Here is a 43,517-nt window from a genome sequence, read left to right as displayed (position 1 = left end):
TGAAGTCCACCTCCAAGGCCCAGCCGCGCCCGTCGCGCACTGGCTCCGCCCCGAACTGCAGCGAGCGTTCGATCGCATCCGTCCGCACCGCCCGTTCCTCCGGCGACAGCGGCGCGACCGCGCGCAGGTCGAAGATCAAGGGCCGGCGGCGTTCCGGCGGTGAAGGCACAGCAGGTCCTGTGCCGCCGACGCCCGCGCCGGCATCCTCCGGAGAGGCCTCGTCTGTCATGGAAAACTCCGTTCGGAAGGGCGGCGGCAAGAAAGCGCCTTCAAAGGCGAAGGCTCAGAAGACTGTTAGCTCAGTCTTGAGCACTGCCTAGACGCCACCCCTGCGGTCCCGCTGATATCGCCAGTGCGCGTAAGCAACCGTGGTCAGCGAAACGAGGCTGACCGAAACGTAATACGGCGCATAGGCATAGTCCAAAAACCAGTCATCAGCAAAGCCGTGAGGGGGATCTCTCAATATGAAATCGCAGGGGCTCAGACCGGCGATGTTCGTAACCTTGAATAACTGCACCCCCCAGTATGCCTGCCAAACCATGAACCCAAGGAGCGGTAGAGCAAGAGCAAGTCCCTCTGTGTCCAGGCGGGCTCTAACCAGTATCACGAAGGCGAGTAGATAGCAGGGAGCTGACAAGATGGTGTGCACCCCAAGTGCCTGCGCATCTCCCATCGGGCAGTGCTGAGGAAGGGTTCCTCCCCAGCTAAGAAATGCCGCCAGGTATAAGGGTACGATAGACCACCTTGTCACAGTTCTCTCCCTGGCCCACGCGGCGGCACCGCATCCGGTCCCGCTACGAGATTCTTGTGCGTGCACCGATAGCGCCAATGCGAACAGGCAATGGCAAACACCGAAGCGAGGCTCATGGAGATGTAGTAGGGTGCGTAGAGCAGCTCAAACCAATCGCTGTCGGCCTCTCCGAACTCCTCACCCATCATAAGATTGCAGGCATTGCGTCCATTGATGTTCAGCCAAACGAAGAGCTCAAAACCCCAAGCTGCTTACCAGAGCATAAAAGGCACCAGCGGCATAGCAATGACGAGGCCAATGGGCTTTAGGTGACAAGCCAGCAGGACCGCAATTGCTGCAGCATAAGGAATGCAAGAAAACATGAGAGCGCCAGCCAGTGACTTTGGATCTCCCATGGTGCAGGTCGTCATAAAGGTCCCACCCCAGCTCAGAGCCCAAGCGAGATACAGAACCGGGATCACCCAAGCTGCCAAGCTGACATCCCCCCAACGAGTACCAAGAAATCCAACCGCCAGCTTCTTTCGCTGCAGTGTCAGAAGTTCGATCAAATCAGGGCGAAATCGAGACGAGTTGCACGGTATCCACGACGAGCTGCTGGCGCCGCGATATGTATGGCTTACGTGGTGCTCTGGCGTTCTTGCCAATGACACCAATGCGCGTAACCAAGCGCGGCAATCGCTCCCAGACTAACAAACAAGTAGTACGGCGCATAAACTTGCTCGAGCCAGCCGCCCTGCGAAGGCCCAAACTCCTCACCGAACATGTGGCTGCATGCGCTCCGCCCGTTTATGGTCACCACGATGAAGAGCTGCGCTCCCCAATAGGCTTGGCGAACCAGAAGGAGCATTAATGGCAGCGCTACGATGAGTCCAAAGGGGTTGATGCTAGCAAAGCGAAGACAAGCGAAAGATACCAGGTATGGACCAACAGAGAGAACCAGGCCGCCTGCAAGTGATTTCGGATCGCTGCCGGTACATGTTGTCGCAAAGGTGCCAAACCAGGACAGGAACCAAGCAAGGTACAAAAAAGCAATACCAACTGCTGCCAACGTGTCTACCCCATTAGGCTGCTGTTCTGTCGGCCAAGCCTTACGGCACGCACTCCTCGCTTGCTATCCAACTGTGACGACAATCAGGCGATTCTAGGGAGATTCTTTGTTTCTGATCACTCAGATACTTCGGAGCCCAGATGCCTTTTCAGCTCTTTCCGGCGGCGATGAAACTCCTCCAGGTATGTCTTTCGATCTGGCGTCTTGTTGAGTTCCGAATCAGAGAATCCTAGAGGCGTTCTTTCCCATGCGCGCGTTTCGTATACCCGCGCAACCCTGGCACCATAATCAGTTACGTGTTCTTGACCGGTGAACTTGTACGGTGAAGCAACTTTGGCAACGGTTGGATCTTTGACTCGTTCTTGGATTCTTTGAATCAGCATTATGCCAGCTTTAACATTGACGAGTGCGTCATTGAAATCCGGCTCATCACCGATCAGGGTGCCCCAGGTCTTCGGATTGATGTTCATAGGCAAAGTCGTTTTTTCTGCTCCTAGCGACTCTGGGATCCAGCCGTAAGATGCGCCATGGGCGTTCTCCACATACATGACTGCCTTGACCAAGTCGGGATCGACATCCATCTGCTCGGCCACGTGCACAATCAAGTCCTGATGGATCCAGACCGCCCAATAGCCCTGTGTATGAAACGCATACCACGGCTCTTCGCCACTTGCTGTTGGAGAATCCGCGATCTCGAAGACGGCGGGCTCATCGGCCAGGATGTTGGCGATGCGGTCCTTTGAGAGGTTGATCACCGGGGCCGGTGAGCCGTCTAGAAGACGGGTCTTCGAGGCGGCGGCATTCTCGGCAAGCGGAAGATCGGGATAGCTGAAACGCACCGGCTGCTTGGTGCCGAAGTCCGTTCCCAGATGTTCCGCCGGGACGCGATCGGCGCCTTCCGGAAAGTAGGGTTCGAAGGCCTCCTCGATGTCCGCTTGGCCGACGACCATTTCGACGCCCTCCCCGCCCAGGATCTCCTCGCTAGGTAGCGCATCCGGGTCTGCGTTTGGGCTAACCAGCACGAGGCCGGTGTTGCGTCGATTGCGGACCCAGAAGGCATCGGCCGGGGCCAGGCCCTCTGCCTGCCACCGGCGGCGGGCTTCTTCCGCCACCGCCGCCACCCGGCCGGTCTTCATGATGTGGGTGCCGTAGCGCCGCGGCACGGTGTAGCTGTCGTAGACATGGTCGAAGCGCCAGATGGCGTCGAAGAGGCCGCGGCGCACGGCACCCTCGACGTCGGAGCCTTCGCGGCGGTGCAGCCGGGCAAAGCGCGTGGCCAGCTCGATGCGGTCGCCGGGCTGGCCGATCAACTGTCCCGCCGCCTTGGCCACCTGCTGGCTGCGCCGGTAGAACCGCTTGTCGCGGCGGTCGTGTTTCCAGGGCTCGACCGCTTCGCGGTTGGCCTCGATGAAGTCCACCTCCTGGGCCCAGCCGCGCCCGTCGCGCACGGGCTCCGCCCCGAACTGCAGCGAGCGTTCGATCGCGTCCGTCCGCACTGCCCGTTCCTGCGGCGACAGCGGCGGCACGCTGCGCCGGTCGAAGATCGACCGGCGCGGCTGGGCAGGCTCACGCGGCGTTTCCACTGGTGACTCAGGCGCAAGGGAAACCGGGCCGCCGGCAGCATCGCCGGCCGCCACGGCCGAGGGTTCATCGGTCATGAAAGGACTCCGGTCAGAGGGCGGAGGCAGAGGCTCGCAGTGGGATCACCGGCGGGGTGGCCCGGCGCCGTTCGGCAGGGAGGAGAGGCAGGACCGAACGTTGGCTGCGCCGGGCCGTTGCCGCCGCGGCAATCCAGAAGCAGAGAGGCGTTACCAGTCGTGAATGGCGTAGGCCGTTTCGCTGCGCATCGGCGGCGCGCGGCGTTCGCGGCGCACCGGCTCGGCGAAGGTGAGCGCGAGGGCGTCGCCGGCATCGGGGGAGAGGCCGAGGCGCGCCTTGATGCGCTCCTTGGCCTCCAGCAGGAGCTGCTGGTTGCTGTTGATCTGAAAGCCCGGCGCGCAGAGGTGGCTGTGCAGCAGCGGGTCGTCGGGCAGTTCGGCGCCGCCGGGGTCGGCCAACCAGTCGCGCAATGCGCCCCAGATCTCCGCGCGCTTGTTGGCGTACTGGCGCGCGTCCTGGGCCCGGGCGCCGAAGTTCACGCCGGTCACGCGGCGGCGGTAGCCCAGTTCCGCCAGGCGGTCGTAGACCGCAGCGCCGAAGGAGCCCATGTCGATGAAGGTGCGTTCCGGCTGCAGGCGTTCGATCTCCCGCGCCACCAGGCCCGCCAGTTCCATGGTGTCGGCGCAGTCGACGGCGCGGTTGATGCGCTGCCCTGCCGCCCGGCCCTGGCGGTCGATGAGATGGGAGCGGTCGCCGCCGCCGCGGGCCACGTCGACGCCCAGCAGCAACGGCGCGTGGTCCTGGCCGCCAGCCTTGTGGCCCTGCGCGCGGACCACCAGTTCCGGGCGGATGAGAGAGCTCTGGCCGCTCACCTGAAAAGCCTCCTGTGCGGTTGCCGGGTATTCCTGCTTGAAGCGCCACGTAACGGTATCACCCGCTTCGCCGGCGGCGGCCGCCAGTTCGGCGTTCTTGGCCCAGGCCCAGTGGACCTGGGCACGACTCAGTCGATGAAGCGCGCCGTAGTCGCGAAAGGCCGGCGGCGGCTTCCAGCCGCGCGGCGCCGTGCTGCGATAGCCCTCGTGGAGGAACCAGGGAATGAAGATCGCCTGATAGTCCCCCTCCCCGCGCACCGCGGACTGCCAGAGATTGTAGAACAGCCCGCCGACGCCGTTGGCCGTCGACTCCAGGATGATCTCGGTGCCGTCGCTCTTGGGCACGGCCTGCAGGGCCCCGGCCGCATGCTCCTCGGCATTGGGCCAGTGGGCCACCTCGGAGCCATGGAAGAACTGGATGGTGTCGGAGCGGCCGACACCCGAGGCCTTGGCGGTGCCCACCTGATAGCCGGAGTCCAGCAAGCCGAAGGTTAGTTCCTTCGCGTTGCTCGCCTTGGTGAGCGGCTTCACCGGCGGCGGGCATAGATCGTGAAACCTCTTGGCCATCGCAAAGAGGTTCGCGGTGGCCTGGTCGCGGTGCGTGAGAATGAACGCGCGCAGGCCGCGCCCGTGAGTCACCTGCCAATAAAAGCGCGCGCCCACATAGGTCGAGACGCCGGGTTGCCGCGCCTTCAGGATCAGTGCCCGCACCCGGCCGAGGTCCGCCTTCTGCGCTTCCAGGCGGTCGTGGATGAAATGCTGCACCTTGTTGAGCTGCAGCGCCTCGAGCCGGCCGGATTTGCTGCGGATCTTCAGACAGCGCGCCGCGTAGTGAACCAGATCGTCCTTCAGGCGTTGGCGAACGGCGCGCTCGCGCGCGCCGGCGGCGCTCATGCCAGATCCTTCAGGGCGTCCTCGTGGCGCAGGACCACCTCGCCGCCGTGCTCCACCGTCTGCAGGCGCGGGTGCAGATAGGGCGCGGCCTTCTCCGCCGCCCACTTGCGGTCGGCCAGGCTGGCCTCGGGGTCACGCAGCACCGCGAGCATGAAGTCCAGCGGCGCCAGCGACCGGTCCTTGTCTTCGCCCGCAGGTCTCGCCGCTTTCGGTTTGGCCACAGTGTTTCTTGCGGATTGCGCAATACTCGGAGCATCGTCGCTGCGCTTCGGCATCGCGGTTCATCCTCCGGGGAGCGTTTCCGGGAGACTACGACCTTTCGCTGTAGGGGCGCTCAATACGCTGTGCGACCGGTCGGATAGTGCCGACCGCAGTGCGTGGCCGGTACCCTCACAAGATGCCAAAACCGTGCAAGCTGTGCAACAAAAAAAATTGCGAATTACGGAATTTTCTTGAACCTCAGGTTTCTGTCCGTCATGCCTCCGGCTGCGCTCAGCGGAGCTGCCATCGGCCTTGCCGGTTCCCCGTCAAGGGGACGCCGATCAAGGCGCTGGGCCTTCCACAATGGAACTGCGCCGCGGCCGGAGAATGCTGATCTCCTCGAGACTGGTCTCGCTGATCACGAAGTCGAAGAACACGGGGCTGTAGCTGTAGGTGACCCGCACGATCACCACACCCTCGCCCGGTGCGCCCATGTTCTGTGCCAGCGTCAGGGCGTTGGGAACGCTGCCGCCGTTCTTGCTTTCCTGCCAGTCGAGGATCGGCGCCCCGGTATCGTCATCGAAGCGAACCGCCGCGATCCCCACGGCATGGCTGGTGGTCGGAAAGGGCTCGAGCACCAGCTCGGCGGCACGCAGGATGTCGGTGATGTCGCCGCTGGTCACCGATCGCTGCTGGGTGATCAGGTCGGCCGTGGTCTGCGCCGAGGCCACGACCTTGCGGTCCAGGCGCAGGAGATTGGTCACCTCGACCACGCCGATAAACAGCATCAGCATGATGGGCAGCAGAAAGGCAAAGTCCACTGTCGCATTGCCGCCCTTGTCTCCGGCGAATTTTCGTGCCAGGCCCGCCATCAGTTCACATCGTAGGGTTCGTTTTGGAAGGCGACCGTCGAGACGATCAGGTTGCCGGCGATCCCCGTGGAGATAACCTCGTTCATCAGGGGCGTGGTAAAGTCCCAACGGTAGATCGCCCGCACCACGGTTACGGCGCCGCTGCCGCCCGGGGCGAAGCCGGTGTTGATGATCTCGCCGTCCTCGTCGGTCTCGATCGGCATGGAGACCGCTGCGAAACTGCCGAAGGTCTGAACGTTGAAGATCACCTTGGAGCAGTCGATGACGTTGTGGAGCGAATCGCAAAGCTCGGTCTGAAAGGCTGCGACCGGATCGGCCTGGCTTTGGATCTGACCGGTGCGGATCGCCCGGGCCGCCTCCTTGGTGGCGCCTTCGATCACGCTGCTGGTGAAGAACATGATGGACATCTCGATCAGGCCCACCATCAACAGCAGGAAGGGCGGTGCGACCAGGGCGAACTCGATCAGGACGCCGCCGTCGTCGTCGCGCAGCAAGGAGACAGCACGCCGCCCACGCCTGGCGGGGCCCAGGCGCAGCCTTCCGGTCAGTGCCGCCCGAATAGGCCGGCCTGCCTGCTGTACCCCCTGCTGTAGCCATCGAACCGCAAGCATCGAAACCTCTCAAGGGAGGCCCGCAACCCCTCTCAGGCCGCGAGTCCTGATCCTCCCATCAGACGATTCGACTGTGTTCCGCCTAACAAAGCCTTAAGAGAATCGGCCGCGGCGGCGGCGCGGAAACCGCATCTGCACCACCAAGACGCTGACAGAAATCCCAAGCAATTGAGATAAACATTTTATTACGCAATTTCATGTTATTACCTCGCATAACCACAGTCGTTTCTTAGCTAAAATCGGCGGCCAATTGAGGCAAAATCGAAGCGATTCTTTTGCCGCCTCCGTCATTGCCCAAGGGGTCCTGGAACCGGCCCCCTTGTCTCATGGGATCAAGGCAGCATATGACTAGGAAGGGCAGGAATGCCCAAAGAACGCAGCAACATGGTCAGCGTTTGATGCGAACGGCAAAGTTCCAGATCGGGCAGATTGTACGGCACCGCTTCTTCCCGTTTCGCGGCGTGATCTTTGACGTGGACCCGGAGTTTTCCAATACCGACGAGTGGTGGGAGGCCATTCCCGAGGAGATCCGCCCGACCAAGGACCAGCCGTTCTATCATCTCCTTGCCGAAAACGAGCAAACCTCATACATCGCCTATGTGTCCGAACAAAACCTGGTTGTCGACGAAACGGGCGATGCCGTCGGTCATCCGCAGGTGGACCTGCTCTTTGATGGCCTTGAGGACGGCCACTACGTCCTGCGCCAGTCCCAAACGAACTAGCAGGCGATGGGGCGCGGGCACCGGCTCATTGGATCGGGCCGACCTCCTTGTCGAGCCATGAACAGAGCCGTGCCAGAGCACGGTCGCGGATGTCATAGACCGTTCGCCGGCCACAGCCGAAGCGCTGCCTGAGGCGGGCCACCTTCACACCGCATGCCAAGGCGAAGAGGACCGCAACATCGCGTCGCGGCTTCGATCCACCGGCATGGGGCAACCAAAGCAAAACCGTATCCATCCGATCGATGGCATCGGCAGGTGCCGGAATGCGGGCGATACGATCTGACTGAGCGCGCGCCGATTTCCGTGACGCAGCCAGGTTCAGTTCCTGATCCTCCTGCACGATGTCGGGCCAATGGGCGCGGCTGGCGGCGGTCAACCATCCTCGTTCGCGGTTCGGCAGGCGTTTCAAGGTGTCCGCCGCTTCCATGAGCAGCTCCCAGACTGCATCCCTTAAAGTCGGCTCTCCGCAACCGCCGCCGCGCGCGAGAGCATAGCCATGTTGTAGGGCCAGTCGACTTTGAAAGAGCAGACGGGCCGATTGTTCTCTAGCAGTCCGGGCAGGCACCTGCGGGCTCAAGCCTTGTCCTCCCAAGATGAGTTCAGTTTCAGTTGCTGCCTCGATTGACGCGGCGGGCGGCGGGTTGGCGTGCCCTCCCCGCCCGGCGCAAGCGCGGAACCATCCGGCGAGAGCCGGCACCCCCAGCTAGCGAGAGCCCGCTGCGCGTCCTTTGTTGTCCAGACCGCCCGGGCCGCGTGTCCGGCCTTTCTCAATCGCCGGATCAAGGCATCCTCTTCACGCGTCAGGGGTTCGGCCGGAACCCGTCTGATATCGCCGTCCCACCACTGGTCGGGCGGGGCCTTGGCAAACAGGAAGTGGCAGCGGCCCGTCGGTGCAATGACAAGGATGTGGGGGCTTGCCTCCTTTCGGGAAGTGTCGGGCTCGGCAAGCGGCAGGGGGCAGTGGACCCAGTCCGCCGGCAGGCGGTCCTTCAGACTCCGACAGACGTCGATCTGAACCCGCTTGGCGGTCGTTCTCCGCCCGCTCGCAAAAGCCTGCGCTGACCCCCGTGTACCCTTCTCCGGGCCCTGCTTCCCACCGCTTTGCCTTGAATGGACCAACGGCCACCTCCTCTCCTGAGACCCAACCTCGCTATGACCAACCATTAAAATTGCGATTTCTGCAATATACATTGAATGACGAATATCGCAATATCAAAAGATGGAGAAGCAATGGATTCAGCAGCGCCTTCGCCAGCTCGGGAAGACCCAGCGCGGGCTGGCCAAACACATGGGGCTCGATCCCTCGCGCATCACCGAGATCCTCAACAAGAACCGCAGCATCAAGATTGAAGAGGCCGTGGAGATTGCCGAATACCTCGAGACCCCCTTGGACGATCTGATGCCGAAGCTCGGCACCGCCATCGCCCAGGGAATGCGGGCATCGAGCTTGGTGGTGGGCTACGTTGGCGCGGGTGAGACCGTTCTATCGATAGACGACCATGCCAAGGGCGGCGGCCTCTATAAAATCGAGGCGCCTCAAGGAGAAGGCGGAGGTGTCTGTGTGGTCGTACGGGGCAGTTCGATGGCCCCGCGGTTCAAGGACGGGGAGCATCTCGGCTACTCGCGCGACGAAGGCCTGGACCTTGCCAACTGCTTTGGCAGAGAGTGTGTCGTACAGACCGAAGACGGGCGTCAGCTCGTCAAAATCGTGGAACCGGGCGGATCGCCCGGAAAGGTGACGCTGGTTTCCGTGAATTCCTCCACGCCGATCGAGCAGAACGTCGCCGTCGAGTGGATCGCGCCGGTGACTTGGGTCAAGCTGAGGCCCCGTTCCTGACGGACCCCCGGTTGCGGAATCCGCTTATTTCTTGAGTTTCCAGGAAACCCTCAGAGATCCCTTCTGAAATTGGTGGCGAATATATTGCGCTAACTCCATCATAAGGTTGCGCAGTATTGCGATTTATGCAATAGTCACTGATTGCTGTCGAGCAGCACTCCTTCCGGCAGAGACTCGAAGTCAGGAGAGCTTTTGCGCATCGGCAAGAGAGCTCATCCGGCGCCATTTGCGCGACCCCGCTGGTCGACGGTCGTGGAGATGAGAGCACGAGTTCAGCACCTGCGGCATCAGGCTCATGCGTTCGGCGGTCCGATTGACCGCATGCCTACAATCCGGCCGCATCCCCCTTCGCTGAGCCACAGTCCTGCAGCCGGTTCGATATGGGCAACCTCCGGGACAAGCGCTATGTTGGTCTGGCTGACCGATCCGCTGACCTGAAGATGGACCCTGAGCCCTGTCCCTCACGCTCTGCCTAGAGACGCTTCCGCTCCCCCACCCTGCGATAGACTCACCGTATGGACTTTGAAAACAGCAGACACCGCGGCCTGCCGCTGCGGGTTGAGAGTTCGGCAATCAGGGCTAAAGGAAGACCGGCAGATGCCGGACCTTGGCCGGAGAACCTCCTTGCTCAACACACACGGGCGGCTGCGCCATGACGACGCTTAACCTCTCGGTCATTGGTAACTGTACCTTCGGCGCTTTGATGGACGAGAGAGCGCGCATTCTCTGGTCCTGCATGCCCCGCTTCGACAGCGATCCTGTCTTTTCGAGTCTCGTCGCCGGTAGCGAGGGCGATTCAAAGGGCCTCTACGAGGTCGAACTACTGAACTTTGTGCGGGCCGAACAGCACTACAGAAATAACTCCGCCGTGGTCATTACCCGGCTCTACGACCATGCTGACGGCGTCGTCGAGATCACCGACTTCGCGCCCCGCTTCAAACAGTTCGATCGGGTTTACAGGCCTGCATCCATCATACGCCACATCCGCCCGGTCTCGGGCAGTCCACGCATTCTCTTGCGCCTCAAGCCGACTTACGACTACGGCCGGGGAACGCCTGAGATCACCCGCGGCAGCAACCACATCCGCTACGTCATGCCGCACCTGACCCTGCGCCTGACGACGGATGCTCCGATCACCTACATCGTTGAGGAGACCGCCTTCACGCTCGAGCGGCCCACGACCCTGATCTTGGGGCCCGACGAGAGCCTCACGGCGCCGGTCGACGAAACCAGCCGTGAGTTCTTCAAGAAAACCGACGAGTATTGGCGCGAGTGGTGCCGCTATCTCGCATTGCCGTTCGAATGGCAGGATGCCGTGATCCGTGCCTCCATCACGCTCAAGCTGTGCAGCTTCGAGGAGACCGGCGCGATCATCGCCGCGATGACCACCTCGATCCCGGAGGCGCCGCACTCCGGCCGCAACTGGGACTATCGCTACTGCTGGCTGCGCGATGCTTACTTCGTCGTCCATGCCCTGAACCGCCTGGGCGCGACAAAGACGATGGAAGACTATCTCAGCTACATTTCCAACATCGTTGCATCGAACGTCGGGGCCAATGCGGCTGACGGACACTTGCAACCGGTCTTCGGCATTTCCCAGGAGGCCAGACTTGAGGAAACGATCTGCGAGTCTCTCGCGGGCTATCGCGATATGGGGCCGGTGCGCATCGGCAACCGTGCTTATACTCAGATCCAGAACGATGGCTACGGAAGCGTCATTCTGGCATCGACACAGAGCTTCTTTGATCGGCGGCTTGAACACCCCGGCGATATGAGCCTCTACGAAAAGCTGGAGAAGCTCGGCGAGCAGGCGACAAGGCTCTGGGATCAGCCGGACGCCGGCCTCTGGGAGTTGCGCACACGCCAGCAGGTCCATACCTACTCCAGCGTCATGTGCTGGGCGGCCTGCGATCGCTTGTCGAAGATCGCCGGCCGGCTCAACTTGATCGGACGCCAAAAGCACTGGTCGGCGGCGGCGAAGCGCATCCGCGAAGGCATCTTGGAGCACGCCTGGAATGACGACCTTGGCTGCCTCGTCTCGACATTCGGTGGCAGGGACCTGGATGCCAGTCTGCTTTGCCTCCAGGAGATCGGCTTCCTGCCGGCAGACGACCCCCGCTTCATCGGGACGCTGGACCAAATCGAAAAGCTGCTGAAGCACGATCGCTTCATACATCGCTACGCCGCCCCGGACGACTTCGGCACGCCCGAGGTCGCCTTCAACGTCTGTACCTTCTGGTACATAGACGCTTTGGCGGCGGTCGGGCGCACCGCAGAAGCACGCGAGCTCTTTGAGACGATGCTGGCAGCCCGAAACCCGATGGGCCTGCTCTCCGAGGATCTCTCCCCAGACAACTGCGAGCTTTGGGGCAATTTTCCCCAGACCTACTCCATGGTTGGGCTCATCAACTCAGCCATGCGTCTCTCGAAATCCTGGGAGGAGGCCTATTGAGCCGCCTGGTGGTCGTCTCAAACCGTGTCGCCGGAGCGCGGCCGGCCAAGTCGGGTTCAGAAGGGGGCTTGGCCGTTGCGGTGAGAGCAGCGCTGCGTGAGCGCGGCGGCATATGGTTCGGATGGAGCGGCAAGGTCCTGGCGCGCGACTATGACGTTCCGAACGTGGCGGAGGTAGGCCGGATCACCTATGCGACCGTCGACCTGACCCAGCGGGACTATGACGAGTACTACAAAGGCTTCGCCAATTCGACCCTTTGGCCGCTTTTTCACTATCGTCTGGACTTGACCGAGTTCGCGCATCGCACATGGGCCGGGTACCAGCGTGTCAATTCCCTCTTCGCGCATCGCCTTCACCCGCTGCTCAGAGACACCGACGTCATCTGGGTCCACGACTACCACTTCGCCCTTTTCGCCGAGCGCCTGCGCAGTGCCGGATGCAAGCAGAAAATGGGCTTCTTCCTGCACATTCCCTGGCCTGCCCTGCAGGTCTTCACCGCCCTGCCGATGCACCGTGACATCGTGAAGGCTCTCTGCGCCTTCGATCTCATCGGCTTTCAGACAAAGGAAGATCTCTCCTGCTTCCAGGACTATATCCGGCGCGAAGCGGGCGGCGAGGTCGGCAGGAACGGCACCATCAAGGCCTTCGGCCGTGTCCTACGCGCGGGGACCTTTCCAATCGGCATCGACACCGAAGACTTTGCCAAGATGGCGGCGGAAAGCGGGGAGTCCAAACAGGTCCATCGTCTCAAGCAGAGCCTGCAGGCCAGAGACCTCATCATTGGCGTCGACCGTCTTGACTACTCCAAGGGACTGATCAACCGGGTAGAGGCCTTTGAGCAACTCTTGACCAGCTACCCCGAGAACCGCGGCAAGGTGGTCTTCTTGCAAATCAATCCGCCCTCGCGGTCCGATGTGGCGGACTACATCGAGATCCGGCGGGATCTGGAGGCCACCGCAGGGCGGGTGAATGGCACCTTTGCCGAGTATGACTGGGTGCCGATTCGTTATCTCAACAAGAGTTTCAGCCGCCGCGTTCTGGCCGGCTTCTTCCGCTCCAGCAGGGTGGGCCTTGTCACCCCACTGCGCGATGGCATGAATCTCGTTGCCAAGGAGTTCGTCGCGGCGCAGTCGTCAAAGGACCCGGGCGTTCTGGTTCTGTCGCGCTTTGCCGGTGCGGCGCGCGAACTGGATGGCGCACTCGTTGTGAACCCCTATGATGTCGAGGGCGTTGCGGAGCGGCTTCAGGAAGCCTTGACCATGCCATTGAAGGCGCGACGCGAGCGTTGGCGCTCCATGTATAGGGCTATCGTCGAGAATGACGTGACGGCTTGGCGCGAGAATTTTCTGCTGGCCCTTCAACGGGGGAGCCGGGTGCATTGACGGGCACCGAACACCAGAGTGCGGCGGTCCTCGCCGACATCGGGGGAACCAACGCGCGCTTTGCATTGCTGCGGGCGGAAGGCACCAGCGAAGTCCTCAACCTGAACGTCTGCGACCACAAAACCGCCTACGATGCCCTTGCGGCGGCCTTGGACCGCTTTGGAGTGCAAGCGACACCTCAACACGCTGTCCTCGCCTTTGCCGGACCCGTCAGTCCGGAGCGGGCGCTGATGACAAACACGGCCTGGGAGACCAGCGCCAGCGACCTGCGCCAGCGCTTCGGCTTTCATCACGTCAAGCTGATGAACGACTATGCCGCCCTCGCCCTGGGTCTGATCCAGCTCACAGCAAAGGACCGTCGGTCCATCGGGCCTGAACTGGGAGGGACGGAGGGTCCGCTGGCCGTCGTCGGGCCCGGATCGGGGCTCGGCGTGGCGGCGCTGCTGCCGGCAGATCCGCACCCCATTCCTCTGGTCGGCGAAGGCGGACATGCAACCATGGCCGCGGCCGACGATCACGAGTCCGAACTGATTGCCGTGATCCGTGGCCGCTTGGGGCATATCTCGGCCGAGCGCCTGCTTTCCGGTCCCGGTCTCTCCAACATCCATCAGGCGCTCGCGGCCCTGGAAGACTCGAGGGCGGAGACCATTACGCCGGCGGAGATCTCGAGCCGGGGAGTCGATGGCTCGGACCCGCTTTGCCATAGAACCTTGGAGATGTTCTGCAACCTGCTCGGTTCCTTTGCCGGCAGCATCGCGCTTTGCTATGGCGCGCGCGGCGGCGTTTATCTGGGCGGTGGCATTCTGCCGAGATTTCCGGAGATCCTGGCCGCTTCGCAGTTCCGGGATCGCTTTGAGAGCAAGGGACGCCTGCAGAGCTACCTCTCAACCATCCCGACCTGGTTGATCACCCGGCCCAATGCAGCCTTTGCCGGGCTTGCCGCCGCGGCCCGGCAACTTGGGTGATTGTGCATCCGTCGCAAGAAGCGGATAGAGGCCAACGACTAGCCGCCTATTCTTGCCCCGTCCTGATCCGACGGAGGTAACTGACGGTGTCTGCCAAGATGCGGGCCGGCGACTGGCTGCTGATCATTCTCCTGGCGCTGCTGTGGGGGATTTCGTTCTTTTTGACGGAGATCTGCCTGCGGGATCTCGGACCGACTACGCTGGCTTGCGGACGCGTTGGTTTCGCCGCGCTGGCTCTGCTTGGGATCGCCGCCATCCGTGGCCAGCGCTTTCCCACCGCCCTTGCGGATTGGGGGGCCCTCGCCGTGATGGGTCTGATCAACAACGCACTGCCGTTCTCGCTCATCATGTGGGGCCAGACCCGGATCGACAGCGGCCTGGCCTCGATCTTGAACGCGACGACACCGCTTTTCACGTTCGTCCTGGCGCACATGCTGACCCGCGACGAACGGATGACCCGGCAGGGCACCCTGGGGGTGACGGTGGGTTTCCTGGGGGCTGTCGTCCTGATCGGTCCCTCCGCGCTCACGGGGTTGGGCGCAGACTCCTGGGCGCAGATTGCCGTGCTGGCTGCGGCCCTGTTCTATGCCCTGTCCGGCATCTTCGGGCGCCGGCTGCGCCACCTGGATCCAGTGGTCGCCGCCGCTGGGATGACAGGCGCGGCCACGGTCATCTTGCTGCCCGCCGCATTGATGGTCGATCAGCCCTGGGCATTCCGCCCCACGGCCGATACCTGGCTCGCCCTGCTGGTGCTCTCTACCGTGAGTACGGGGGGCGCCTACATTATCTACTTCAAGGTTCTGGCAAGTGCCGGGGCGACCAATCTGCTCCTGGTCACCTTCTTGATTCCCATCGCCGCGCTGATCCTGGGATCCACCGCCCTGGGTGAAGAGATAACGCTGACGGCCTTGGCTGGTATGGCCTTGATCTTCCTGGGTCTCGCCGTGATCGATGGGCGTCTGCCGGCTGTCCTGACCCGGCTGAAGCATCGCACCCGTGGACGGCGCACCCGGTCGACGAACCTGCCTTAGTCCTAGAGTCCTACTCTCTGCGGAAATTAATCCGTGTCTGGCGGGTATCCTTTACGTGCCCTTAACTGATTTGACTAAAAATTGGCTCTAGGTCTAATCAAATCAATCAGGGGAGCCCTTATGGGACTATCGAAGTCTTCCTTGGAAACGCTGATCGATCTCGTTGAGATCAAGCTCAGCTGTGTCGAGGTCTATGACCGGGACGACTCGCGGGAACTGCTGAACCTGCAGCGCTGCAAGGATGAGCTTTCAGGGCTTCTCGGCCGTCCGGGCTCGCCCCCTTCAGAGGTGATTGCCTTGCGTCCGCGAGGACGCCGCCGGGGCCGCCGGCCTTCGGCCTGAACCAGCACCGACGCAGATGGCCGCCGCTCCCGGCTAAGCGGGCACGGTCATCCCTTTCGCAACAGCCGGGCGCGCCGCGATGGCGTCATACCAGCGCCTGACGTTGCCGAAGTCTTCAAGAGCGATCCCCTGCCATTCATGCCGGGCGGCCCAAGGGTAAGTGGCGACATCGGCCACCGAATACTCGCCGGCTAGAAACTCAGCCTCGGCCAATCGATTGTCCAGCACCCCATAAAGCCGTCTGGCTTCGTTCGAATAGCGATCGACCGCGTAGGGGATCTGTTCCGGCGCGAAGCGACGGAAATGATGTGCTTGTCCGAGCATGGGGCCGAAGCCGCCCATCTGCCACATCAGCCACTGCATGGCGAGCGCATGGCCGCGCGGATCTCCTGGCATCAGGCGTCCGGTCTTCTCCGCCAGGTAGAGCAGGATCGCACCGGTCTCAAAGACGGAGATCGGCTCGCCATCGGGCCCATCGGGATCCACGATTGCCGGGATCTTGTTGTTGGGACTGATCTTGAGAAACTCCGGGTCGAACTGCTCGTCTTTGCCGATGTCGACGCTATGCACCGCATAGTCGAGTCCCAGTTCTTCCAAAGCAATGGACGCCTTCCGTCCGTTTGGCGTCTTCCAGGTATAGAGATCGATGGTCACGGCGCGGCTCTCCCAAACTCAATCGATGTGACATTCGCTGGCGGCAAGCTGCAGGTGCGCCGGCTCGGATGCAAGAGGGGGGCACTCTGCCTTCCCAGGTTTCAGCCCCAGGATATCGGAGGCATGTCGGGCTATCGTCTGGCGTATTGGGTCGCACCGAAGAGGACTTCGCGCGCCTTGTCGTCGAAGCCATCGCTACGCAAATCGGTAAGCACCTCGACACCGCGCTGCACCGCCGAGCGTTCGGCGATCTCGTCGAACCAGCGCTTGAAGTTCGGGTAGTCGTCGCGCTCCACGCCCTGGCGATCCGGATAGCGGGTCCAGGGCCAGGCTGCAATGTCGGCGATGGAGTAGTCGTCGCCCGCAAGATAGCGGGCCTCGGCCAGCCGCTTGTCGAGCACGCCGTAGAGCCGTTTGGCTTCGTTGGTATAGCGGTTGTAGGCGTATTCGATACGCTCCGGCGCGTAGGAGCGGAAGTGGTGCGCCTGCCCCAGAAAGGGCCCGAGCCCTCCCATCTGCCACATCAGCCATTGCAGGGCGGCATAGCGGCTTCTCGGGTTCTCGGGAAAGAACCGGCCGTGCTTGTTGGCGAGGTAGATGAGAATGGCCCCGGTCTCGAAGACCGAAATCGGCTCCCCGTCCGGCCCCTCGGGGTCCACGATGGCAGGCATCTTGTTATTGGGACTGATCTTGAGGAACTCAGGATCGAATTGGTCGCCGGTGCCGATGTTGATGGGATGAACGTTGTAGGCGAGCCCCAGTTCTTCCAGCATGATATGCACCTTGTGCCCGTTGGGCGTTGCCCAGGAATAGAGCTCGATTGCCATGACCTTCTCCCTTGCCCCATGAAACCGCAGTGCCCGCCGAAGGCCCCACGCCACGGCACCTCTGCCGCGCATCCGGAAGAAATGCGGTCGGAGGGCCGCGATTGCAAGCAGGAAGCTCGTCCTTGCCTCGGTCCGATAGCGCCCCTACCTGGAGGTAGGATGATGACGAGGTCGCCATGCAAACCAGCCTGAACGCCGATTTCAGCCGCCCTGCGGCCATGGACATCGCTTCCATGGAGTGGCAGGCAAGCCCGAGCCCGACGGTCTGGCGCAAGCGGCTGGACCTGGTGGATGGCGAATTCAGCCGCGTCACCTCTGTCGTCCGCTACGATGCGGCCTCCGCCTTTCACCCGCACGATCATCCGCAAGGAGAGGAGATCCTTGTGCTGGAGGGCGTCTTCTCCGATGAGCACGGGGATTACCCTGCAGGGACCTATCTTTTGAACCCGCCTGGGTTCCGTCACGCCCCCTTCTCCGCGGAGGGCTGCGTGCTCTTCGTCAAACTTTGCCAGTTTGCCGGCACCGGCCGGGAACATGTGGTCGTCGACACGCGGTCCGCCGAATGGCAGGCCGCCGCGCCCGGCGTTGAGCGACTGCCGCTCTACGAAGACGAGCGGTTTCCCGAAGATATCGCGCTCCTGCGCATTGCTGCCGGTGCGGACCTGCCGGCAGCCTTGACGACTCCCGAAGCCGCACCGCGGGGCCTCGAGGTCTTCGTTGTCTCCGGCTGCCTCAAATCGCATGCGGACCGTCTGAACGCCGGTGCGTGGTTGCGTGAACCCAAGGGCCTGGACCGGAGTTTCACAGCGACGACCGAGACAACCCTTTACCTGAAGCGCAACCATCTGGGCGACAAATCCCACTGATCAGCGGCGCCTGCAAGCCAAGGCAAGACCTGCGCGCCCTCTTCAATCCACAGATAGCGCTCCGGGAACCTGCGGCCCAGTCCTGCACATCCCTGAACCTCACGTTTGCGGGGAAATCTCTACCTATTGTCTTGCGGTCAGTTACTTTGAAAACTTCAAATTCGATAAAATACGAGATAAATTTCTTTTAAATAGAGCTTAAATAATATTTGAATTTTTATACGTTAATATTTGATTATTACTATCTTTTCGTGTACGCTGATCACAATTGATTGACCACCAGATGGAGCAGTCGATGACGCAGCCTCCGACTTTAACGCGGGATAACCCCACGAGTTCGGATGCCAAAGATCGCACCAGGTCGGACTCGGGCCGGTCCGCCGAGCAGGACAAAAGAACGGCGGCCCGCCTCGGCGATGCCTTCGCCCACGGGCGCCTGTCGGAGGACGAGCGGCTCGCCGCGATCCAGACCTTCCGGCGGCTGGCCTGCGATGCCGAGGTCGAAGTGCGTCTGTCATTGGTGGAGCACATCAAGGGCTGCCCCTTCCTACCCCACAGTATTGCCCGCATGCTGGCCGACGACATTGAAGCGGTGGCCGTGCCCATCCTCAAGTACTCGATCGTGCTGACCGACGAGGATCTGGTCTCCATCATCGGAGACGGCAATACGGTGAAGCAGCAAGCCATCGCTCAGCGCTCGACGGTCAGCGAGCTGGTGTCCGGCGCGCTGGTGAGTACCGGCAAGAAGGCCGTGGTCGACACGCTACTCGCCAACGATGGCGCCCGGATCTCCGACGATTCCTTTCAGACCGTCGTCGATGTCTTCGGTGGGGAACCGGAGGTGCAGGCGCTGCTTGTCGACCGACCGACTTTGCCCATTGCGGTCAAGGAGCAGCTTGTAAACCTGGTTTCTGAAGATCTTCAGAAGCGCCTGATCGAAAAGCACGCCCTGCCGGAGGTCCTGGTCGGCAAGATGATCTCTCACGGGCGGGAACGGGCCCTGGTCCAGTCGTTGGAGACGGCGACGTCCAACTACGAGATCGAGGCTGCCGCCATGAGGCTCTGTCTCAAAGGTGCCCTGACACCGACATTGCTTCTGCGCACGCTCTGCGTCGGCAGGCTGGATCTCTTTGCGATCTGTATCGCCACCCTGGCCCGCTTCCCCTCGGCCAAGACCCGCGCCGCCCTGGCCGATACCCAGTCAACCGACTTTCACAGCCTGATCGAGCGCTCCCGCATCCCGGCTCATCTGACGGATGCTTTCAGGATCGCCCTCGACGTTGTCTTCGATGTCCGCTGCCAAAGGGCGATCGGCTGGGAAAAGGCGGATGAGAAGCGCATTATCCAGCGGCTGGTCCATGTCTACGACCGGCTCAGCCCGGACACCCTCGAAAGCGTCCTCTACCAACTCGGAAGCCTGGAAGCGGAAGCCTAGCCCAGCTTCTGGCGCAGCACCTGGTTCACCAGTCCGGGGTTGGCCTTGCCCTGGGTCGCCTTCATCACCTGGCCGACGAACCAGCCGAGCACCTTCTCGTTGCCGCCCTTGAACTGCTCGACCTGCTTGGGGTTGTTGGCGATGATGTCGTCCACCAGCCCCTCGATCTCCGAGCTGTCGGAGATCTGCTTCAGGCCTTTGGCCTCGACGATGGCCGACGCATCCTCGCCGCTTTCCCACATAGCCTCGAAGACCTCCTTGGCGATACGCCCGGAAATCGTGCCGTCGGCAATGAGGTCGAGCAGACCGCCCAGTTTCTTGGCATCGACCGGCGTGTCGGCCAGTTCGATGCCGCTCTTGTTCAGCGCCCCGAAGAACTCACCGGTCACCCAGTTGGCGGCCAGCTTGGGATCGCGACCTTCGGCCACGGTCTCGAAAAACGCGGCGATCTCACGGTCGGCCACCAATACCCCGGCGTCATAGGCCGGCAGGCCGAAGCCGCTCATGAAGCGCGATTTCTTGGCGTCCGGCAGTTCCGGCAGGCTTGCCTTGATTTCCTCGATCCACGCCGGATCGAGTTCCAGCGGCAGCAGATCGGGATCGGGGAAATAGCGGTAGTCGTGGGCCTCTTCCTTGGAGCGCATGGACCGCGACTTGCCGGTCATCCCGTCGAAGAGGCGGGTTTCCTGGACGATCTCGCCGCCTTCCTCCAAGACCTCGACCTGGCGCCGGGCCTCGGCTTCGATGGCCTGTTGGACAAAGCGTATGGAGTTCACGTTCTTGGTCTCGGTACGCGTGCCGAAAGGCTCGCCGGGCCGCCGCATCGAGAGGTTCACGTCGGCCCGCATGGAGCCCTCGTCCATGTTGCCGTCACAGGTTCCCAGATAACGCAGGATGGTGCGCAGCTTGCGCAGATAAGCCCCCGCCTCCTCCGCCGAGCGCATGTCCGGCTTGGAGACGATCTCCATCAGGGTCACGCCGGAGCGGTTGAGATCGATGTAGGACTGGCTCGGATGCTGGTCGTGGATCGACTTGCCGGCGTCCTGTTCCAGATGCAGGCGCTCGATCCCCACCTCCCGCGTCTCGCCGTCCTCCAGGTCGAGGATGATCGTGCCCTCCCCCACGATGGGGTGGAGGTACTGGGAGATCTGATAGCCCTGGGGCAGGTCGGCGTAGAAGTAGTTCTTGCGCTCGAAGACCGAGGTCAGGTTGATCTTGGCATTGAGCCCCAGGCCGGTGCGCACCGCCTGCTCCACCGAGTGCCTGTTCAGGACCGGCAGCATGCCGGGCATAGCCGCGTCGACCAGGGAGACCTGGCTGTTGGGCTCCGCCCCGAAGGCGGTCGAAGCGCCGGAGAACAGCTTGGCCTTGGAGATCACCTGGGCATGCACCTCCAGCCCGATGACCATCTCCCACGCGCCTGTCTTGCCTTCAATCAATGCCATCTCCGCTCTCCGCCTCGCGAGTTCAAGAGCCCGCTCGATCCGTCACGCCGCCAAAAAGGTCGGCTTGGCCTCGAAGGCCGCCGCCTCTTCCAGCACGCCGGCCACCCTGTAGACCGTCTCCTCATCGAAAGCCCTGCCCAGGATCTGCAGGCCCAGCGGCAGGCCGTCCTGGGACAGGCCTGCCGGCACCGAGATGCCCGGCAGCCCCGCCAGCGAGGCGGGCACCGTGAAGACGTCGTTCAGATACATGGCGATGGGGTCGTCCATCTTGTCACCCATGCCAAAGGCCGGCGACGGGGCCGTCGGCGCGAGAATGGCATCGACGGTCTCGTAGGCCTTGGCGAAATCCCGCGCGATCAGACTGCGCACCTTGCGGGCCTTGTTGTAGTAGGCATCGTAGTAGCCCGCAGAAAGCACATAGGTGCCGATCAGCACCCGGCGCTTCACCTCGGCGCCGAAGCCCTTGCCGCGGGTCGCCTCGTACATCTCGTCCAGGCTCTCCCCCGGTTCGCGCAGGCCGTAACGCACCCCGTCGTAGCGCGCGAGATTCGAGGAAGCTTCCGCCGGCGCGACGATGTAATAGGTCGGCAGGGCGTAATGAGTGTGCGGCAGGGAGATCTCCACCGTCTCGGCCCCCGCCGCCTCCAGCCATTGGATGCCCTGCTGCCAGAGCGCGTCGATCTCCTCGGGCATGGCGTCGATGCGGTACTCCTTGGGGATGCCGATCTTCATGCCCCGGATGTCGCCGGTGATTGCCGCTTCGTAGTCCGGCACCGGCCGGTCGACCGAGGTCGAGTCCTTGGGGTCGTAGCTCGCCATGGCGCGCAGCATGATCGCCGAGTCCCGGACCGTCCGGGTCATCGGCCCGGCCTGATCGAGGGACGACGCGAAAGCGACGATCCCCCAACGCGAGCAGCGCCCGTAGGTCGGCTTCATGCCGACGATGCCACAGAAGGCCGCCGGCTGGCGGATCGATCCGCCGGTGTCGGTTCCCGTCGCTCCCAGGGCACAGCGCGCCGCCACGGCGGAGGCGGAACCGCCGGAGGAACCGCCGGGCACCAGCGGCCGGTTGTCGCCGGACTTGCGCCAGGGGTTCTCCACGCCGCCGTAGTGGCTGGTCATGTTGGAGGAGCCCATGGCGAACTCGTCCAGGTTGGTCTTGCCCAGCAGCACGGCCCCCGCATCCCAGAGATTCCGGCTGACGGTCGACTCGTAGGTCGGATGGAAGCCGTCGAGGATATGGGAGCCTGCGGTGGTCAGCACCCCCTCGGTGCAGAAGAGATCCTTCATGCCGATGGGCAGGCCCTCCAGCAGGCCGGCCTCGCCGGCGGCGCGGCGCTTGTCCGAGGCCTCGGCCATCTCCAGCGCCTTCTCCGGCGTCTCCGTGATGAAGGCGTTCAGGGGCCGGGCCGCCTCGACGGCCGTGATGTGGGCTTCCGTGAGTTCCTTGGCGGAAACCTCGCCCTTGCCCAGGAGGCCCCGGGCGCCAGCGATGGTCAGATCGGCCAGCGCCGCCATCACTCGACCACCTTCGGGACGGCGTAGAACCCGTGGGCGGCCTCGGGGGCGTTTGCCGTCACCTCTTCCGGATATCCGCCATCGGTGACGGCGTCGTCGCGCAGCGGCAGCTTCATGGAAACCACCGAGGTCATGGGTTCGACCCCCTCGGTGTCCAGTTCCGAGAGCTGCTCGATCCAGCCCAGAATATTGGACAGTTCCCCGGCCAATGCCTCGCTCTGGGAGTCTTCGACGCGAATGCGCGCCAATCTCGCGATTTTCGCGACGGTGTCTTTGTCGACCGACATCGGCCAGCAATCCTCGTTTCGGAAGGCCCCGTCTCGAGCCGCCACACCGAAGCACCGCGGCGCAGCGAAACTGGGGATCTGGGGCATTGAAAACCGCCGGAAACTAGCACCCGGCCCATTGGCCTGCAAGAACGAGCCGGCGCCCGCTGCCGCACCTTGCCGGCCTCTCCGGCTCTCCCTATAACGGCGCGATGGCTGAGGTCGCACTCTCGAACATGCGGAGCCATTTGGCGCGCGGTCAGCGCCTTTTGGGAATCGACCCGGGCAGCAAGACCCTGGGTCTGGCGGTCTCCGACTCCGCCCTTGCCGTCGCCTCCCCGCTGGAGACGATCCGGCGCGGCAAGTTCACCGAGGACGCCGCCCACCTCGCAGAGATCTGCCGGCAGAGGAACGTGGGCGGGCTGGTCATCGGCCTGCCGGTGAACATGGACGGCAGCGAGGGGCCGCGCTGCCAGTCCGTCCGCCAGTTCGCGCGGAACCTCGCCGAGAAGGCCGGCTTCACCCAGCCGGTGGTGTTCTGGGACGAGCGCCTGTCCACGGCAGCGGTCGAGCGGCTGCTGATCGACGAAGCCGACATGACCCGCAAGCGCCGGGCCGAGGTCGTGGACAAGATGGCCGCGGCCTACATCCTGCAGGGCGCCCTCGATGCTCTCGCCGCCGGCGCCCGGGCCAGCGATGAATCGGAAGAGAACGACGCCAGTTCTTGACCCCGGCCGAAGCGGGCGGCACAACACAGACCTTCGCTTCTGCCCGCCAAGGACCATTGCCTGATGACCGCACCCCTTACCGGACTGCGGGTCTTCGACCTGACCCGCATCCTGGCCGGCCCGACCTGTACCCAGCTCCTCGGCGACCTGGGCGCCGATGTCATCAAGATTGAGCGGCCCGGCCAGGGCGACGATACCCGCAAATGGGGGCCGCCCTTCGTCCAAGACCCGAACGGTGAGGACACCACGGAAAGCGCCTATTTCCTCTCCTCCAACCGCAACAAGCGCTCCCTCGCCCTGGACATTTCCAAGCCCGAGGGGCAGGCCCTGGCAAAGCGCTTGATCGGCTTCTGCGACATTCTGGTGGAGAACTTCAAGGTCGGCAGTCTCGCGAAGTACGGTCTCGGCTACGACGACCTGAAGGCCCAGTTCCCGGGTCTCATCTACTGCTCGATCACCGGCTTCGGGCAGACCGGCCCCTATGCGCCGCGGGCCGGCTACGACTACCTCGCCCAGGGCATGGGCGGAATCATGAGCCTCACCGGCGAACCGGAAGGCGAGCCCATCAAGGTGGGAGTCGGCATCGCCGACATCATGTGCGGCATGTATGCCTCGACGGCAATCCTGGCGGCCCTCCACTACCGCGGCATGACCGGTCTGGGCCAGCACATCGACCTCGGGCTTCTCGACAGCCAGGTCGCCTGGCTGACCTATGAGGGCCTCAATCACCTGACCTCGGGCGAGATCCCCAAACGCCAGGGCAACGAGCACCCGAACATCGTCCCCTACAAGGTCCTGCCCTGCGCGGACGGCTACTTCATCCTGGCAGTCGGCAACGACGCGCAGTTCCAGCGCTTCTGCAACTTTGCCGGCTGCCCCGAACTGGCGGAGGATCCGCGCTTCACCACCAACGCCAACCGCGTCCGCAACCGTGCGGAGCTCTATGCCCTGCTGCCGGAGGTGACGGCGCGCAAGACCCAGACGGAGTGGGTCGACGGGCTCGCCGACCTCGCTGTGCCGGCAGGGGCGGTCAACAATCTGGCGCAGGTCTTTGAGGACCCGCAGATCAAGGCCCGCGAGATGAAGATCTCCATGCCCTACCCCGGCAGCCGGGACGGCCAGGTCGATCTGATCGGTAATCCGATCAAGTTCTCGGAGACACCGGTGGAATACCGAGTCGCGCCGCCGCGCAGTGGCCAGGACAGCGATTCCGTGCTCCGGGAACTGCTCGATATCGGCCCTGAGGAATGTGCCCGATTGCGCGGAAAAGGCGTCATTTGACCGGGGCGAGGCGTGGCCGTCGGCAATATCTTTGGACAGCCGCTTGCCCAAGGGCCGGGGCGGTGCAATAACACGGCTTTAATGACTTCGGCGCAGAGAGCGACCGCCACTGGCGGCTATCATCACCGCCATCTCCTTGGAATAGAGGGGCTGACGGCACCGGAAATTCTCTTTCTGCTCGACCTCTCCGACAGCTACGTCGATGTCAACCGCGCGACCGATAAGAAGAGAGACCTTCTGTTCGGGCGCACGGTGATCAATCTTTTCTTTGAAAATTCAACACGTACGCGGACGTCTTTCGAGTTAGCTGCGAAGCGACTCGGCGCCGACGTCATCAACATGTCCATCGCCTGGTCGTCGATCAAAAAGGGCGAAACGCTGATCGACACCGCGATGACCCTCAATGCCATGCACCCGGACGTCCTGGTGGTCCGCCATCCCGATTCCGGTGCTGTGCAACTGCTCTCGGAGAAGGTCAACTGCGCGGTGATCAACGGCGGCGACGGCAGCCACGAACACCCCACCCAGGCCCTGCTCGACGCCATGACCATCCGCCGGCGCCTGGGCCGGCTGGAGGGGCTTCAGGTGGCGATCTGCGGCGACATCACCCACAGCCGCGTGGCGCGCTCCAACATTCATCTCCTGACGACCCTCGGCGCCCGGGTCCGCCTGATCGCGCCGCCCACGCTGATGCCCAGCAAGGTGGAGCGCATGGGCGTTGAGACCTTTCACGACATGCGCAAGGGCCTGGAGGGTTGCGACATCGTGATGATGCTGCGCCTGCAGACCGAACGCATGCAAGGCAGCTACGTGCCCTCGACGCGGGAGTACTACCGTTTCTTCGGGCTCGACCAGGACAAGCTGCAGGCGGCGAAGCCCAACGCCCTGATCATGCACCCGGGCCCCATGAACCGCGGCGTCGAGATCGACAGCGATCTGGCAGACGACATCAACCGCTCGGTCATTCGTGAACAGGTGGAGATGGGCGTGGCGGTCCGCATGGCCTGTCTCGATACCCTCAACCGCAATCTCATGGCCGAGCGTCTGGCAGAGGGGCAGGCCGCACAGTGAACGCCCTGCCGCCCAAGCACCGCACCGCCTACATTAACGCCCGCCTGCTGGACCCGGCGAGCGGCCTGGATGCCCCGGGGGCTCTCCTGGCCGAAGACGGCCGGATCAGTGACGTCGGGCCGCGCCTCTTTGCCGAGGGGGTCCCTGAAGGTATTCGAACCATCGACTGCGCCGGTGCTTGCCTGGCCCCCGGTTTCGTGGACATGCGCGTCCACATTGGCGAGCCGGGAGAAGAGCAGAAGGAGACCATGGACAGCGCCGGCCGTGCCGCGGCCGCCGGCGGCGTCACCTCGATGGTCGCGCTGCCCAACACCGATCCGGTCATCGACGACGTCGCCGGCGTCGAGTACATCGCCCGCCGGGCAAGAGAGGAAAAGCGCGTCAAGGTCTACACCTATGCCGCGGTCACCCGCGGCATCGAAGGCAGGGAACTGACGGAATTCGGCCTGCTTGGGGAGTATGGCGCGGTCGCCTTCACCGATGGCCGTACGGCCATCGCCTCGGCCCGGGTCATGAGCCGCGCCCTCTCCTACGCCAAGACCTTCGGCCACCTGATCGTCCAGCACCCCGAGGAGCCCACCTTGGCCGGGGGTGCCATGAACGGGGGTGAACTGGCCACACGGCTCGGCCTTCCCGGCATTCCCGCGGTGGCCGAGGTGATGATGGTCGAGCGCGACCTCCGCCTTGTCGAACTGACCGGCGGGCGCTACCACGTCGCCCATGTCTCCACGGCGGCGGCGGTCGAGGCGATCAAGCGGGCCAAGGCCCGCGGCCTCGACGTCACCTGCGATACGGCGCCGCACTACCTGACCCTCAACGAGATCGCCGTCGGCGACTACCGCACCTTTGCCAAGGTCTCGCCGCCGCTGCGCAGCGAGGACGACCGGCGCGCCATCGTCGAGGGCCTGAAGGATGGCACCATCGATGCCATCGCCAGCGACCACAGCCCCCACGACCAGGAGTCCAAGCGTCTGCCCTTCGCCATTGCCGAACCCGGCATCGTCGGCCTTGAGACCCTGCTGCCCCTCGCCCTGCAACTCCACCATTCCGACAGCATGCCGCTCCTCGACCTCCTGGCCTGTCTGACGGTCAAACCGGCCAAGATCCTCGGTCTGGAGGGGGGTCGCCTGGCCAAGGGTGCCGCCGCCGATCTGGTGATCTTCGACCTCAACCGAGCTTGGCGCATCGACCCGGATCGCTTTGAAAGTAAATCGAAAAACTCCCCCTTCGAGGGCCTGCCCGTCCAGGGCCGCGTGCGCCGGACCGTGGTCGATGGTCGCACCCTTTTCGAAGCCGCCTGAGCGGGCTGCCGGGCGATGCCGGATCCGATCTCCTGGGGCTTTGCCTGGCCCTATCTGTTGGCGGCGCTGATCGGCGGCTACATCTTGGGCTCCCTGCCCTTCGGCCTCCTCCTGACGCGGGCCGCCGGTCTCGGCGATGTGCGCGAAATCGGCTCCGGCAACATCGGCGCGACCAACGTCCTGCGGACCGGGCGCAAGGGGCTGGCGGCTGCCACCCTGCTGCTGGACGGCGGCAAGGGCGCGGCTGCGGTCCTGATCGCTGCGAACTGGGGGCCGGATATGGCCCTGGTGGCTGCCTTCGGCGCCGTTGTCGGACACCTCTTTCCGGTCTGGCTGGCCTTCAAGGGCGGCAAGGGCGTCGCCACTACCCTTGGGGTGCTGATCGCGCTCTCGCCTCTGCTGGGGGCGCTATGCTGCGCGCTCTGGCTGCTGGTCGCTTTCGTCTTCCGCATCTCCTCCCTGGCAGCCCTGGTCTGCATCGCGGCGGCACCATTCCTCTCCTGGGTATTGCTGGGGGACCTCCAGATGGTGGAGTTGACCGGTGCCCTCGCCCTGCTGGTTTGGTGGCGCCACCACGCCAACATCGCCCGCCTGCTGAAGGGCGAGGAACCGCGAATCGGACGCAAAGCCGGCTGAGCGAACCTTCTGGCCGATGCGCGTCTGCACCGCCAGGCCTTGACCGCGGCCACCGGCGGAGACGATCTTAAGGCGATGTCTGAACACACTATTAAACCGCCAAGCGACAGCGAGCGGCTGGATTGGCTGCGCCTCATCCGCTCGGAGAACGTCGGACCGGTTGTCTTCCGGCAGTTGCTGGATCGCTTTGGCACGCCTGCTGCCGCGCTGGAGGCCTTGCCGAGCCTCGCCGGCCGTGGTGGCGCAAAACGGCAGATCCGGATCTGCTCGCGCGACCAGGCGGAGACCGAGTCGGCGGCGGCCAGAAAAGCCGGAGTGCAGCTTCTGATCCTCCAGGACCCCATCTACCCACCCTTGCTAAGGGACCTCGAGGATGCTCCTCCGGTCCTTGCGGTGCTGGGTGACCCTCAGGTTCTCTCGCTTCCCACAGTCGCCATTGTCGGTGCGCGCAACGCCTCGGCGAACGGCCGGCGTCTTGCGGAGGCGCTAGCGGAGGAGATCGCCGCCGCCGGCTTCGTCATCGCCTCCGGCATGGCCCGCGGAATCGACACGGCAGCGCACCTCGGCTGTTTGCCCCGGCCAAGCACCGCCGTGCTGGCCGGCGGTGTCGATGTGGTCTATCCGCCGGAAAACCAAGCGCTGCACCGAGACCTCCAGCAATCCGGCGCGGTCATCTCGGAGATGCCTTTGGGAACGGTGCCCCAGGCGCGCCATTTCCCGCGGCGCAACCGGTTGATCTCGGGTCTCTCCCGCGGCGTCGTCGTGGTCGAGGCGGCCCAGCGCTCCGGCTCGCTCATCACCGCCCGCCTGGCCGGCGAGCAGGGTCGCGACGTCTTCGCCGTTCCAGGATCGCCCCTCGATCCCCGCGCGGCCGGCTGCAACCACCTGATCCGCGAGGGCGCAACCCTAATCGCCTCCGCAGAACAGGTGCTTGAGGATCTCCGCCACTACGCGGCCGGCCCAACCCATATAGCGCCGCAGAGCTCAGAACCAGCCGCTCCGGAGCGTCCGCAGACCGATGAACAAGCCGTTGAGATCATGGGCGAAGAGGCCTGCGAGGCGCTTGAGGAACTGCTGGGCGCCGAACCGCTGATGGTCGACGAATTGGTGCGCCGCTCGTCGCTGCCAATCGCCGTCGTTCACAGTGCCCTTCTGGACCTGGAACTGGCCGGACGGATCGAACGCCATCCGGGAAACCGTGTCGCGCGGCTTTACAAAGGCCCTGCAGACCCATTATGACGACTGGCCTTGTTCCGGGGCCGCAGTGCCGCATTTCCACCGAATGGTATGTGCGCGGTCCCTAGGCGTTAGGAAGATCGTAAGGAACAGCCCGAATCATCCGCCAGCATGAACGTCGTCATCGTCGAGTCACCGGCTAAGGCCAAGACCATCAACAAGTATCTGGGCAAGGACTACCACGTCCTTGCCAGCTATGGTCACGTGCGCGATCTGCCGGCCAAGGACGGTTCGGTACGTCCGGACGAGGACTTTTCCATGAGCTGGCAGGTCGACGAGCGGGGCGAAAAGCGCCTTCGCGAAATCGCCGCGGCGGTGAAAGACAGCAAGCACCTCTTCCTGGCCACCGACCCGGACCGCGAAGGGGAAGCCATTTCCTGGCACATCGTCGACGAACTGCGGCGGCGCAAGGTGCTCGACGGCGTCGACGTCGAGCGCGTGGTCTTCAATGAGATCACCCAGCGGGCCATCGCCGAAGCCTTCGACCACCCACGCAGCCTCAATCAGGAACTGATCGACGCCTACATGGCGCGCCGTGCCCTGGACTACCTGGTGGGCTTTACGCTCTCCCCGGTGCTCTGGCGGAAGCTGCCGGGCAGCCGCTCGGCCGGCCGGGTCCAATCGGTGGCGCTGCGTCTGGTGTCCGAGCGGGAAGCCGAGATCGAGGCCTTCAAGCCCCAGGAATACTGGTCCATCGATGTCACGCTTGCGAACAGCGAGGGCGCCAGCTTCGTCGCCCGGCTGACCCATCTCGAGGGCACCAAACTGGACCGTTTCGACCTCGGCAACGAAAGCGCCGCCATGGCTGCGGTGGCGAAGCTGGAAGCGGCCTCCGAGCTGAGCGTCGACCGGGTTGAGCGCAAGCAGACCAAGCGGAACCCCTATCCTCCCTTCACCACGTCGACCCTGCAGCAGGAAGCCTCGCGCAAGCTAGGCTTCGGGGCGACCCGGACCATGCGGGTGGCGCAAAAGCTCTACGAGGGCATCGACCTTGGCGGCGAGGCTGTCGGCCTGATCACCTACATGCGTACCGACGGTGTCCAGATGGCCGAGGAGGCCCTGGAGCAAACCCGGGCCCTGATCGCCTCCGACTACGGCGATCCCTACCTGCCGCATGGTCCGCGCCAGTACAAATCCAAGGCCAAGAACGCTCAGGAAGCCCACGAGGCGATCCGGCCCACGGATCTGTTCCGCCGGCCAAAGGACGTGGCGGCCTTCCTCGACCAGGATGGGCTGAAGCTCTACGACCTGATCTGGCGGCGCACGGTCGCCTGTCAGATGTCCAGCGCTGAGCTCGATCAGGTGGCGGTGGATGTGCGGGTCGATGCCGGCGTTGCCCAACTGCGCGCAACGGGATCGGTGATCACCTTCGACGGCTTTCTCAAGATCTATCAGGAAAGCAAAGACGAGGGCAGGAACGGCGATCAGGACTCTGGGAATCAGGACTCTGGGAACGGTGCCGGTGAGCGCCGCCTGCCGAAGCTGACCGAAGGCGAAGCCCTGCGGCGCCAGGAGGTCCTGCCCGAGCAGCACTTCACCCAGCCGCCGCCCCGCTACTCCGAGGCCAGCCTGGTGAAGAAGATGGAGGAACTGGGCATCGGGCGCCCCTCCACCTACGCCTCCATCCTGCAGGTCCTTCAGGACCGCAATTACGTGCGCCTGGAGCGCCGCCGCTTCGTCCCGGAAGACCGCGGCCGCCTGGTCGTCGCCTTCCTGTCCAGCTTCTTCGAGCGCTATGTGCAGTACAACTTCACCGCCGAGATGGAGGAGAGGCTCGACGACATCTCCGGCGGGCGGGCGGACTGGCGCCGCGTCCTGCACGACTTCTGGAGCGCTTTCTACGCCGCGGTCGAGGGGGCCAGCGGCCTTTCCATCACCCAGGTCATCGACGCCCTGGACGAGGATCTGGGCCCGCACTTCTTTCCCATCGATCCCAAGAACCCCGGCAAGAACCCGCGCGAATGCCCTGCCTGCTCGGAAGGACGACTGGGCCTGCGCTTCAGCCGCAACGGCGGATTTATCGGCTGCTCCAACTACCCGGAATGCCGGTTCACCCGGCCCTTGGCGGTGCCGAGTGACGACGCCGATGCCGACGGTATCGATCTGACGAACCCCAAACTGCTGGGCGAGGACCCGGAGACCGGGAAGGCGATCACCCTGCGCAAGGGGCCCTTCGGGATCTACCTGCAGATCGGCGAGGTGGAGGGCGATACCAAGCCCAAGCGGTCCTCCCTGCCCAAGGGGCTGCCGCCCGCCGATGTCGATCTGGCAAAGGCCATTGCCTTGCTCGCTCTGCCGCGAGAGGTCGGTGCCCACCCGGAAGACGGCAAGGCCGTCACCGCGGGGATCGGCCGTTACGGCCCTTATGTGAAACATGGGTCGACCTACCGCTCTCTGACGGAAGGCGACGACGTGCTGACCCTGGGCCTCAACCGTGCGGTTGCCTTGCTCGCCGAGGCGCCCAAGCGCGGCGCGGCTGCGGGCCGCCCCCTCGGCGACCATCCCGATGACGGCAAGCCGGTGACCCAGGGCAAAGGGCGCTTCGGGCCCTACGTCAAACACCTGCGGCTCTATGCCTCGATCCCCTCGGACATCGATCCAGAGAGCATCACCCTGGAACAGGCGCTGCCGCTGCTCGCCGCCCAGGCGGAGAAGAAAGCTCAGAAAGCCGCCAAGAAGCCGGCCGCCAAGAAAAAGGCGGCCAGCAAGAAGAAGGCCGCCACCAAGAAGGCGGGCAAGAAAAAGGCCGCTTCCACAAAGAAAGCGGCGAAGAAAGCGCCCGCCCGGAAAAAGGCCGTCACCACGACGGCCGCCGACTAGCGGTGCCGCGCAAGAAGGACCCGGCCGGCAAGGCCCGTTCCTCCCCCTTCCCGACCAAGGAACAGGTTCTCACCTTCATCAAGGAAAGCAGCGAGCCTGTCGGCAAGCGCGAGATCGCCCGCGCCTTTCGCATCAAAGGCAGCGACCGCATTCAGCTCAAGGCCTTGCTGAAGGACCTGCAGGCGGAAGGCAAGCTGGACCGCCAGCCGGCACGTCGTTTGACCGACCCTGGCCGCCTGCCCGGCGTCATGGTGATCGAGGTGGCGGGTCTGGACGAGGACGGAGAGATGCTGGCCCGGCCCGCCGTGTGGGACTCAGACCAGCCGGGCCCAACCATCTATCTCGCCCCGGAGCGCGGCAGCCGCTCGGCGCTGGCCGTCGGCGAACGGGTCCTGGCCCGCCTCAAGAAATCGGGCGAGGCGACCTACGAAGCCCAGGTCATCCGCAAGCTGGACCGTCCTCAGCGGCGCGTACTGGGACTCTACGAAATCGGTGAGGAAGGTGGACGCCTTCGCCCGACCGACCGGCGCGCCAAGAGAGACTTCCTCCTCTCCAAGGAAAACGCGGGCGGTGCGACGGCGGGCGAACTGGTGCTGGCGGAGGTGTTGCCCGAGCGCCGCGGAGGCCCGCGGCTCGGGCTGCGCTCGGTCAGGGTCCTGGAACGCCTCGGCCGCGGCGACGATCCCAAGGCGCTCAGCCTCATCACCCTGCACGAGCACGGATTGATCAACGAGTTCCCGCCGGAGGCTGTGGCCGAAGCCGAGGCCGCCGGTCCCGCCCGGCTCGGCCGGCGCGAAGATCTGCGCCAGGTACCCCTGGTCACCATCGACGGGGCCGACGCACGAGACTTCGACGATGCGGTCTTCGCAGAGCCTGATGAGGACGTCAAGAACCCGGGCGGCTGGCACCTGCTGGTGGCCATCGCCGATGTCGCCCACTACGTCCGTCCCGGTTCGGCCTTGGACAAAAGCGCCTACACCCGCGGAAACTCGGTCTACTTCCCTGACCGGGTGCTGCCGATGCTGCCGGCGGCCCTGTCCAACGGCTGGTGCTCGCTCAATCCGAAGGAAGAGCGGCCCTGCATGGCGGTCCACCTCTGGATCGACGGGAGCGGCCGGCTGTTGCGCCAGCGCTTCGTTCGCGGACTGATGCGCTCAGCCGCACGCTTGACCTACGAGGAGGTGCAGAACGCCCACGACGGCCGCCCCTCGAAAGGCACCAGTGACGACAATGCAGAGGTCATGGCGGCGGTGCTGCCCGCCCTCTACGGCGCTTATCGGGCCCTTCTCACGGCGCGCGAAGAGCGCGGCACCCTCGAACTGGACCTGCCGGAGCGCAGGGTGCGCCTGGCGCAGGACGGCCGGGTGCTCGCCATCGAAGCGCGCGAACGCCTGGACAGCCATCGTCTCATCGAAGAGTTCATGATCGCCGCCAATGTGGCCGCGGCAAGGGAACTGGAGCGCCTGGCCCGCCCCTGCATGTATCGGGTGCACGACAAGCCGGACCCCGTGCGGTTGAAGGCCCTGGCCGATGTCCTCAGGGACATGGGGTTTCGCCTCAACGCCTCCAAGGTTGTGCGGCCGCGCCACCTCACCCAGGTCCTGTCCAAGGTCGCCGGAAAGCCGGAAGCCGCGCTGGTCAGCGATCTGGTCCTGCGTTCTCAGAGCCAGGCTGTCTACAGCCCCGAGAACATCGGCCACTTCGGCCTCGCCCTCTCCCACTATGCACACTTCACCTCGCCCATCCGGCGCTATGCCGACCTGCTGGTCCACCGCGCCCTGATCGGCGGCCTGGGGCTGGGCAAGGACGGCCTGCCCGCGGACGCCGAACAGGGATTCACCGAAGCCGCATCGCATATCAGCGCTACGGAACGAAAGGCAGCCGCGGCCGAGCGCGATGCGGTCGACCGCTTTACCGCCGCCTTCATGCGGGACCGGGTCGGCGCGAGTTTCTCCGGGCGCATCAATGGGGTCACGCGTTTCGGCCTCTTCATCACTCTGGACGAGAACGGCGCCGATGGGCTGATCCCCATCAGCACGCTGCCCGACGACTACTACGACCATGTCGAGGCGCGCCACAGCCTGGAAGGCCAGCGCTGGGGACGGGTCTACCGGCTCGCCGATCCCGTGACCGTTCGCCTGCTGGAGGCCGAGCCGATCACCGGCGGTCTGCTCTTCGCTTTGGTTGAGCCAAGTAACGAAAAAGACGCCGGCAAGCAAAAGAGGGAAAATACACGCAAAAGTAGGCGTTCCGCTGACGATCCAGAGCGCGCCCGGCGCCCGGCCCCAAAAAAGCCACAAAGAACCCGCAAAACCAGGGTTACTGCCCGCAGCAAGGCCAAGCGCAGGTCTTGAGCGGTGCTATCGGACTTCGGCGTTCCGGCGGCGTGGTCAAAAAGAAGCGCCCAGCGCGAACGCCTCTACAGGCAATTATTACTTGGACGTTAACGAATCTTTGACCCTGACTGGTGCTTACTAGCAGACAAATCAGGCTAGGTTTCTCTACGGTTCAACGAATTTGTGCTTTGCGTGAGGTTAATGACTTCGCTTATTGTTCGAACCAAGGGGCGTATGGGGGGATTCCTCAGGGTGGCGATGAGGTTCGGGTCGTACAGTACGGAAGCGGCTAGGATTCTTGATTTCCGCGGTCTTTTGCGGCGGGCTGGCCCTCTGTGCTTGGCCTTCCTCATGGTCGCCTGCGCCTCGCAGGACAGTACGCCACCGCTCGGCTACGACGAGGCCCGCGCCGAACGCCTCTTCAGCCGCGGCTACCAGGACGTTTCTGACATCTTCATCGAAGACGTGGCGATCTCCCAGTTGGCCATCGCCGGCATGGGCAGCCTTGCCAGTATCGATCCGGCCATCGGCGTGGAACAGGATGGCGATCGCCTCAAGGTGAGCGTCGACGGTACCTCCATGGCCAGCTATCCGATGCCGGCGCCGAACGATGCCAAAGCTTGGGGCGCCCTTACGGCCGCAGCCATCAGTGCCAGCCGCTATCACTCGAGCGATCTGGACACCGCGGAACCGGAGGTTCTGTACGAGGCGGTGTTCGACGGCGTGCTGAGCCAACTGGACAGCTTCTCCCGCTATGCCGGGCGTGAAGCCGCCCGCGAGAACCGTGCCAGCCGCGACGGTTTCGGCGGCATCGGGGTCCGCATCCGTCTGATCGAGGAAGGTGTCCTGATCGTCTCGGTAATGGAGAACACACCGGCGGAGTCGGCAGGTCTGATCGATGACGACCTGATCATTGCAATCAACGGCACCCCCGTGGAGGGCCTTTCCCAGCGCGAGGTCGTTCGCCAGCTTCGCGGCCCGGTCCGCTCCAAGGTGCGGCTCACCATCGACCGGGATGCAAACGAGAGCCCGCTCGCCATCGCCGTGGTCCGTCAGCACATCGTCCCCCAGACCGTCAGCTATCGGCGCGAGGGAGATCTTGCCTATATTCGGATCTCGGGCTTCAACCAGCGCACCACCGACAGCCTGAAGCAGAAGATCAAGCAGGCCCAGGATGACATCGGCGAGCAGTTGGAGGGCTTCGTGCTGGACCTGCGCGGCAATCCGGGCGGTCTTCTCGACCAGGCAGTCGAGGTCTCGAACCTCTTTGTGACAGGCGGCCGGATCGTCTCGACCCACGGCCGGCATCCGGACAGCCATCAGTATTTCAGCGCCAGCCGCAGCGATCTCGCGGCCAGCGCGCCCATCGTCGTTCTGGTGGATGGCGGCTCCGCCTCGGCCTCGGAGATTGTCGCCGCGGCCTTGCAGGACTCCGGCCGGGCGGTGGTCGTCGGCAGCAGCTCATTCGGCAAGGGCACCGTACAGACCGTCCTGCGGCTGCCCAACCAGGGCGAGCTCACCCTCACCTGGGCGCGGTTCCATGCCCCTTCCGGCTATGCCCTGCACCGCCGCGGGGTCCTGCCCGACATCTGCACCACCGGCGAGATCGAGCAGGCCGACCAGGTCTTGGCACTGATCAGGGCCGGTGCCATGCCCCTCTCGCGTGATCTGCGCCGGCGCGACATCGACACCAACGACGATCAGGCGGTCGAGACCTTGAGGGCGAACTGTCCGATGCGCGATGAGGAGTCGGAGATCGACCTGGAGGTTGCCACCAGTCTGCTCGAGGATCCCAGCCTCTATGCCTTGGCCCTGCAGGGCCCGCCGGACACTGCGGAGGCGGCGCCCGAGGCGGTCCCGGCATCCGGCGGATAGGCTATAGGATTTCTGTCATAATCACCAGGCAGAGCTGACCGCTCCCGGGCCGGGCTTGACAGCCGCCGAAAGCTCAGTATTTTCCCGGCACCCTCGACGAGTTCAGGTAAAGGACAGGCGACATGGCCAAGCCAGCGACGCAACTGATCAAGATGGTGAGCACGGCGGACACCGGCTACTTCTACGTGGCCAAGAAGAACCCCCGCACCATGACCGAGAAGCTTGAGTTCCGGAAGTACGATCCCGTCGCGCGCAAGCACGTGATCTTCAAGGAATCCAAGATGAAGTGACCTTGGATCCTTTCCAAGTCGCTGTGAACGGCCGCCCCTCAGAGGCGGTCGTTTTGCTTTGGAGCCTGGATTTTGTGGTGGGGCCCGGGATCCGGTAGCCGACCGCCCGGGTGGCGTCCGGTCTTAAACGATCCCTCCGCCCGCCGCCGAGGCGGAGCGTTGGGAGAGCCGCTCCAGCTCCGCCGAGCGCACGCCGTTGCGCCCTGCCGCCTTGGCGCCGTAAAGCGCCTCGTCGGCGCGGGAGATAAGGGTCTCGGGAGTCTCGGTGGGTTCTCGGGTCGTCGCCACGCCGATGGAAATCGTCACCCCCAGCGGTTGATCGCGGCCGGAAATCTCGAAGGCCTCCCCGGCCACCAGACTGCGAATGCGCTCGGCCACGTTCACCGCGACATCGACGTCCGCATCCGGCATGACGATCACGAATTCCTCACCGCCATAGCGGCAGACCAGGTCCAGGTCCCGGACGCCCTTGGAGACCCTCAGCGCCAGCTCCCGCAAGACTTCGTCGCCGGAGGTGTGGCCGTAGGTGTCGTTCACGCTCTTGAAGTGGTCCAGATCGAACATCAGGACCGAAACCGGCTTCAGGGTCTCGGCGATCTCCATGATCTTGCGATCGAGATGGGCGTTCATGTAGCGGCGGTTGTAGACCCCGGTCAGGGCATCGGTATAGGCCATCGAAACCGAGCTGCGCAGGATGTCGCGCAGTTTATCGTGATAGCGCCGGCGGCGGATCTGGGTGCGGGTGCGCGCCTTCAACTCGTTGCGGTCGATGGGCTTGATCAGGTAGTCCGTCACCCCGATCTCCAGGCCCTTGGGCAGCCGCGGCAGGTCTTCCTCGTCCAGCAGCAAGAGGATTGGAACGTGGCGTGTGTCGTCCTGGGAGCGAACCAGGGAGCAGAGCCGCAAGCCATCCTCTTGAGCCAGGTGGAGGCTGACGATGAGCAGGTCGTAGCTGGCGTCCTGGACCGCCTCCATGGCCTCTGCGACCGTCTTCACATGGTCGGTACGGTGGCCGTCTTCCGCCAGATAGTCGGAGACCTTGCCCGCCAGGGTGTCGCTGGCATCGGCGAGAAGCACGTGGGCGTCGGAGATCTTGCCCTCGATCTCGATGTCGCTCTCGGCCAGGACCTCGCCCTTGCCGCTGGCAGCCTGGCGTACCCTCAGCTCGTCCATCATCAGCTTGAGCCGCGCCAGGGAACGGACCCGCGCGAAGAGGGCGATGTCGTTGACCGGCTTGGTCAGGAAATCGTCGGCGCCGGCCTCCAGGCCGCGCACCCGGTCGGCGACATCGCTCAGCGCCGTCACCATGACCAGGGGAATATGGCTGGTTGCCGGATCGGCCTTCAACTGCTCGCAGAGCTCAAAGCCATCCATCCCCGGCATCATGACGTCGCTGAGAATCAGGTCCGGGGCTTCGCTGCGGGCGATTTCCAGCGCAGAGGGGCCGTCCGAAGCCGTCAGGACGTCAAAATACTCCGCCGAAAGCTTGACTTCGAGCAGCTTGACGTTTGCCGGGATATCGTCGACGACCAGAATTCGCGCGGTCATAAGGGACGCCGCCTCACCGCGACTAGTTCAGGAAGCGCTCGACCGTTTCCAGGAAGTTGGTCACTGAGATCGGCTTGGCGATGTAGGCTTCACAGCCCCCCTCGCGGATCTTCTCCTCGTCGCCCTTCATTGCAAAGGCGGTTACGGCAACGACTGGAATGGCCTTCAGGTTATCGTCTTCCTTGATCCACTTGGTCACCTCCAGGCCCGAGACCTCGGGCAACTGGATATCCATGAGGATCAGGTCAGGGCGGTGCTCGCGCGCCAGGCGCAGAGCTTCCATACCGTCCTTGGTCTGCAGAATGTTGTAGCCATGCGCCTCCAGCAGATCGTGGAAGAGCTTCATGTTCAGTTCGTTGTCTTCCACAATCAGCACGGTCTTCGCCATGCTCTCACTCGAGACCGTATTTGTTCCATTCATCATATTGTTTGCCCTGCCCGATGGCATTCATTGCAAGGAGGCACTGTCCTTCAGATAGACGGCACCGACAAGAGTTCCAATGCAGCGGCGAAGCCCCCATTGCAGCGAGCCTGCAACGTCACCCTGCTGACCTCACTGCATTGATAGAACGATAAAGTTAATTTTTGGTAAGCTTTGGCTAGATTATGTCCATGGGACATTGCGACCAAGAGACAAAAAAGGCAAAGATTTCATGCAGATCGGCGTTGATCTTGGCGGTACGAAGATAGAGGCCGTCGCCTTGGGCGGCGACGGCGGCGCAGTGTTTCGGCGCCGGGTGCCGACGCCCCGCCACGACTATGACGCCACCCTCGGCGCCATCTCCGGCTTGGTGCAGGAGATCGAATCCGAACTCGGCGAGCGCGGCAGTGTCGGGGTCGGAATCCCCGGCGCTTTTTCGGCAGCCAGCGGTTTAATCAAGAATGCCAACTCAACTTGGCTGTTGGGAAAGCCGCTGGACCGCGATCTGGCGTCGCGGCTCGGCCGGCCCGTGCGCATCACCAACGACGCCAACTGCCTGACCGTTTCCGAGGCGACCAACGGCGCGGCGGCCGGCGCGGCGGTGGTCTTCGGAATCATCATTGGCACCGGGGTCGGCGGCGGCATCGCCCTTTCCGGCCGCCCCCATGTCGGCGCAAACGCCATCGCCGGGGAGTGGGGGCACACCTCCCTGGCCTGGCCGCGCCCGGACGAACTGCCGGGCCCGCCCTGCTACTGCGGGAAGACGGGCTGCGTGGAGACCTTCCTGTCGGGGCCCGGCCTGGCACTGGACTACCAAACCGCCACTGGAGCCACGGCAACAGCCGCAGAGATCGCCGCCAGCGCAGAGTCGGGTGACCCGGAGGCCAACAGAGCGCTGGAGCGCTATGAGGACCGCTTTGCCCGCGCCCTCGCACCGGTGATCAACATTCTCGATCCGGACGTGATCGTTCTTGGCGGCGGCGTCTCCAACATTGCCCGCCTCTACGAGAACGTCCCGAGGCTGCTGCCGCAATTCGTCTTCTCCGACCACCTCGCTACGCGGATGCTGAAGGCCCAGCACGGCGACTCCAGCGGCGTCTTCGGCGCAGCCCAGCTATGGCAGCCGGACGAGCTGCCGAACGCTCTGGGCCTGTAGAGGTGCGCTGTGCCGGCGCTCTGTCGCGACTGCTTTGAAGCCTACACAGACGAGACGGCAGACCGTTGCCCCAGCTGTGAGAGCCCGCGGCTGATCCGCCATCCGGAGCTGGACCGCCTGGCAATCGCCCACATCGACTGTGACGCCTTCTACGCGAGCGTCGAGAAGCGTGACCGTCCCGAGTTGCGCGACAAACCGGTGATCGTCGGCGGCGGCCGGCGCGGGGTGGTCTCGACCGCCTGCTATGTCGCGCGCCTCGACGGTGTCCACTCCGCCATGCCCATGTTCAAGGCCCTCAAGGCCTGCCCCAAGGCCGTGGTAATCCGCCCCGACATGGCCAAGTACAGCGCCATCGGCAAGGAGATACGCGAACGCATGCGCGCCCTCACCCCCCTGGTCGAGCCGCTGTCCATCGACGAGGCCTTCCTTGACTTGAGCGGGACCGAGAAGCTTCACCGGGGATGGCCCGCCCGCAGCCTTGCAAAGCTGATGAAAGAGATCGAAGACGACTTCGGCCTCACGGCCTCGGTCGGGCTTTCCTTCAACAAGTTCCTTGCGAAGATTGCCTCCGATCTGGACAAGCCGAGAGGCTTTGCGGTGATCGGCCAGGCCGAAGCTCGCGGTTTCCTCGCCGATCAGCCAGTGAGCATTATCTGGGGCGTGGGCCGGTCGCTGCGCGCGGCGCTCGCCCGTGACGGGATCACCCTTGTCCGCCACCTTCTGCCGTTCGAGGAGACGGACCTGATCGCCCGCTATGGGCGCATCGGCCGCCGGCTCTACCGCTTTGCCCGGGCCGAAGACGACCGGACCGTCATCGCCGAGGGGCAGACCAAGAGCATTTCGTCGGAAACGACCTTCAACGAAGACATCACGCGCCTAGACCAGCTCCGCGAACGCCTCTGGCCGCTCTGTGAGAAGGTTGCACGGCGCCTGAAGAAGGCCTCCCTCGCCGGGCATTCGGTGCATCTGAAGCTCAAGACCGCGGACTTCAAGCTGGTTTCCCGCTCGCGCCGCCTGGGCGACGCCACGCAGATGGCCGAAGAGATCTACCGCGTGGCGGCGCCGCTTCTCGAGCAGGAAGCCGACGGCCGCGCTTTCCGCCTGATCGGAGCCGGTGTTGCGGATCTTGTGGACGACGAGGACGCCGACCTGCCCGACCTCCTGGACCCGGCGCGCAACAAGCGGGTGCAGGTGGAGCTGGTCATCGATGAGGTCCGCGACAAGCTGGGAGAGGACTCCATCATCAAGGGCCGGGCCTTGGGCAGCGGCCCCGGGCGCCATCCTGCGCCGTCAGCCAAGCCCAAGGAGCGCGGTTGACCGCCGCCTCGGCGCTGGAGATTTCGCAGTTCAGCAGCCGGCGCCGGGAAGCTGTTCCACGGCGATGAGATCGGCGTCCAGGGCGAAATCCCCATAGTTCAAGCGCATCTCGTCGACGATCCCATTGGCGAACAGCCGCAGATCCTGCTCCTGATCGGGCTCGACGTTCGACTCGTCGGGGCCGTAGAACGCCAGGTTCATGCGCCAGGAGGGCACCTGCTCCAGAAGCGGAGAGCTGATCTGGGTTCCGGCCCCGGCCGGCAGCCGGCGCGACAGGGCGGCAGAGACCCCGAACAGCCCTTCGTCGCCAGACCCGTCGAAAACAAGCCGCCACTGCGGCGCCAGCGTGTCTTGCGCGCGGGTCAGTACATCGATGGTGTGCTGCGTGGGAAAGATCGTGCCGCTGGGAAGCGGCATGCGCCGTTCCTCCGGCTCGCTGAAGACCGCCTCGCCCGAGCCGTCGTCCTGCAAGCGTGCCTCCCCTCGGACCCTGCCGGTTTCGCCGCTGTCGCCGAAGCGGCGTATGAAGAAGCGATAGCGCTTGCCGTCCTTCGACTCCCAGGAAGACAGAGACCAGCCGAAGTTGTGGGCAAAGCCGTCCTCGTAGACCAGGCTGACACGGAACTTCTGCACCACGGTCCAGCCATCGCAGGCATCGGCCCATTCGAAGTAAAGGCGGCCGTTGGCCAGGACAACCGGGCTGGCGCCGCTGGCGTCTCCCAGGCTCAGCTCGTAGGTTGCCTGATGCGGGACCAGCGTGACACCGCGCCCACCCTCGGCGGCAAGGGCGGCTGCCGTGCAGCAAACGGTGAATGCCAGCGCGGCGATCAATCCGGCAATACGCATGGTTGGCCCCCCGCGACCCTGGGCCGCAGCTACAGTGAGCGATCGTGCTTAGATCTAACTGCTTGCAAATCCGTTAAATATCAAGCCTTTCGGTAGGGGTCCTAGCCGGCCACGGTGCCGACCCCGAAGCCTTACCTCGGCGGCAGGAATTGCCTATCGGCCGGCCAGATCTGCCCAGGGCATTCGGCCCGAAGCCCATAACCGTTTGAAATCAATTAAACTCTGTTTGGCCCGTGGCTTGCACCGACAGCATTGGGAGTAGCGTTCCACATGGGGCAGGTTTGAGCATGACTCCGAATCACGCCGACGACTTTCAACTCGAACAGCTGATCAGCCGCGACAGCTTGCCACAGCTTTGTTCTGCGGCGGACCGCCTGCGGCGCATGGCCCGCGATGTGCCGGAAGGGCTCGATTCCTCGGCCCTGCAACTTCTGGATCAGCTTCTCGCCGCGGCTGCGGAGGCCGAACAGTCGATGGCCCTGCAACGCGCCCGCATTCGCTACCTGGAGTCCCTCTCTGTCACCGACGAGTTGACCGCCCTGCTCAACCGGCGCGGCTTCGAAACCGAGTTGTCTCGTGCCCTCGCCCGTGCCCGCCGGCTGAGCGAAACCGGTCTGTTGCTGCTTTGCGATCTCAACCACTTCAAGGCCGTCAACGATACCCACGGGCACCAGGCCGGCGATGCCTTGCTGCGCGCCGTCGCCTATGCCCTGAAGTGCAGCACCCGGGAGAGCGACTATGTGGCGCGGGTCGGGGGCGACGAGTTCGCGGTCATCATGACCCACGCCTCGGCCGAGGAGAGTGCCTTTCTCGCCGGCAAGCTCTCCACGCTGATCAACGAACTCGAGGTCCCCTGGCAGGACCATCTGCTTCCGGTCTCCGCCAGTTTCGGCATGGCGGTCTACGATCTGAACAGCCAGCCGGAAACCCTTCTCTTCCTCGCAGACCAGGATCTCTACCGCAACAAACGGCCACGCCTGTTGCGGACCTGACCCCGGCGCGCGCTTCCTCCGCAACCGCGTTCCCGCCGGGCGGTGCCTAAGGTAAGCTGCTGTCATGCGTCTGCCCCGCGCCATCCGCCTGGACCAGTCCGACCTGCAGATCTTTGCCCGTGCCTGCCAGCCGGGCGAATGGGCAATTCCTGGCACCTTCTCCTTTTCCGAGGTCGACCTGGAGCGCTGCGATCACCGCCAACGGCTGGCCTTCACCTCCGCCTGGCTGGGCACCGAGAGCTTCGGGTTCACCACCCTGGTGGAGGTGGCGGAAATCGAGGAGGCGGCGTTCTATCAGGCGGTCGAGCGCCTGGCCCGGCATTTCGTGTCGGATTTTGGCGCGCCTGGCCTGGCGGAAGCGCTTCCCGCGGCGCGCGCCGAGCTCGACGATGCGCTCAGCCTCTGCGATCACAAGCTGGGCACCCTGCTGGCCATCGAGCGGGAGATGACGCCGGAGGGCATCGCGGAGCGCGTGCGCGTCATCCAGCCGGAACGGGCGACGGACCACGCCCGCATCTGGACCGTCGCAGAGGATTAGGACCTGTCAGGGACGCGGCTGCTGCTGGGTGATGCAGTGAATGCCGCCGCCGCCCACCAGGATGTCGCTGGCCGGAACCTGCACGACCCGGCGCTCCGGAAAGGCCGCGGCGACGATCTCGTAAGCCGCAGCGTCCTGGCTGTCGCCGAAGGACGGCATCACCACTCCGCCGTTGGCGATGTAGAAGTTCACGTAGGAAAGGGCGAGGCGCTGCCCATCGAGATAGCGGGCCTCGCGGGGCAGCGGCAGTTCGATCACCTCCAGCGCCCGGCCCTTGGCGTCTTTCGCCTTGCGCAGACGATCGAGGTTGTCCTGGAGGACCGGATGGTTCGCGTCCTCAGGGTCGTCGCAAACCACGGTCATGACCACACCCGGCCGCACGAAGCAGGCGAGGTTGTCGATGTGGCCGTCGGTGTCGTCGTCCTGCAGGCCCCGGCCCAGCCAGACGAACTGGCTGACCCCGAGATAGCGGCCGAGCAGCGTTTCGATCTCCTCGCGGCTCAGGCTGGGGTTGCGGTTGGCGGCCAGAAGGCAC

The 43,517-nt window shown here is 64.1% G+C and carries 40 protein-coding genes (1 of these 40 cut by a window edge); 23 read left to right on the top strand and 17 right to left on the bottom strand.

All coding sequences use genetic code 11. The features are described 5' to 3' along the window. From Q0996_RS25115 to Q0996_RS25085, 7 genes are all read right to left on the bottom strand, one after another. Positions 1-229 (bottom strand): hypothetical protein (locus Q0996_RS25115; protein WP_299626843.1); only part of this gene is annotated, 229 nt, incomplete at its 3' end. A 1,138-nt stretch (positions 230-1,367) separates the two neighbouring features. Continuing rightward, the gene (locus Q0996_RS25110) at positions 1,368-1,799 is read right to left on the bottom strand and encodes a hypothetical protein (RefSeq protein ID WP_299626840.1); all 432 of its coding nucleotides are present in this window, start codon (positions 1,797-1,799) and stop codon (positions 1,368-1,370) included. 116 nt (positions 1,800-1,915) lie between these two features. After that, positions 1,916-3,457 (bottom strand): hypothetical protein, encoded by a 1,542-nt coding sequence (locus Q0996_RS25105; RefSeq protein WP_299626837.1) that lies wholly within the window; start codon positions 3,455-3,457, stop codon positions 1,916-1,918. Between the two features lie 150 nt (positions 3,458-3,607). Continuing rightward, entirely contained in the window at positions 3,608-5,164 is a 1,557-nt protein-coding gene (locus Q0996_RS25100) for a hypothetical protein (RefSeq protein ID WP_299626834.1), read from the bottom strand. Then, a complete protein-coding gene (locus tag Q0996_RS25095; RefSeq protein ID WP_299626831.1) occupies positions 5,161-5,385 on the bottom strand; it encodes a hypothetical protein in 225 nt (74 codons plus the stop codon). The genes Q0996_RS25100 and Q0996_RS25095 overlap by 4 nt, the downstream gene beginning before the upstream one ends. 321 nt (positions 5,386-5,706) lie before the next feature. After that, complete coding sequence (locus Q0996_RS25090) at positions 5,707-6,237, bottom strand: TadE/TadG family type IV pilus assembly protein (protein ID WP_299626828.1); 531 nt, start codon at positions 6,235-6,237, stop codon at positions 5,707-5,709. Then, positions 6,237-6,731, bottom strand: coding sequence for a TadE/TadG family type IV pilus assembly protein (locus tag Q0996_RS25085; RefSeq protein ID WP_299626825.1), 495 nt, complete (start codon positions 6,729-6,731; stop codon positions 6,237-6,239). The genes Q0996_RS25090 and Q0996_RS25085 overlap by 1 nt, the downstream gene beginning before the upstream one ends. Before the next feature lie 461 nt (positions 6,732-7,192). Here Q0996_RS25085 and hspQ point away from each other — a divergent pair, with 461 nt between their 5' ends. Then, positions 7,193-7,570 (top strand): heat shock protein HspQ, encoded by a 378-nt coding sequence (gene hspQ, locus Q0996_RS25080; protein WP_322096803.1) that lies wholly within the window; start codon positions 7,193-7,195, stop codon positions 7,568-7,570. A 25-nt stretch (positions 7,571-7,595) separates the two neighbouring features. Here hspQ and Q0996_RS25075 read toward each other — a convergent pair whose 3' ends face one another. After that, a complete protein-coding gene (locus tag Q0996_RS25075; RefSeq protein WP_299626822.1) occupies positions 7,596-7,997 on the bottom strand; it encodes a DUF6362 family protein in 402 nt (133 codons plus the stop codon). Between the two features lie 792 nt (positions 7,998-8,789). On the opposite strand from Q0996_RS25075, the gene Q0996_RS25070 reads away from it, so the two are divergent. From Q0996_RS25070 to Q0996_RS25045, 6 genes are all read left to right on the top strand, one after another. Next, a complete protein-coding gene (locus tag Q0996_RS25070) occupies positions 8,790-9,407 on the top strand; it encodes an XRE family transcriptional regulator (RefSeq protein ID WP_299626819.1) in 618 nt (205 codons plus the stop codon). Positions 9,408-10,014: 607 nt separating this feature from the next. Continuing rightward, complete coding sequence (locus Q0996_RS25065) at positions 10,015-11,859, top strand: glycoside hydrolase family 15 protein (protein WP_322096802.1); 1,845 nt, start codon at positions 10,015-10,017, stop codon at positions 11,857-11,859. Further along, positions 11,856-13,241 (top strand): alpha,alpha-trehalose-phosphate synthase (UDP-forming), encoded by a 1,386-nt coding sequence (gene otsA, locus Q0996_RS25060; protein ID WP_299626816.1) that lies wholly within the window; start codon positions 11,856-11,858, stop codon positions 13,239-13,241. The genes Q0996_RS25065 and otsA overlap by 4 nt, the downstream gene beginning before the upstream one ends. Next, complete coding sequence (gene glk, locus Q0996_RS25055) at positions 13,238-14,206, top strand: glucokinase (RefSeq protein WP_299626813.1); 969 nt, start codon at positions 13,238-13,240, stop codon at positions 14,204-14,206. Before otsA ends, glk begins: the two co-directional genes overlap by 4 nt. 86 nt (positions 14,207-14,292) lie before the next feature. Beyond that, positions 14,293-15,237 (top strand): DMT family transporter, encoded by a 945-nt coding sequence (locus Q0996_RS25050; protein ID WP_322096801.1) that lies wholly within the window; start codon positions 14,293-14,295, stop codon positions 15,235-15,237. 141 nt (positions 15,238-15,378) lie between these two features. Then, entirely contained in the window at positions 15,379-15,579 is a 201-nt protein-coding gene (locus Q0996_RS25045; protein WP_299626810.1) for a hypothetical protein, read from the top strand. A gap of 33 nt (positions 15,580-15,612) precedes the next feature. Here the strand turns inward: Q0996_RS25045 and Q0996_RS25040 are convergent, their stop codons facing one another. Together Q0996_RS25040 and Q0996_RS25035 are read right to left on the bottom strand one after the other, a co-directional pair. Beyond that, a complete protein-coding gene (locus tag Q0996_RS25040) occupies positions 15,613-16,233 on the bottom strand; it encodes a glutathione S-transferase N-terminal domain-containing protein (RefSeq protein ID WP_299626807.1) in 621 nt (206 codons plus the stop codon). Positions 16,234-16,364: 131 nt separating this feature from the next. Beyond that, positions 16,365-17,060: a glutathione binding-like protein gene (locus Q0996_RS25035; protein WP_299626805.1), complete on the bottom strand. Its 696-nt coding sequence runs from the start codon at positions 17,058-17,060 to the stop codon at positions 16,365-16,367. A gap of 176 nt (positions 17,061-17,236) precedes the next feature. Between Q0996_RS25035 and Q0996_RS25030 the strand changes: the two genes are divergently transcribed. Together Q0996_RS25030 and Q0996_RS25025 are read left to right on the top strand one after the other, a co-directional pair. Continuing rightward, positions 17,237-17,926 carry a cupin domain-containing protein gene (locus tag Q0996_RS25030; RefSeq protein WP_299626802.1) on the top strand — a complete coding sequence of 230 codons (690 nt, stop codon included), beginning with the start codon at positions 17,237-17,239 and terminating at the stop codon, positions 17,924-17,926. A 295-nt stretch (positions 17,927-18,221) separates the two neighbouring features. Then, on the top strand, positions 18,222-19,361 hold the full coding sequence (locus Q0996_RS25025) for a DUF2336 domain-containing protein (RefSeq protein WP_299626799.1): 1,140 nt from the start codon (positions 18,222-18,224) through the stop codon (positions 19,359-19,361). Here Q0996_RS25025 and gatB read toward each other — a convergent pair. Genes gatB through gatC form a run of 3 tightly spaced genes read right to left on the bottom strand, consistent with a single transcriptional unit; the run spans position 19,358 to position 22,611 of the window. After that, positions 19,358-20,806, bottom strand: a complete 1,449-nt coding sequence (gatB, locus tag Q0996_RS25020; RefSeq protein ID WP_299626796.1) for an Asp-tRNA(Asn)/Glu-tRNA(Gln) amidotransferase subunit GatB — start codon at positions 20,804-20,806, stop codon at positions 19,358-19,360. The genes Q0996_RS25025 and gatB overlap by 4 nt on opposite strands. 42 nt (positions 20,807-20,848) lie before the next feature. After that, complete coding sequence (gene gatA / locus Q0996_RS25015; RefSeq protein WP_299626793.1) at positions 20,849-22,324, bottom strand: Asp-tRNA(Asn)/Glu-tRNA(Gln) amidotransferase subunit GatA; 1,476 nt, start codon at positions 22,322-22,324, stop codon at positions 20,849-20,851. Next, on the bottom strand, positions 22,324-22,611 hold the full coding sequence (gatC, locus tag Q0996_RS25010) for an Asp-tRNA(Asn)/Glu-tRNA(Gln) amidotransferase subunit GatC (RefSeq protein ID WP_299626791.1): 288 nt from the start codon (positions 22,609-22,611) through the stop codon (positions 22,324-22,326). The genes gatA and gatC overlap by 1 nt, the downstream gene beginning before the upstream one ends. Before the next feature lie 191 nt (positions 22,612-22,802). On the opposite strand from gatC, the gene ruvX reads away from it, so the two are divergent. From ruvX to rpmG, 10 genes are all read left to right on the top strand, one after another. After that, positions 22,803-23,318, top strand: a complete 516-nt coding sequence (ruvX, locus tag Q0996_RS25005; protein WP_299626787.1) for a Holliday junction resolvase RuvX — start codon at positions 22,803-22,805, stop codon at positions 23,316-23,318. 63 nt (positions 23,319-23,381) lie between these two features. Then, positions 23,382-24,599, top strand: coding sequence for a CaiB/BaiF CoA-transferase family protein (locus tag Q0996_RS25000; protein WP_299626784.1), 1,218 nt, complete (start codon positions 23,382-23,384; stop codon positions 24,597-24,599). A gap of 81 nt (positions 24,600-24,680) precedes the next feature. Continuing rightward, a complete protein-coding gene (locus tag Q0996_RS24995) occupies positions 24,681-25,670 on the top strand; it encodes an aspartate carbamoyltransferase catalytic subunit (RefSeq protein WP_299626781.1) in 990 nt (329 codons plus the stop codon). After that, a complete protein-coding gene (gene pyrC / locus Q0996_RS24990) occupies positions 25,667-26,971 on the top strand; it encodes a dihydroorotase (protein ID WP_299626778.1) in 1,305 nt (434 codons plus the stop codon). The genes Q0996_RS24995 and pyrC overlap by 4 nt, the downstream gene beginning before the upstream one ends. 15 nt (positions 26,972-26,986) lie before the next feature. Further along, positions 26,987-27,607, top strand: a complete 621-nt coding sequence (gene plsY, locus Q0996_RS24985) for a glycerol-3-phosphate 1-O-acyltransferase PlsY (RefSeq protein WP_299626776.1) — start codon at positions 26,987-26,989, stop codon at positions 27,605-27,607. Between the two features lie 39 nt (positions 27,608-27,646). Further along, positions 27,647-28,846 (top strand): DNA-processing protein DprA, encoded by a 1,200-nt coding sequence (dprA, locus tag Q0996_RS24980; RefSeq protein ID WP_299626773.1) that lies wholly within the window; start codon positions 27,647-27,649, stop codon positions 28,844-28,846. A 108-nt stretch (positions 28,847-28,954) separates the two neighbouring features. After that, positions 28,955-31,663 (top strand): type I DNA topoisomerase, encoded by a 2,709-nt coding sequence (topA, locus tag Q0996_RS24975; protein ID WP_299626770.1) that lies wholly within the window; start codon positions 28,955-28,957, stop codon positions 31,661-31,663. 2 nt (positions 31,664-31,665) lie between these two features. Continuing rightward, positions 31,666-34,017: a ribonuclease R gene (rnr, locus tag Q0996_RS24970; protein WP_299626767.1), complete on the top strand. Its 2,352-nt coding sequence runs from the start codon at positions 31,666-31,668 to the stop codon at positions 34,015-34,017. A 321-nt stretch (positions 34,018-34,338) separates the two neighbouring features. Continuing rightward, positions 34,339-35,874 (top strand): S41 family peptidase, encoded by a 1,536-nt coding sequence (locus tag Q0996_RS24965; RefSeq protein ID WP_299626763.1) that lies wholly within the window; start codon positions 34,339-34,341, stop codon positions 35,872-35,874. A gap of 122 nt (positions 35,875-35,996) precedes the next feature. Further along, positions 35,997-36,164, top strand: a complete 168-nt coding sequence (gene rpmG, locus Q0996_RS24960) for a 50S ribosomal protein L33 (protein ID WP_299626760.1) — start codon at positions 35,997-35,999, stop codon at positions 36,162-36,164. A 123-nt stretch (positions 36,165-36,287) separates the two neighbouring features. Here the strand turns inward: rpmG and Q0996_RS24955 are convergent, their stop codons facing one another. Next, on the bottom strand, positions 36,288-37,712 hold the full coding sequence (locus Q0996_RS24955) for a PleD family two-component system response regulator (protein ID WP_299626757.1): 1,425 nt from the start codon (positions 37,710-37,712) through the stop codon (positions 36,288-36,290). Between the two features lie 22 nt (positions 37,713-37,734). Further along, positions 37,735-38,100, bottom strand: coding sequence for a response regulator (locus Q0996_RS24950; protein ID WP_299393115.1), 366 nt, complete (start codon positions 38,098-38,100; stop codon positions 37,735-37,737). A 265-nt stretch (positions 38,101-38,365) separates the two neighbouring features. Here Q0996_RS24950 and Q0996_RS24945 point away from each other — a divergent pair, with 265 nt between their 5' ends. Then, entirely contained in the window at positions 38,366-39,289 is a 924-nt protein-coding gene (locus Q0996_RS24945) for an ROK family protein (protein WP_299626754.1), read from the top strand. A gap of 9 nt (positions 39,290-39,298) precedes the next feature. Further along, a complete protein-coding gene (locus tag Q0996_RS24940) occupies positions 39,299-40,606 on the top strand; it encodes a DNA polymerase IV (RefSeq protein WP_299626751.1) in 1,308 nt (435 codons plus the stop codon). Between the two features lie 30 nt (positions 40,607-40,636). Here the strand turns inward: Q0996_RS24940 and Q0996_RS24935 are convergent, their stop codons facing one another. Next, on the bottom strand, positions 40,637-41,452 hold the full coding sequence (locus Q0996_RS24935) for a DUF1849 family protein (RefSeq protein WP_299626748.1): 816 nt from the start codon (positions 41,450-41,452) through the stop codon (positions 40,637-40,639). 287 nt (positions 41,453-41,739) lie between these two features. Between Q0996_RS24935 and Q0996_RS24930 the strand changes: the two genes are divergently transcribed. Both Q0996_RS24930 and Q0996_RS24925 read left to right on the top strand, forming a co-directional pair. Next, a complete protein-coding gene (locus Q0996_RS24930) occupies positions 41,740-42,444 on the top strand; it encodes a GGDEF domain-containing protein (protein ID WP_299626745.1) in 705 nt (234 codons plus the stop codon). A 64-nt stretch (positions 42,445-42,508) separates the two neighbouring features. Next, positions 42,509-42,982: a DUF6505 family protein gene (locus Q0996_RS24925; RefSeq protein WP_299626742.1), complete on the top strand. Its 474-nt coding sequence runs from the start codon at positions 42,509-42,511 to the stop codon at positions 42,980-42,982. A 6-nt stretch (positions 42,983-42,988) separates the two neighbouring features. Here the strand turns inward: Q0996_RS24925 and aguA are convergent, their stop codons facing one another. Next, a protein-coding gene (gene aguA, locus Q0996_RS24920; RefSeq protein WP_299626739.1) for an agmatine deiminase crosses the window boundary here: on the bottom strand, positions 42,989-43,517 show its 3' portion. Its footprint extends 494 nt past the window's final position; 529 of the gene's 1,023 nt are visible here — the last part of the coding sequence; its start codon lies off the right edge, out of view — the gene reads right to left on this strand; the stop codon is at positions 42,989-42,991.

The organism is Pelagibius sp., assembly GCF_028289705.1.
Classification (GTDB): Bacteria; Pseudomonadota; Alphaproteobacteria; order Kiloniellales; family Kiloniellaceae; genus Pelagibius.
Note: the sequence above shows the minus strand (reverse complement) of the source record. Positions and strands in the feature narration are given on the sequence as shown.

Excerpts from the sequence above, each read along its gene's own strand:
- Q0996_RS25105 (WP_299626837.1), bottom strand. The coding sequence starts at position 3,457 with ATGACCGATGAACCCTCGGCCGTGGCGGCCGGCGATGCTGCCGGCGGC.
- Q0996_RS25100 (WP_299626834.1), bottom strand. The coding sequence starts at position 5,164 with ATGAGCGCCGCCGGCGCGCGCGAGCGCGCCGTTCGCCAACGCCTGAAG.
- Q0996_RS25090 (WP_299626828.1), bottom strand. The coding sequence starts at position 6,237 with ATGGCGGGCCTGGCACGAAAATTCGCCGGAGACAAGGGCGGCAATGCG.
- hspQ (WP_322096803.1), top strand. The coding sequence starts at position 7,193 with ATGACTAGGAAGGGCAGGAATGCCCAAAGAACGCAGCAACATGGTCAG.
- Q0996_RS25075 (WP_299626822.1), bottom strand. The coding sequence starts at position 7,997 with ATGGAAGCGGCGGACACCTTGAAACGCCTGCCGAACCGCGAACGAGGA.
- Q0996_RS25070 (WP_299626819.1), top strand. The coding sequence starts at position 8,790 with ATGGAGAAGCAATGGATTCAGCAGCGCCTTCGCCAGCTCGGGAAGACC.
- Q0996_RS25035 (WP_299626805.1), bottom strand. The coding sequence starts at position 17,060 with ATGGCAATCGAGCTCTATTCCTGGGCAACGCCCAACGGGCACAAGGTG.
- Q0996_RS25030 (WP_299626802.1), top strand. The coding sequence starts at position 17,237 with ATGCAAACCAGCCTGAACGCCGATTTCAGCCGCCCTGCGGCCATGGAC.
- Q0996_RS25025 (WP_299626799.1), top strand. The coding sequence starts at position 18,222 with ATGACGCAGCCTCCGACTTTAACGCGGGATAACCCCACGAGTTCGGAT.
- gatB (WP_299626796.1), bottom strand. The coding sequence starts at position 20,806 with ATGGCATTGATTGAAGGCAAGACAGGCGCGTGGGAGATGGTCATCGGG.
- gatA (WP_299626793.1), bottom strand. The coding sequence starts at position 22,324 with ATGGCGGCGCTGGCCGATCTGACCATCGCTGGCGCCCGGGGCCTCCTG.
- gatC (WP_299626791.1), bottom strand. The coding sequence starts at position 22,611 with ATGTCGGTCGACAAAGACACCGTCGCGAAAATCGCGAGATTGGCGCGC.
- ruvX (WP_299626787.1), top strand. The coding sequence starts at position 22,803 with ATGGCTGAGGTCGCACTCTCGAACATGCGGAGCCATTTGGCGCGCGGT.
- Q0996_RS25000 (WP_299626784.1), top strand. The coding sequence starts at position 23,382 with ATGACCGCACCCCTTACCGGACTGCGGGTCTTCGACCTGACCCGCATC.
- Q0996_RS24995 (WP_299626781.1), top strand. The coding sequence starts at position 24,681 with ATGACTTCGGCGCAGAGAGCGACCGCCACTGGCGGCTATCATCACCGC.
- plsY (WP_299626776.1), top strand. The coding sequence starts at position 26,987 with ATGCCGGATCCGATCTCCTGGGGCTTTGCCTGGCCCTATCTGTTGGCG.
- topA (WP_299626770.1), top strand. The coding sequence starts at position 28,955 with ATGAACGTCGTCATCGTCGAGTCACCGGCTAAGGCCAAGACCATCAAC.
- rpmG (WP_299626760.1), top strand. The coding sequence starts at position 35,997 with ATGGCCAAGCCAGCGACGCAACTGATCAAGATGGTGAGCACGGCGGAC.
- Q0996_RS24955 (WP_299626757.1), bottom strand. The coding sequence starts at position 37,712 with ATGACCGCGCGAATTCTGGTCGTCGACGATATCCCGGCAAACGTCAAG.
- Q0996_RS24950 (WP_299393115.1), bottom strand. The coding sequence starts at position 38,100 with ATGGCGAAGACCGTGCTGATTGTGGAAGACAACGAACTGAACATGAAG.
- Q0996_RS24945 (WP_299626754.1), top strand. The coding sequence starts at position 38,366 with ATGCAGATCGGCGTTGATCTTGGCGGTACGAAGATAGAGGCCGTCGCC.
- Q0996_RS24935 (WP_299626748.1), bottom strand. The coding sequence starts at position 41,452 with ATGCGTATTGCCGGATTGATCGCCGCGCTGGCATTCACCGTTTGCTGC.
- Q0996_RS24930 (WP_299626745.1), top strand. The coding sequence starts at position 41,740 with ATGACTCCGAATCACGCCGACGACTTTCAACTCGAACAGCTGATCAGC.
- Q0996_RS24925 (WP_299626742.1), top strand. The coding sequence starts at position 42,509 with ATGCGTCTGCCCCGCGCCATCCGCCTGGACCAGTCCGACCTGCAGATC.